Origin of the sequence: Pelomonas sp. BJYL3, assembly GCF_027257975.1 — a bacterium.
GTDB lineage: Bacteria > Pseudomonadota > Gammaproteobacteria > Burkholderiales > Burkholderiaceae_C > Roseateles_B > Roseateles_B flavus.
This window is the reverse complement of record NZ_JANZKX010000003.1, coordinates 279566-334174: the sequence shown is the minus strand read 5'-3', so window position 1 is coordinate 334174 and position 54609 is coordinate 279566. Positions and strand designations below refer to the sequence as shown.

58 protein-coding genes (2 of these 58 only partly in view) are annotated in these 54609 nt (G+C 69.2%); 45 read left to right on the top strand and 13 right to left on the bottom strand.

The features are described 5' to 3' along the window. The 3 genes from O9Y01_RS11245 to O9Y01_RS11235 form a co-directional block, all read left to right on the top strand. On the top strand, positions 1 to 393 hold the 3' end of the coding sequence (locus O9Y01_RS11245; RefSeq protein WP_269631680.1) for an Hpt domain-containing protein. 6591 nt of this gene lie to the left of the window's left edge; the window shows 393 of its 6984 coding nt (coding positions 6592-6984); the start codon falls outside the window, past its left edge; the stop codon is at positions 391 to 393. 74 nt (positions 394 to 467) lie between these two features. Next, on the top strand, positions 468 to 1508 hold the full coding sequence (locus tag O9Y01_RS11240; RefSeq protein ID WP_269631679.1) for a GGDEF domain-containing protein: 1041 nt from the start codon (positions 468 to 470) through the stop codon (positions 1506 to 1508). Between the two features lie 252 nt (positions 1509 to 1760). Next, on the top strand, positions 1761 to 2813 hold the full coding sequence (locus tag O9Y01_RS11235) for an alpha/beta hydrolase family protein (RefSeq protein ID WP_269631678.1): 1053 nt from the start codon (positions 1761 to 1763) through the stop codon (positions 2811 to 2813). Positions 2814 to 2819: 6 nt separating this feature from the next. Here O9Y01_RS11235 and O9Y01_RS11230 read toward each other — a convergent pair whose 3' ends face one another. Then, a complete protein-coding gene (locus tag O9Y01_RS11230; protein ID WP_269631677.1) occupies positions 2820 to 4277 on the bottom strand; it encodes a cryptochrome/photolyase family protein in 1458 nt (485 codons plus the stop codon). 58 nt (positions 4278 to 4335) lie between these two features. On the opposite strand from O9Y01_RS11230, the gene O9Y01_RS11225 reads away from it, so the two are divergent. From O9Y01_RS11225 to O9Y01_RS11190, 8 genes are read left to right on the top strand one after another with little or no spacing between them, the layout of a single operon-like run. Next, on the top strand, positions 4336 to 4914 hold the full coding sequence (locus tag O9Y01_RS11225; RefSeq protein WP_269631676.1) for a YqgE/AlgH family protein: 579 nt from the start codon (positions 4336 to 4338) through the stop codon (positions 4912 to 4914). After that, positions 4911 to 5372, top strand: a complete 462-nt coding sequence (gene ruvX, locus O9Y01_RS11220) for a Holliday junction resolvase RuvX (RefSeq protein ID WP_269631675.1) — start codon at positions 4911 to 4913, stop codon at positions 5370 to 5372. The genes O9Y01_RS11225 and ruvX overlap by 4 nt, the downstream gene beginning before the upstream one ends. Then, the gene (gene pyrR, locus O9Y01_RS11215; protein WP_269631674.1) at positions 5369 to 5878 is read left to right on the top strand and encodes a bifunctional pyr operon transcriptional regulator/uracil phosphoribosyltransferase PyrR; all 510 of its coding nucleotides are present in this window, start codon (positions 5369 to 5371) and stop codon (positions 5876 to 5878) included. The genes ruvX and pyrR overlap by 4 nt, the downstream gene beginning before the upstream one ends. 5 nt (positions 5879 to 5883) lie before the next feature. Continuing rightward, positions 5884 to 6840, top strand: coding sequence for an aspartate carbamoyltransferase catalytic subunit (locus tag O9Y01_RS11210; RefSeq protein ID WP_269631673.1), 957 nt, complete (start codon positions 5884 to 5886; stop codon positions 6838 to 6840). Positions 6841 to 6854: 14 nt separating this feature from the next. Beyond that, the gene (locus O9Y01_RS11205) at positions 6855 to 8162 is read left to right on the top strand and encodes a dihydroorotase (RefSeq protein ID WP_269631672.1); all 1308 of its coding nucleotides are present in this window, start codon (positions 6855 to 6857) and stop codon (positions 8160 to 8162) included. 16 nt (positions 8163 to 8178) lie between these two features. Further along, positions 8179 to 8910, top strand: a complete 732-nt coding sequence (locus O9Y01_RS11200; protein WP_269631671.1) for a lysophospholipid acyltransferase family protein — start codon at positions 8179 to 8181, stop codon at positions 8908 to 8910. Positions 8911 to 8935: 25 nt separating this feature from the next. Continuing rightward, positions 8936 to 10504: a thymidine phosphorylase family protein gene (locus O9Y01_RS11195; RefSeq protein WP_269631670.1), complete on the top strand. Its 1569-nt coding sequence runs from the start codon at positions 8936 to 8938 to the stop codon at positions 10502 to 10504. 13 nt (positions 10505 to 10517) lie between these two features. Then, the gene (locus tag O9Y01_RS11190; protein ID WP_269631669.1) at positions 10518 to 11408 is read left to right on the top strand and encodes a ribose-phosphate diphosphokinase; all 891 of its coding nucleotides are present in this window, start codon (positions 10518 to 10520) and stop codon (positions 11406 to 11408) included. Between the two features lie 25 nt (positions 11409 to 11433). Here the strand turns inward: O9Y01_RS11190 and O9Y01_RS11185 are convergent, their stop codons facing one another. Beyond that, positions 11434 to 12222, bottom strand: coding sequence for a hydroxypyruvate isomerase family protein (locus O9Y01_RS11185; protein ID WP_269631668.1), 789 nt, complete (start codon positions 12220 to 12222; stop codon positions 11434 to 11436). An 88-nt stretch (positions 12223 to 12310) separates the two neighbouring features. Between O9Y01_RS11185 and O9Y01_RS11180 the strand changes: the two genes are divergently transcribed. The 3 genes from O9Y01_RS11180 to O9Y01_RS11170 all read left to right on the top strand — a co-directional run bounded on the left by O9Y01_RS11180 (position 12311) and on the right by O9Y01_RS11170 (position 15206). Continuing rightward, a complete protein-coding gene (locus O9Y01_RS11180) occupies positions 12311 to 13909 on the top strand; it encodes a sensor histidine kinase (protein ID WP_269631667.1) in 1599 nt (532 codons plus the stop codon). Further along, complete coding sequence (locus tag O9Y01_RS11175) at positions 13906 to 14586, top strand: response regulator transcription factor (RefSeq protein WP_269631666.1); 681 nt, start codon at positions 13906 to 13908, stop codon at positions 14584 to 14586. The genes O9Y01_RS11180 and O9Y01_RS11175 overlap by 4 nt, the downstream gene beginning before the upstream one ends. A gap of 149 nt (positions 14587 to 14735) precedes the next feature. After that, positions 14736 to 15206, top strand: coding sequence for an SgcJ/EcaC family oxidoreductase (locus O9Y01_RS11170; protein WP_269631665.1), 471 nt, complete (start codon positions 14736 to 14738; stop codon positions 15204 to 15206). Between the two features lie 103 nt (positions 15207 to 15309). On the opposite strand, the gene gpmA is transcribed toward O9Y01_RS11170, so the two are convergent. After that, a complete protein-coding gene (gene gpmA, locus O9Y01_RS11165; RefSeq protein WP_269631664.1) occupies positions 15310 to 16053 on the bottom strand; it encodes a 2,3-diphosphoglycerate-dependent phosphoglycerate mutase in 744 nt (247 codons plus the stop codon). A 216-nt stretch (positions 16054 to 16269) separates the two neighbouring features. On the opposite strand from gpmA, the gene O9Y01_RS11160 reads away from it, so the two are divergent. From O9Y01_RS11160 to O9Y01_RS11125, 8 genes are all read left to right on the top strand, one after another. Next, positions 16270 to 17499 (top strand): porin, encoded by a 1230-nt coding sequence (locus O9Y01_RS11160; RefSeq protein WP_269631663.1) that lies wholly within the window; start codon positions 16270 to 16272, stop codon positions 17497 to 17499. Between the two features lie 11 nt (positions 17500 to 17510). After that, positions 17511 to 17933, top strand: a complete 423-nt coding sequence (locus tag O9Y01_RS11155; RefSeq protein ID WP_332108751.1) for a hypothetical protein — start codon at positions 17511 to 17513, stop codon at positions 17931 to 17933. Positions 17934 to 17993: 60 nt separating this feature from the next. Then, positions 17994 to 19508, top strand: coding sequence for a methyl-accepting chemotaxis protein (locus O9Y01_RS11150; RefSeq protein WP_269631662.1), 1515 nt, complete (start codon positions 17994 to 17996; stop codon positions 19506 to 19508). Positions 19509 to 19610: 102 nt separating this feature from the next. Further along, complete coding sequence (locus O9Y01_RS11145) at positions 19611 to 20015, top strand: rhodanese-like domain-containing protein (protein ID WP_269631661.1); 405 nt, start codon at positions 19611 to 19613, stop codon at positions 20013 to 20015. A gap of 50 nt (positions 20016 to 20065) precedes the next feature. Beyond that, on the top strand, positions 20066 to 20329 hold the full coding sequence (grxC, locus tag O9Y01_RS11140) for a glutaredoxin 3 (protein WP_269631660.1): 264 nt from the start codon (positions 20066 to 20068) through the stop codon (positions 20327 to 20329). A gap of 155 nt (positions 20330 to 20484) precedes the next feature. Beyond that, the gene (gene secB, locus O9Y01_RS11135; protein WP_269631659.1) at positions 20485 to 20946 is read left to right on the top strand and encodes a protein-export chaperone SecB; all 462 of its coding nucleotides are present in this window, start codon (positions 20485 to 20487) and stop codon (positions 20944 to 20946) included. Positions 20947 to 21062: 116 nt separating this feature from the next. Then, positions 21063 to 22079 carry an NAD(P)H-dependent glycerol-3-phosphate dehydrogenase gene (locus O9Y01_RS11130; protein WP_269631658.1) on the top strand — a complete coding sequence of 339 codons (1017 nt, stop codon included), beginning with the start codon at positions 21063 to 21065 and terminating at the stop codon, positions 22077 to 22079. Positions 22080 to 22093: 14 nt separating this feature from the next. Continuing rightward, positions 22094 to 23074 carry a Bug family tripartite tricarboxylate transporter substrate binding protein gene (locus O9Y01_RS11125; RefSeq protein ID WP_269631657.1) on the top strand — a complete coding sequence of 327 codons (981 nt, stop codon included), beginning with the start codon at positions 22094 to 22096 and terminating at the stop codon, positions 23072 to 23074. 15 nt (positions 23075 to 23089) lie between these two features. On the opposite strand, the gene O9Y01_RS11120 is transcribed toward O9Y01_RS11125, so the two are convergent. Beyond that, a complete protein-coding gene (locus tag O9Y01_RS11120) occupies positions 23090 to 23560 on the bottom strand; it encodes a tRNA (cytidine(34)-2'-O)-methyltransferase (RefSeq protein ID WP_269631656.1) in 471 nt (156 codons plus the stop codon). A 32-nt stretch (positions 23561 to 23592) separates the two neighbouring features. Then, positions 23593 to 24330 carry a ComF family protein gene (locus tag O9Y01_RS11115; RefSeq protein WP_269631655.1) on the bottom strand — a complete coding sequence of 246 codons (738 nt, stop codon included), beginning with the start codon at positions 24328 to 24330 and terminating at the stop codon, positions 23593 to 23595. Between the two features lie 20 nt (positions 24331 to 24350). On the opposite strand from O9Y01_RS11115, the gene O9Y01_RS11110 reads away from it, so the two are divergent. The 7 genes from O9Y01_RS11110 (at position 24351) to O9Y01_RS11080 (ending at position 30502) form a co-directional block, all read left to right on the top strand. Next, positions 24351 to 25244, top strand: coding sequence for a class I SAM-dependent methyltransferase (locus O9Y01_RS11110; protein ID WP_269631654.1), 894 nt, complete (start codon positions 24351 to 24353; stop codon positions 25242 to 25244). A 466-nt stretch (positions 25245 to 25710) separates the two neighbouring features. Further along, positions 25711 to 26904 (top strand): cytochrome c oxidase subunit II, encoded by a 1194-nt coding sequence (gene coxB / locus O9Y01_RS11105; RefSeq protein ID WP_442952749.1) that lies wholly within the window; start codon positions 25711 to 25713, stop codon positions 26902 to 26904. 32 nt (positions 26905 to 26936) lie between these two features. Next, on the top strand, positions 26937 to 28574 hold the full coding sequence (gene ctaD / locus O9Y01_RS11100; RefSeq protein ID WP_269631653.1) for a cytochrome c oxidase subunit I: 1638 nt from the start codon (positions 26937 to 26939) through the stop codon (positions 28572 to 28574). Between the two features lie 10 nt (positions 28575 to 28584). Then, the gene (locus O9Y01_RS11095) at positions 28585 to 28701 is read left to right on the top strand and encodes a cytochrome oxidase small assembly protein (RefSeq protein ID WP_220800631.1); all 117 of its coding nucleotides are present in this window, start codon (positions 28585 to 28587) and stop codon (positions 28699 to 28701) included. A 7-nt stretch (positions 28702 to 28708) separates the two neighbouring features. Then, positions 28709 to 29335 (top strand): cytochrome c oxidase assembly protein, encoded by a 627-nt coding sequence (locus tag O9Y01_RS11090; RefSeq protein ID WP_269631652.1) that lies wholly within the window; start codon positions 28709 to 28711, stop codon positions 29333 to 29335. Further along, complete coding sequence (locus tag O9Y01_RS11085) at positions 29332 to 29574, top strand: DUF2970 domain-containing protein (RefSeq protein ID WP_269631651.1); 243 nt, start codon at positions 29332 to 29334, stop codon at positions 29572 to 29574. Before O9Y01_RS11090 ends, O9Y01_RS11085 begins: the two co-directional genes overlap by 4 nt. Positions 29575 to 29617: 43 nt before the next feature. Then, positions 29618 to 30502, top strand: a complete 885-nt coding sequence (locus O9Y01_RS11080; RefSeq protein WP_269631650.1) for a cytochrome c oxidase subunit 3 — start codon at positions 29618 to 29620, stop codon at positions 30500 to 30502. Between the two features lie 145 nt (positions 30503 to 30647). Here the strand turns inward: O9Y01_RS11080 and O9Y01_RS11075 are convergent, their stop codons facing one another. Next, a complete protein-coding gene (locus O9Y01_RS11075; protein WP_269631649.1) occupies positions 30648 to 30869 on the bottom strand; it encodes a DUF2909 domain-containing protein in 222 nt (73 codons plus the stop codon). A gap of 42 nt (positions 30870 to 30911) precedes the next feature. Between O9Y01_RS11075 and O9Y01_RS11070 the strand changes: the two genes are divergently transcribed. From O9Y01_RS11070 to O9Y01_RS11050, 5 genes are read left to right on the top strand one after another with little or no spacing between them, the layout of a single operon-like run. Further along, positions 30912 to 31637 carry an SURF1 family protein gene (locus O9Y01_RS11070; protein ID WP_269631648.1) on the top strand — a complete coding sequence of 242 codons (726 nt, stop codon included), beginning with the start codon at positions 30912 to 30914 and terminating at the stop codon, positions 31635 to 31637. After that, entirely contained in the window at positions 31597 to 32340 is a 744-nt protein-coding gene (locus O9Y01_RS11065) for an SCO family protein (RefSeq protein ID WP_269631647.1), read from the top strand. Before O9Y01_RS11070 ends, O9Y01_RS11065 begins: the two co-directional genes overlap by 41 nt. A gap of 11 nt (positions 32341 to 32351) precedes the next feature. Continuing rightward, a complete protein-coding gene (locus O9Y01_RS11060; protein ID WP_269631646.1) occupies positions 32352 to 33443 on the top strand; it encodes a COX15/CtaA family protein in 1092 nt (363 codons plus the stop codon). Position 33444: 1 nt separating this feature from the next. Continuing rightward, entirely contained in the window at positions 33445 to 34356 is a 912-nt protein-coding gene (cyoE, locus tag O9Y01_RS11055; protein ID WP_269631645.1) for a heme o synthase, read from the top strand. A 4-nt stretch (positions 34357 to 34360) separates the two neighbouring features. Then, on the top strand, positions 34361 to 34972 hold the full coding sequence (locus O9Y01_RS11050) for an SCO family protein (protein ID WP_269631644.1): 612 nt from the start codon (positions 34361 to 34363) through the stop codon (positions 34970 to 34972). Positions 34973 to 36004: 1032 nt separating this feature from the next. Here O9Y01_RS11050 and rpoH read toward each other — a convergent pair. From rpoH to O9Y01_RS11030, 4 genes are all read right to left on the bottom strand, one after another. Continuing rightward, positions 36005 to 36919 (bottom strand): RNA polymerase sigma factor RpoH, encoded by a 915-nt coding sequence (gene rpoH, locus O9Y01_RS11045; protein WP_183105371.1) that lies wholly within the window; start codon positions 36917 to 36919, stop codon positions 36005 to 36007. A gap of 121 nt (positions 36920 to 37040) precedes the next feature. Next, a complete protein-coding gene (locus tag O9Y01_RS11040) occupies positions 37041 to 37541 on the bottom strand; it encodes a chemotaxis protein CheW (RefSeq protein WP_269631643.1) in 501 nt (166 codons plus the stop codon). 138 nt (positions 37542 to 37679) lie between these two features. Beyond that, on the bottom strand, positions 37680 to 40871 hold the full coding sequence (locus O9Y01_RS11035) for an ATP-binding protein (protein WP_269631642.1): 3192 nt from the start codon (positions 40869 to 40871) through the stop codon (positions 37680 to 37682). A gap of 28 nt (positions 40872 to 40899) precedes the next feature. Beyond that, on the bottom strand, positions 40900 to 41802 hold the full coding sequence (locus O9Y01_RS11030) for a LysR family transcriptional regulator (RefSeq protein ID WP_269631641.1): 903 nt from the start codon (positions 41800 to 41802) through the stop codon (positions 40900 to 40902). Positions 41803 to 42082: 280 nt separating this feature from the next. On the opposite strand from O9Y01_RS11030, the gene O9Y01_RS11025 reads away from it, so the two are divergent. After that, positions 42083 to 43156: an alpha/beta fold hydrolase gene (locus O9Y01_RS11025; RefSeq protein WP_269631640.1), complete on the top strand. Its 1074-nt coding sequence runs from the start codon at positions 42083 to 42085 to the stop codon at positions 43154 to 43156. Positions 43157 to 43206: 50 nt separating this feature from the next. Here the strand turns inward: O9Y01_RS11025 and ychF are convergent, their stop codons facing one another. Continuing rightward, positions 43207 to 44301, bottom strand: a complete 1095-nt coding sequence (ychF, locus tag O9Y01_RS11020; RefSeq protein WP_269631639.1) for a redox-regulated ATPase YchF — start codon at positions 44299 to 44301, stop codon at positions 43207 to 43209. 108 nt (positions 44302 to 44409) lie between these two features. On the opposite strand from ychF, the gene O9Y01_RS11015 reads away from it, so the two are divergent. Genes O9Y01_RS11015 through O9Y01_RS11000 form a run of 4 tightly spaced genes read left to right on the top strand, consistent with a single transcriptional unit; the run spans position 44410 to position 48603 of the window. Then, the gene (locus O9Y01_RS11015; protein WP_269631638.1) at positions 44410 to 45522 is read left to right on the top strand and encodes an FAD-dependent monooxygenase; all 1113 of its coding nucleotides are present in this window, start codon (positions 44410 to 44412) and stop codon (positions 45520 to 45522) included. 53 nt (positions 45523 to 45575) lie between these two features. Beyond that, positions 45576 to 46295: a DsbC family protein gene (locus tag O9Y01_RS11010; RefSeq protein WP_269631637.1), complete on the top strand. Its 720-nt coding sequence runs from the start codon at positions 45576 to 45578 to the stop codon at positions 46293 to 46295. A 59-nt stretch (positions 46296 to 46354) separates the two neighbouring features. Further along, positions 46355 to 46801: a DUF3429 domain-containing protein gene (locus O9Y01_RS11005; RefSeq protein ID WP_269631636.1), complete on the top strand. Its 447-nt coding sequence runs from the start codon at positions 46355 to 46357 to the stop codon at positions 46799 to 46801. Positions 46802 to 46839: 38 nt separating this feature from the next. Next, positions 46840 to 48603, top strand: coding sequence for a M61 family metallopeptidase (locus tag O9Y01_RS11000; RefSeq protein ID WP_269631635.1), 1764 nt, complete (start codon positions 46840 to 46842; stop codon positions 48601 to 48603). Positions 48604 to 48753: 150 nt separating this feature from the next. Here the strand turns inward: O9Y01_RS11000 and O9Y01_RS10995 are convergent, their stop codons facing one another. After that, on the bottom strand, positions 48754 to 48918 hold the full coding sequence (locus O9Y01_RS10995; RefSeq protein WP_269631634.1) for a hypothetical protein: 165 nt from the start codon (positions 48916 to 48918) through the stop codon (positions 48754 to 48756). A gap of 74 nt (positions 48919 to 48992) precedes the next feature. Between O9Y01_RS10995 and O9Y01_RS10990 the strand changes: the two genes are divergently transcribed. From O9Y01_RS10990 to O9Y01_RS10980, 3 genes are all read left to right on the top strand, one after another. Next, positions 48993 to 49754, top strand: a complete 762-nt coding sequence (locus O9Y01_RS10990) for a DUF3108 domain-containing protein (RefSeq protein ID WP_269631633.1) — start codon at positions 48993 to 48995, stop codon at positions 49752 to 49754. A gap of 52 nt (positions 49755 to 49806) precedes the next feature. Then, positions 49807 to 50598 (top strand): enoyl-CoA hydratase, encoded by a 792-nt coding sequence (locus O9Y01_RS10985; RefSeq protein WP_269631632.1) that lies wholly within the window; start codon positions 49807 to 49809, stop codon positions 50596 to 50598. A 177-nt stretch (positions 50599 to 50775) separates the two neighbouring features. After that, entirely contained in the window at positions 50776 to 51204 is a 429-nt protein-coding gene (locus tag O9Y01_RS10980) for a DUF4148 domain-containing protein (protein WP_269631631.1), read from the top strand. Between the two features lie 76 nt (positions 51205 to 51280). Here the strand turns inward: O9Y01_RS10980 and lysS are convergent, their stop codons facing one another. Then, positions 51281 to 52804, bottom strand: a complete 1524-nt coding sequence (gene lysS, locus O9Y01_RS10975) for a lysine--tRNA ligase (protein WP_269631630.1) — start codon at positions 52802 to 52804, stop codon at positions 51281 to 51283. Between the two features lie 88 nt (positions 52805 to 52892). On the opposite strand from lysS, the gene O9Y01_RS10970 reads away from it, so the two are divergent. The 3 genes in view from O9Y01_RS10970 to O9Y01_RS10960 are tightly spaced (at most 17 nt apart) and all read left to right on the top strand, a layout consistent with a single transcriptional unit that may run on beyond the window. Beyond that, positions 52893 to 53963 carry a Gfo/Idh/MocA family protein gene (locus O9Y01_RS10970; RefSeq protein WP_269631629.1) on the top strand — a complete coding sequence of 357 codons (1071 nt, stop codon included), beginning with the start codon at positions 52893 to 52895 and terminating at the stop codon, positions 53961 to 53963. A 10-nt stretch (positions 53964 to 53973) separates the two neighbouring features. Beyond that, positions 53974 to 54561 (top strand): acyltransferase, encoded by a 588-nt coding sequence (locus tag O9Y01_RS10965; protein ID WP_269631628.1) that lies wholly within the window; start codon positions 53974 to 53976, stop codon positions 54559 to 54561. Positions 54562 to 54578: 17 nt separating this feature from the next. Beyond that, positions 54579 to 54609, top strand: the 5' end (the start) of a protein-coding gene (locus tag O9Y01_RS10960) for a DegT/DnrJ/EryC1/StrS family aminotransferase (protein ID WP_269632117.1). 1067 nt of this gene lie beyond the right edge of the window; only the first 31 of its 1098 coding nucleotides appear in the window; its start codon is at positions 54579 to 54581; its stop codon lies beyond the right edge, outside the window.

Below are 54609 nucleotides of genomic sequence, written 5' to 3'. Positions count from 1 at the left end.
GAGAAGCTGCCGCCGCTGGTGCTGGTGGTCGACGACTCCCTGACCGTGCGCCGCGTCACCCAGCGTCTGCTGGAGCGGGAAGGCTATCGCGTCAAGCTGGCCAAGGACGGCCTGGATGCCATGGAGCAGCTGGCCGCGGACGAACTGCCCGGCGTGGTGCTCTCCGACATCGAGATGCCGCGCATGGACGGCTTCGACCTGGTCCGCAATCTTCGCGCCGATCCGCGCCTCAAGGCCTTGCCGGTGATCATGATCACCTCGCGGATTGCGCAGAAGCATCGCGACTATGCGCACGAATTGGGAGTCGACGACTATCTGGGCAAGCCCTATGACGAGGACCTGCTGCTGAGCCTCATTGCTCGCTACACTGCCGAGGAAAATGCGGCCGCCTGATGCCAGGCTGCCCTTGACCTCAAGTTCCTCGTTTCCTGAAGGCCTCCGGGCCCGGAGCGTCCTGACAGGCCGTCATGTCCGAAGTCGTTGAGCATCTGGCAGAGTTGACCGGGTTCCGGGACCGGGACGTCATGGACGTCACCCTGGTCTCGGCCCTGCGCGACCTGCTGGAGCCGGTCTCCGTGGCCATCTACCGCTGTGTGGGCGAGCCCGGCCAGCAGCGCTGGCTGACCCGGGCCCGCCTGGCCGCCGACGACGCCGTGGCCACCGCCGATTCCCTCTGGACCGAGCCCGGCCGCCTGCCCCTGCTGGAGGCCTTCCCGCAGCGCCATCTGTGCCTGGACAGCCGCACCATCCTGCAGAGCGAGCTGGAGGACGGCCACCACGAGACGCTCTTCCCGCTGCAGACCGACCGCGAGGTCATCGGCGTGCTGGAGGTGCGTTCCCTGGAGCTGCTGACGCCGTCGGAGCAGCGCACGGTGGGCAGCATCCTGCGCATCTATCACAACTTCCAGGGCCTGCTGGACTACAGCGAGCGCGACACCCTCACCGGCCTGCTCAACCGCAAGACCTTCGACGAGAGCTTCCTGAAGGCCGTCAGCGAGCTGCCCCTGAGTCCCAGCAGCGTGCAGGCCGAGGATGGCCGTCGCCATGAGCCCGCCCATCCGCACTGGTGGCTGGGCGTCATCGACATCGACCACTTCAAGCAGGTCAACGACCGCTTCGGCCACCTGATCGGCGATGAAGTCCTGCTGCTGCTGTCTCGCCTCATGCGCAACAGCTTCCGTTTCAATGACCTGCTCTACCGCTTCGGCGGCGAGGAGTTCGTGGTGCTGATGCGCTGCGCCGACGAGCAGGATGCGGCCCACGCCTTCGAGCGCCTGCGCCACAACACCGAGGCCTACGGCTTCCCGCAGATCGGTCACATCACCGTCAGCGTCGGCTTCACCGAAGTCCGTGGCGGCGACACCCCCGCCAGCGCCTTCGAGCGGGCCGACAAGGCCGTCTATCACGCCAAGTCTCACGGCCGCAACCAGGTCCACAGCCATGCGGAGCTGGTCCGGGTGGGCGAGATGAAGGAACAGGAACAGCACAGCGACATCGAGCTGTTCTGAGCCTGCAGGAAGGCCTCCCGGGCCTCTGTGCGACATCCTTTCCGGCCGGCCTCCTCAAGGCGGGCTGACGTCCCCCCAAGCACGCCTGCAGGCCATGGATGCCGCCTGAACTCGGCCTGATTCCACGCCGCGAGCCGCTGCAAGCCCCATGACCTTCGGCGCTGCGGCGCCCCCGCTGTCAAGCTGGCGGACCGTTGGGTGGCCGGTGTCTGGGCTGCCGCGGCAGGGAGTTGGAGCATGAGCGTGCGGGCTTTGAAACCGGGAATTCGGCGGCTGCTGGTTGGCGTGTCGGTCGTGGCGGCCCTGCTGGGCGCCTGGGGCGCGCAGGCCTGGCATCCGGAATCACGCCATCCGGCGGCGGCCGAGGCGCAGGCCGCCGGCGCTTCGGCGGTGGGCCTGGGGCGGGCGGATGTCGCCGCGCTGCCGGGTGTCCAGACCCTGGACTTCGACTGGACGGACGCCAGCCGCGGCCGCGCCGTGCCCGTGCGGCTCTACTGGCCGGAGTCCGCCTCGGCGGGGGCGCCCGTCCCGCTGGTGGTCTTCTCGCATGGCATCGGCGGCTCGCGCCGGGGCTACAGCTATCTGGGCGCCTTCTGGGCCTCGCAGGGCATCGCCGCCCTGCACGTGCAGCATGTGGGCTCGGACCGCAGCCTGTGGTCGGGCAATCCGCTGCAGCTGGTCGGGCGCCTGCAGGGCGCGGCCCAGGAAGACGAGGCGCTGAACCGGGTGCGGGACGTCCGCTTCGCGCTGGACCAGGTCCTGGCCGGCGACCACGGTGCACTGATCCGCCGGGACGCCATCATCGCCGCCGGTCATTCCTACGGTGCCAACACCACCTTGCTGCTGGCCGGCGCGCAGGTGCAGCGCCAGGGCCAGGCGGTGGACCTGGCGGAGCCGCGGCTGCGCGCCGCCATCGTGATCTCGGCGCCGCCCTTCTATGGCGAGCCCGACCCGCAGCGCATCCTGGCCGGCGTGCGCGTTCCCACGCTGCATGTCACGGCCACCGAGGATGTCATCCGCATCCCCGGCTACTACTCGCCCGCCAGCGACCGCCTGCAGGTCTTCGAGGCCACCGGCGGGCCGTCCAAGGCCCTGGCCGTCTTCAAGGGGGGCTCGCACAGCATCTTCACCGACCGCAGCGGCACGGGCGGCGTCGAGCTCAACCCGCGGGTCAAGGCGGCCACGCGCGAGCTGACCCTGGCCTTCGTGCGCGAGGTGCTGGAGGGGGACGCCCGTGAGCTGCAGGCCTGGCCGCAGCGCCATGCCGCGCTGCTGAACCGCTTCCAGCCCGCCTCGCCGCCCTGAGGCCGCTCAGGCGTCCGGCAGCGCCCGCGACTTGACCACGGCGTAGCGCGCCAGGGTCGTGGCGCGGGCTTCGTCATGGCGCACGACGGGCGCCGGGTAGTCGCGCCCCAGCACCACGCCCGCGGCCTGCAGGGCCAGGGGCGGCGCCTCCCAGGGGGCATGGCGCAGCGCCGGGGGCAGGGCGGCCAGCTCGGGCACATAGCGTTCGATGAAGCGGGCCTCGGGGTCGAACTTCTCGCTCTGGCTGACCGGGTTGAAGATGCGGAAGTAGGGCTGGGCATCGCAGCCGCTGGAGGCTGCCCACTGCCAGCCGCCGTTGTTGGCGGCAAGGTCGAAGTCCAGCAGCTGCCGGGCGAAGTAGGCCTCGCCGCGGCGCCAGTCGATGCCCAGATCCTTCACGAGGAAGCTGGCCGTGACCATGCGCAGGCGGTTGTGCATGTAGCCCGTCTCGTTGAGCTGGCGCATGGCGGCGTCGACCAGCGGGTAGCCCGTCCGACCTTCGCACCAGGCCGCGAAGTGCGCCTCGGCCTCCGGGCCGCTGGCCCATTCGATGCGGTCGTACTCGGGTCGGAAGGCCTGCGTCACGACCTGGGGATGGTGGTGCAGCACCTGGTGGTAGAAGTCCCGCCAGATCAGCTCGGAGAGCCACACGCCCGCGCCCGCATCGCCCGCCTGCGCCCGTGTCCAGGCCTCGCGGGCCAGGTGGCGGATGGAGACCGTGCCGAAGCGCAGGTGCACGCTGAGGTAGCTTGGGCCCTTGAAGGCGGGGAAGTCGCGCTGCCGGTCGTAGCGGTCCATGCGGCCCAGGAAGTCCTGAAACAGGGCCTCGGCGCGCGCACTGCCGCCGCTGAGCAGGGGCGGCAGCTCCAGGGGTTCGAAGCCGATGCTGGCCAGGCCGGGCACGCCGCGCGCCGGGCAGGGCGCCAGGGCTGCGGCGTAGCGGTGGACCGGATAGCTGGAGAGGAAGAAGGGCGTGAGCTGCCGCAGCCAGGCGTTCTTGTAGGGCGTGAACACGCCATAAGGCTTGCCCTGGCCGGTCAGCACCTCGCTGCGCTCGAAGATGACGTGGTCCTTGAAGCTCAGGAACGCTCGGCGCTGCCGGGCCAGGGCCTGGCTGACCTGGGCGTCACGGGCCAGGGCGGCGGGCTCGTCGTCATGGTTGCAGTAGACGGCGTCCACCCCCAGCTCGGCGGCGAGGCGCGGGATCTCGTCGCGTGCGATGCCATGGCGCACCACCAGGCCGGCGCCCGGCTGCAGGGCGGCCAGCGCATGGTCCAGGGCTTCCAGGGACTGCAGGATGAAGGCCACGCGGCGGTCGCGGCGGGGCAGGGCGTCCAGGATCTCGGTGTCCAGCACGAAGACACAGACCACCTGGCGGCTGTACTTCAGGGCGTGGTAGAGGGCGGCGTGGTCCTCGGCGCGCAGGTCGCGACGGAACCAGACCAGGGATTTGTCGTGTCGCATGGGCCCGGAGTGTCCGCGATCAGAAGGCGGCCGAACAGCCAGCCCTTAAAATGCCCCCATGTCCAAGGACCGCATCGACCTGACCAACCAGTTCCTCATCGCCATGCCCGGCATGGCCGACGATGCCTTCGCGGGCTCCGTGGTCTACATGTGCGAGCACAACGAGAAGGGCGCGCTGGGCCTGGTGATCAACAAGCCCATCTCCCTGACCGTGGGCCATCTCTTCGAGAAGGTCGAGCTGGCCCTGCCCGATGAAGACCTGGCCGCCCGCCCCGTGTTCTACGGCGGCCCGGTGCAGACCGAGCGCGGCTTCGTGCTGCACGAGCGCCTGGACGAGCAGGGCGGCCACTACAACGCCACCCTGGCCATCCCCGGCGGCCTGGAGATGACCACCAGCCGCGACGTGCTGGAGGCCCTCAGCCACGGCGCCGGCCCGCGCAAGCTCCTCGTGACCCTGGGCTACAGCGGCTGGGCCGCCGGCCAGCTGGAGGAAGAGATCGGCCGCAACGGCTGGCTCACCGTGGACGCCACGCCGGAGATCATCTTCGAGACCCCCGTCGAGCAGCGCTACGAGCGGGCCCTGGGCCTGTTGGGCATCGACCCGCGCATGCTGAGCACGGAGGCGGGGCACGCATGAGCGCCGACCGCTCCACCTCCTCGAACGCCTCCCCCGCGCCCAGCGCCTCCACTGCAGCTTTTTCCGAACTTCCCCCGCCGGCCTCCCTGCTGGCCTTTGACTTCGGCACCCGCCGCATCGGCGTCGCCAAGGGCCATGTGATGCTCAAGCAGGCCGAACCCCTGCGCGCCATCACCGTCAGCGGCGAGGCCCGCTTCGAGGCCATCGCCCGGCTGATCCGGGACTGGCAGCCGGACGCGCTGGTGATCGGCGTGCCCTTCCATCCGGACGGCGCCGAGCACGAGATGACCCAGGCCGCGCGGCGTTTCGGGCGCCAGCTCAAGGGCCGATTCCGATTGCGCGTCTACGAGGTGGACGAGCGCTACACCAGCGTCGAGGCCGAGAGCCTGGGCGCCCGCGATGTGGACTCCACCTCGGCCGCCCTCATTCTTGAACAGTACTTCCGAGAGCATTCATGAGCACCTTACTCCTCGATGCCGAGGCCCTGTACGCCGATCTGCGCCAGGGCGTGCAGCGGCTGCTGGCCACCCGCCCACAAGGCGGGATCGCCCTGGTGGGCATCTGGTCCGGCGGGGCCTGGCTGGTCGAGCGCCTGGCCGCGGACCTGGCCCTGGACGCGCACGGCGTGATCTCCAGCTCCCTGCACCGCGACGACTTCGGCTCCAAGGGCATGAGTGCCAGCAGCGACCACACCCGCCTGCCCTTCGAGGTCAACGGCCGCCACATCGTGCTGGTCGATGACGTGCTCTACACCGGCCGCACCGTGCGCGCCGTGATCAACGAGCTCTTCGACTTCGGCCGCCCCGCCAGCGTGCAGCTGGCCGTGCTGGTGGACCGCGGCGGCCGCGAGCTCCCCATCGAGCCGGTCTTCTCGGCAGCCCGCGTCAACCTCGCCCCTGCCCAGCGCCTGCGCCTGGCCAAGGACGAAGGCGGCCGCTTCAGCTTTGATGTCAAAGGAGCCTGAGCCCCATGCTGTCCAAGCGCAATCCCCAGCTGAACACGCACGGCGAGCTGGTGCACCTGCTCTCCATCGAGGGCCTGCCCCAGGCCGTCATCCACCAGATCCTGGACACCGCCGGCACCTTCCTGTCGGTCAATGACCGCGAGGTCAAGAAGGTGCCCCTGCTGCGCGGCAAGTCGGTGTTCAACCTCTTCTTCGAGAACAGCACCCGCACCCGCACCACCTTCGAGATCGCCGCCAAGCGGCTCTCGGCGGACGTGATCAACCTCGACATCGCCCGCAGCTCCACCGCCAAGGGCGAGACCCTGCTGGACACCGTGGCCAACCTCTCGGCCATGCACGCCGACATGTTCGTGGTGCGCCACAGCGAGAGCGGCGCGCCCTACCTGATCGCCCAGCACTGCGCGCCGCACGTGCACGTGGTCAACGCCGGTGACGGCCGGCATGCCCACCCCACGCAGGGCCTGCTGGACATGTACACCATCCGTCACTACAAGAAGGACTTCCGCAACCTGACGGTGGCCATCGTCGGGGACATCGTGCACTCGCGCGTGGCCCGCTCCGACATCCATGCGCTGAACATCCTCGGCGTGCCCGAGATCCGCGCCGTGGGCCCCAAGACCCTGGTGCCGGGGGACCTGCGCGAGATGGGCGTGCGCGTGTGCCACGACCTGGAGTCCGGCATCAAGGACGCCGACGTCATCATCATGCTGCGCCTGCAGAACGAGCGCATGAACGGCGCCATGCTGCCCAGCACCGGCGAGTTCTTCAAGAGCTTCGGCCTCACGCCCGAGAAGCTGCAGCTGGCCAAGCCCGATGCCATCGTCATGCACCCGGGCCCCATCAACCGCGGCGTGGAGATCGCCTCCGAGGTGGCCGACGGCCAGCAGAGCGTGATCCTGCCCCAGGTGACCTTCGGCATCGCGGTGCGCATGGCCGTGATGAGCATCCTGGCCGGCAACTGAGCGGAGAACAGCAAGTGAAGATCCTGATCAAGAACGGCCGCCTGGTGGATGCGGCCTCGGGCCTGGACCGTGTGGGCGACCTGGCCATTGCTGCCGGCCGCATCGTGGCGCTGGGCGAGGTGCCCCCGGACTTCGACGCGCAGCGCGTGATCGACGCCACCGGCCTCGTGGTGGCCCCCGGCCTGGTGGACCTCTGCGCCCGCCTGCGCGAGCCCGGCCATGAGCACGAAGGCATGCTGGAGACCGAGCTGGCCGCGGCCGCCGCGGGCGGCATCACCAGCCTCGTCTGCCCGCCGGACACCGATCCAACGCTGGACGAGCCCGGCCTCGTCGAGATGCTCAAGTTCCGCGCCCGCAAGCTCAGCATGTGCCGGCTCTTCCCCCTGGGCGCGCTGACCCGCGGCCTCAAGGGCGAGCAGCTGACCGAGATGGCCGAGCTCACCGAGGCCGGCTGCGTGGGCTTCTCGCAGGCCGAGGTGCCCATCCGCAACACGCAGTTCCTGCAGCGCGCCCTGCAGTACGCGGCCACCTACGACTACACCGTGTGGCTGCATCCCCTGGACCCCTGGCTCTCGGGCGGCGTGGCCGCCAGCGGCGCCGTGGCCACGCGCCTGGGCCTCTCCGGCCTGCCGGTGACGGCCGAGACCATCGCCCTGCACACCATCTTCGAGCTGATGCGCGCCACCGGCGCCCGCGTGCACCTGTGCCGCCTGTCCAGCGCGGCGGGCGTGGCGCTGCTGCGCGCCGCGAAGCAGGAAGGCCTGCCGGTGACGGCGGACGTGTCCATCAACTCCCTGTGCCTGACCGACGTCGACATCGGCTACTTCAACACCGCCATGCGCCTGACGCCGCCGCTGCGCCAGGGCCGTGACCGCGACGCCCTGCGCACCGCGCTGGCCGAGGGCACGATCGACGCGCTGGTGTCGGACCACATGCCCGTCAGCGCCGACGAGAAGAACGTGCCCTTCGCCGAGGCCACCCCCGGCGCCACCGGGCTGGAGCTGCTGCTGAGCGTGGCCCTCAAGTGGGCCGAGGACGAGGGCCTGCCCCTGGCCCGCGCGCTGGCCGTGGTCAGCAGCGAGCCGGTGCGGGTGCTGGGCAATGCCCTGGGCTCGCTGTCGGCCAGCGCAGGCCGCCTGGTGGAGGGCGGCGTGGCCGATCTCTGCCTCTTCGATGCCGGCGCCCGCTGGGCCGTGGAGCCGGCTCAGCTGCTGAGCCAGGGCACGCACACGCCCTTCGCCTTCGAGGTCAGCGGCTTCGAGCTGCCCGGCCGCGTGAAGGCCACCGTCGTGGCCGGCACCCTGGCCTACGAAGGCCGCTGAGGCCCGGTACGCGCGCATGCGAGGCCTGATCGGGATCTGGCGTCTGCTGCGGCTGACGCTGCACGTGCTGCACGGCCTGGCGCTGGTGAAGCTGCGCTTCGGCGCCTACACGCCGCAGCAGCGCCAGGCGCGCGTGCGCTGGTGGTCGGGCAAGATGCTGCGCCTGCTGGGCATCACGCTGGGCAGCCAGGGGCAGGCGCGCCCGGGCGCCAAGCTGCTGGTGGCCAACCACGTGTCCTGGCTGGACATCGCGGCCGTGCACGCCGTGATGCCCGAGGCCCGCTTCGTCTCCAAGGCCGACGTCAGGCACTGGCCCCTGATCGGCACCCTGGTGACGGCCGTGGGCTCGCTCTACATCGAGCGCGCTTCCAAGCGCGATGCCCTGCGCGTGGTGCACCAGTGCGCCGAGGCCCTGCGCGCGGGCGACACCATTGCCTTCTTCCCCGAGGGCACGACCGGCCCCGGCCCCGAGCTGCTGCCTTTCCACGGCAACCTGCTGCAGGCCGCCATTGCCACCGAGCTGCCGGTCCAGCCCCTGGTGCTGCGCTGGCAGGAGCCGGGGCAGCGTTTCAGCCGCAGCGCCCAGTTCATCGGCGACACGACCTTGCTGCAGAGCATCTGGCGCGTGGTCACCGCGCGCGGCCTGGCCATCGAGCTGCAGATCCTGCCCGCCCACGCCACCGCCCATGCCGACCGCCGGCTGCTGGCGGAGCATCTGCGCGAAATGATCGCCGCCAAGCTCTCCTGAGCGCGCGCGGGACTACCATCCGGGCATGAGCGCCCAAGCCTCCCAACTCCAGATCCGCCGTGTCGGCATCGACACCTGGCGCGAGAACGTCGCCTACCTGCACCGGGACTGCCCCGTGGTCCGCGCGGCGGGCTTCCAGGCGCTGTCCAAGGTCGAGATCCATGCCAATGGCTGCACCATCCAGGCCGTGCTGAACGTGGTCGACGACGAGCGCATCGTGAGCAGCTGCGAGCTGGGCGTCAGCGAGGAGGCCTTCACGCGCCTGGGCGTGGCCGAGGGCCACCAGGCCAGCATCGCGCATGCCGAGCCGCCGCATTCCATTGCCGCGCTGCACCGCAAGATCAATGGCGACCGACTGGGGCGCGAGGACCTGATGGGCATCATCCGCGACATCGCCGAGGCCCGCTATTCCAAGATCGAGCTGGCGGCCTTCGTGGTCGCCACCAACCAGGTCGAGCTGGACCGCGAGGAGGTGCTGCACCTCACCGAGGCCATGATCGCCGTGGGCCGGCGCCTGGACTGGCGCGCCCAGGTGGGCTCGGGGCCGGTGGTGGACAAGCACTGCATCGGTGGCATTCCCGGCAACCGCACCTCGATGCTGGTGGTGCCCATCGTCGCGGCGCACGGCATGCTGTGCCCCAAGACCAGCTCGCGCGCCATCACCTCGCCCGCCGGCACGGCCGACACCATGGAGGTGCTGGCCAATGTGGAGCTGCCCTTCGACCGCATGGTCAGCATCGTGCGGGACACCCATGCCTGCCTGGCCTGGGGCGGCACGGCGGACCTCTCGCCGGCGGATGACATCCTCATCAGCGTCGAGCGGCCCCTGTCCATCGACTCCCCGGGGCAGATGGTCGCGTCCATCCTGTCCAAGAAGATCGCCGCGGGCTCCACGCACCTGGTGCTGGACATCCCGGTCGGGGACAGCGCCAAGGTGCGCTCCATGGCCGAGGCCCACCGGCTCAAGAAGCTCTTCGAGTTCGTCGCCAGCCATCTGCGCCTGGAGCTGGACGTGGTGATCAGCGACGGCCGCCAGCCCATCGGCCGCGGCATCGGCCCGGTGCTGGAGGCGCGCGACGTGATGCAGGTGCTGCGCGGCGACCCCGACGCACCGCATGACCTGCGCCAGAAGGCACTGCGCCTGGCCGGTCGCATGATCGAGTTCGATCCCGATGTGCGCGGTGGCCAGGGCTACCAGATCGCCCGGGACATCCTCGAGTCCGGCCGGGCCCTGGCCCAGATGGAGGCCATCATCGACGCCCAGGGCCGCCGCGCCGAGCCACCGCCGCTGGGCGCCCTCAGCGCCGAGATCTGTGCGGCGCAGGACGGCGTCGTGCTGTCCCTGGACAACCTGCGGATTGCCCGCATCGCCCGTCTGGCCGGCGCGCCCCAGGTGCCCGGTGCGGGCCTGGACCTGCTCAAGAAGCTGGGCGACACGGTGAAGGCCGGCGAACCGCTCTACCGCATCCACGCCCAGTACCCCACCGACCTCCAGTTCGCCCGCGAGCTGGCCGACCGCGACAACGGCTGCCGCCTGGGCAGTGCCGCGCACTGGACCGAGCTCTCGCATGCCGTGGGCTTTTTCTCCATCTGACGATCCGCTCCCCATGGCTCAAGACCTGACCCTGCTGCTGGCCTTCGAGGACGAAGCTCCGCTGGCCCGCGAACTGGCGGAGGCCCTGGGCCTGCGCCTGGACTTCATCCGCCGTCACCGCTTCCCGGACGGCGAGCTGCGCCTGGTGCTGCCCAAGCCCCTGCCGGCGGGTGTCATCCTGCTGCGCGGCCTGCAGCAGCCCAACGAGAAGATGGTGGAGCTGCTGATCGCCGCGCCCGCCGCGCGCGAGCTGGGCGCCCGGCAGCTGGTCCTGGTCACGCCCTACCTGGCCTACATGCGCCAGGACATCGAGTTCACGCCCGGCGAGGCCGTCAGCCAGCGCCATGTGGCCCGCTGGCTGGCCCAGCTCTTCGACCGCGTGATCACCCTGGACCCGCACCTGCACCGCATCGCCAGCCTGGACGAGGTGATGCCGCCCGGCGTGGGCATCGCCCTGTCCGTGGCCCCAGTGCTGGGCGCCTGGATCGCGCGGCATGTCCCGGGCGCTCTGCTGATCGGGCCGGACGAGGAGTCGGGCCAGTGGGTCAAGGAAGCCGCCCAGGCCGGCGGCCTGGACCACGCCGTGGGACGCAAGCTGCGTGAAGGCGACCACCTGGTCCGCCTGGCCCTGCCCGAGGTCGAGGTGAAGGGCAGGGCGGTCGTGCTGCTGGACGACATGGCCTCCACCGGCCGCACCCTGATCGGCGCTGCCGAGCAGTTGCTGGCGCGCGGGGCGGCCTCGGTGGACGTGGCGGTCACGCATGCCCTCTTCAACGGCGATGCCCTGCCTTTGCTGAAGGCGGCAGGCGTGCGCCATGTGTGGAGCAGCAACGCGGTGCCGCACGAGAGCAACGCCGTCAGCGTCGTGCCCCTCATCGCCGCGGCCATCGAAGCGCTCGGCTGAGCGCAGGCCTGCCGGACCTGCTGGATCAGCCCCTGAGCCAGGGGCGGGCCCAGCCCAGCCCTTCACGGGTGCCCGAGGCAGGCCGGTACTCGCAACCGACGTGGCCGGTGTAGCCCCAGTCGTCGAGGGCCTGCAGCAGGGCCTCGACGCGCAGCTCGCCGCGGTCAGGCTCGTGGCGGTCGGGTGCGCCGGCGATCTGCACATGGGCCAGGCGTCCGCGCTCGAAGGCCTGGCGCAGCTTGTTGAGCACCTCGCCCTCGCTGCGCTGGCAGTGGTAGGCGTCGAACTGCAGGCCCACGCGATCGTCGTTCAGCAGGTCCAGCAGCGCGTGCGCCTGCGCCTGGCTGTGCAGGAAGTAGCCCGGCATGTCGATGCCGTTGATGGGCTCGATGCACAGGCGCAGTTCGCTTTCACCCAGCTGCTCGGCGGCCCAGCGCAGCTGCTCGAGGTAGCAGTCCTGCGCAGCCTCGGGCACGAGCGAAGCGCCGGGCACGCCCGCCATCACATGCAGGCGCCGTGTGCCTGTGGCGGTGGCGTAGTCCAGGGCCTGCAGCAGGCCGGCGCGGCATTCATCGCGCCGTGCAGGCAGGCAGGCCAGGCCACGGTCGCCCGCGGACCAGTCGCCGGCCGGGGCGTTGAAGAGCGCAAGCTGCAGGCCCAGCGTTTGCAGGCGGCTCGCCAGCTGCGCGGCGGGCTCGGCGTAAGGGAACAGGATCTCGCAGGCCTCGAAGCCGTCCGCACGGGCGGCAGCCCAGCGCTCGTCGGCGGGCAGCTCCTGGTAGAGGAAACTCAGATTGGCGGCGAGGATAGGCATGGGCAGGCTCCGGAGGGTGCCCCGATTTTCATCGGATGTTCATCTGGATCGGCCGGCTGCGCCGGGCCGGCGCCGCTACAGTGCGGCCATGTTCCGAGCCAAGCTGCTTCTGGCCCTCTCGCTCCTGGGCCTTCTGGCCCTGACTGAAGGCGGCGTCGCCTTGTGGGCCCAGCGTTCCGCTGTGCAGCAGGTGCAGCGCGGACGCCTGACCAGCGACATTCTGAAGGGCTACATCGAGCTCTCAGCCAACAAGCAGCGCCTGCGCAGCTGGGCGGCCCAGCGCCTGCTGGCAGACTCTGCGACCGACACCCTGCGAGACGGCCTGCTGCAGGACATGCAGGCCGGCCTGGCCCAGTTGCATGCGCTGGCCGGGCAACTGGACCTGCTGGAGGCCGCTCTGCAGGAACCGGGGCGCCGCGAGATCCGCCAGCGCTCGCTGGACGTGCTGGAGCGCCATCTGCTCGAGCTGGGCCGAGCGCTGAAGGGCCTGGCCGCACTGCCACCGGGGACGGACGCGACCCAGGCCTCGCAGCGCCTGCGCAGCCTGTTCGACGAATCCCAGGGGCAGGACTTGCGCCGGCTGCTCAATGCCGAGATGGAAGCTGAACGCCTGGCCACCTCGCAGTCCCGCCAAGCGGCGGACCAGGCCTTGCGCGCCATCGACCGCGGCGTGACCTGGCTCAGCGCCGGTGCCCTGATGCTGACCCTGGCGCTGCTGGCCTACTTCGCCTGGGCCCTGCGCCAGCCGCTGAATGCGCTGATGCGCGGCGCACGGGCTCTGCGCGAGGGCGACCTGGGGTACCGCATCCCCGCCCAGGGGCGCGATGAGTTCGGCGAGCTGGCGCGCAGTTTCAACCAGATGGCCGGCGAGCTGCAGCAGCATCGCGCCCAGGAGCAGGCGGACCGTGCGCTGCTGGAGGACATGGTGCAGGCGCGCACCGCGGAGCTGCGCCAAGCCCTGGACACCCTGCAGGCCCTGGATGCCCGGCGCCGCCGCTTCTTCGCCGAGCTGAGCCACGAGCTGCGCACGCCGGCCACGGCCATTCGTGGCGAGGCTGAGGTCGCGTTGCGCGGCGGCGAGCGCCCGGCGCAGGACTATCGCAAGGCGCTGCAGCGCATCGTGGACACCGTGGGGCAGTTCTCCCATGTGCTTGGGGACTTGAGCCAGCTGGCGCGCAGCGAGGTGGAGGCGCTGGCCATGCGCGAGGATTTGCTGGCCTGGCCGCCCCTGCTAGCGCGCAGCTGCGAGCAGGCCGCCGTGCTGGCTCGCGCGGCCCAGCTGCGTTTTGACTGGCAGCTGGGGCCGGCCAACGACGCGGCGCGCCTGCGCGGGGACGCTCAGCGCCTGAGCCAGGCCCTGGCCATCGTGCTGGACAACGCGCGACGCTACAGCCGGCCGGGCGGTGCCATCCGGCTGCAAGCGGTGGAAGAGGGCGGGCAACTGCGCATCGACCTGCTGGACGAGGGTATCGGCGTGGCCGAACAGGAACTGCCCCAGGTCTTCGACCGCCTCTTCCGTGGCGAGGCGGCGCGGGCCCATCGCCCGGACGGCCTGGGCCTGGGCCTGGCCATCGCGCGCGACATCGTGCAGGCCCACGGCGGCGATATCGCGCTCAGCAACCGGGAGACGCCGGGCTGCCACTTGCGCCTGAGTCTGCCGTTGGTGATGGGAGGGATCGACGCATGAAGCTGTTGCTGGTGGAGGACGATGCCCGCGTCGCGGACTTCCTGCTGCGCGGACTGGGCGCCGAGGGCTATGCCGTGAGCCTGGCGCGCGACGGGCTGGAGGCCCTGGCCCTGGCACGCACCGGGGACTGGGGGCTGATGGTGCTGGACGTGATGCTGCCTCAGCTCAACGGCCTGGACCTGCTGCAGACCTTGCGTAGCGAGGGCTGGCCGGTGCCGGTGCTGATGCTGACGGCCATGGGCTCGCTGGAGGACAAGGTCACCGGCCTGCGCCTGGGGGCGGACGACTACCTCACCAAACCCTTTGCCTTCGATGAGCTGCTGGCGCGGCTGGAAGCCCTGGGGCGCCGTTCGCGCGAGACCCGCAGCCGTCCCGCCCTGCTGCAGATCGCCGACCTGCAGCTGGACCGCGAGCGCATGCGCGTGACGCGCGCCGGGACGCCCGTCAGCCTCACGGCCAAGGAGATGGCCTTCCTGGAGCTGCTGATGAGCGCGCCGGGCCGCGTCTTCAGCCGCGAACGCATCCTGGCCAATGTCTGGGGCGCCTACGAGGACCCGCTGACCAACGTGGTCGATGTCTATGTGCGCCGACTGCGTCAGAAGCTGGGCGAGGGGCAGGGTCAGGCCTTGATACGCACCGTTCGCGGCGTGGGCTACAAGATCGACAGCGAGGGCTGAGCCGGCACGGGCCCCGCGTTCATCCATTGTTCATCTGTGCCTCATGCGCCGTTCACCGAGCACGGCAGCCGCGGTTCATGTGCCGATCGCAGACTGAAGCCCTGCGTCGGCCGAGGGGGCCGGCGCCATTCCCATCGGAGGAGGCCTTCATGCCCGTCATCCATCGTTCGGCCCTGGCCCTGTGCCTGAGCCTGTCCCTGCTGCCCGCGCTGAGCCAGGCTCAGACCGAGACTGCGTCCTGCGCCAAGTCCGACCCGGCCCAGATCTCTGCACTCTTCGACCGCTGGAACCGTTCGCTCGCGACCCTGGATCCGGAGCAGGTCGTCGCCAACTACGCCCAGGATGCCGTGCTGCTGCCCACGGTCTCGAACAAGCCGCGGACCAATCACGCCGAGATCCGGGACTACTTTGTGCACTTCCTGGAGAAGAAGCCGCAGGGGCGCATCGACCGCCGCGTGCTCAAGATCGGCTGCAACGTTGCGCAGGACGTCGGCCTCTACACCTTCCGCTTCAAGGACGGCAGCGAGGTCAGCGCCCGCTACAGCTATGTCTATGAGTACCGTGACGGGCAATGGCTGATCGCCCATCACCATTCCTCGGCCATGCCCGAGAAGCGCTGATCCAACACAAAGGCTGGGCCGGCGCAAAAAAAAGGCGAGCAACTTGCTCGCCTTTTTCATGGGCCGTCACGGGGCCGGGTCTTGATGTCCCGAACCTGTTGGGTCAGGCCTTGCCCTGGCTGGCCACGGCGGCGGCGGCCCGGGCGGCGGCCTCGGCGTCGCCGAGGTAGTAGCTCTTGATGGGCTTGAGGTCGGCGTCCAGCTCGTAGACCAGCGGGATGCCGTTGGGGATGTTCACGCCCACGATGGCGTCATCGGCGATGTTGTCCAGGTACTTCACCAGGGCGCGGATGCTGTTGCCGTGTGCCGCAATCACCACACGCTTGCCGGCCTTGATGGCGGGTGCGATGCTGTCATTCCAGACGGGCAGCACACGGGCGACCGTGTCCTTCAGGCACTCGGTGAGGGGCACGTCCTCGGTCTTGAGCCGGGCATAGCGCACATCGCTGCGCTCGCTGCGGGGGTCGTTGGCCTCCAGCGGCGGCGGCGGGGTGTCGTAGCTGCGGCGCCAGACCAGCACCTGCTCGTCGCCGTACTGCTTGGCCATGTCGGCCTTGTTGAGACCCTGCAGGGCGCCGTAGTGGCGCTCGTTGAGGCGCCAGCTGTGGACTACAGGCAACCAAGTTCGATCCATTTGATCCAGACAGTGCCAAAGCGTCCAAACTGCACGCTTGAGCATGGACGTGTAAGCTACGTCGAAGTCCAGCCCGGCATCCTTGATGAGTCGACCGGCCTGCTTGGCCTGTTCCACACCCGTGGCGGTCAGGTCGACATCGGTCCAACCGGTGAAGCGGTTTTCCAGATTCCAGGTGGATTCACCATGGCGGATGAGAACGAGCTTGTACATGGGCGATTCGGTTCGGTGGAAGGGCGGCTGGCTGCAGGGCAGCCGGCGACGGGCCAAAGCGGCAAGGCGCCGCGCGGCCCGGATTCTATCGAGCCCACCCTGCCCCGGGGCTTTCCTAAAGATCGCGGCTCGCTTGCCGAAAGCAAGGGACACGTCTGAAACGGCCTGTCCTTCGCGGGACTGGCCGTTTTCAATTTCAAACCAAAGGAGATGTAGATGATGGTTCTGAAATCACTTCGGCTGGCGCCCGTGGCGCTGGCCGTGCTGGCTGCCACGGCGCAGGCGCAGTCGGATGTCAACTCCATGTTCACGTTCTCGGGCTTTGGCACGGTGGGGGTGGTGAAGACCAACACGGATGAGGCCGATTTCGTGATCTCCGGCCAGCCCGGTGGAGCGACCAAGAAGTGGAGCGGGGACGTCGACACCAAGCTGGGTGTGCAGGTGGGCGCCAAGTTCAGCCCCATGTTCTCCGCCACCGTGCAGGTGCTGAGCAAGCAGAACGGTGACGGTAACTACAAGCCCGAGTTCGAATGGGCCTTTGCCAAGGCGCAGTTCAATCCCTCCCTCAGCATGCGGGTGGGGCGCATGGGCGGCCCGTACTTCGCCGTGTCCGACTTCCGTGACGTGGGCTATGCCAATACCTGGCTGCGTCCGCCCCAGGATGTCTACGGCCAGGTGCCTGTCAGCCACTTTGACGGCGCCGACCTCAGCTACCAGACCGCCCTGGGCAGCGCCACGGTCAACCTGCAGCTCTACGGTGGCAAGTCGACCGCCGTCTTCGAGGGCGTGGACGTGCACATGAAGAGCATGGCGGGCTTCAATGCCACGGCCGAGCTGGACGGCGGCTTCACGCTGCGTCTGGGCCATGTGCAGGGCAAGCTGACCGTGGACAGCACCACCCTGGCCGGCCTGGTGACGCTGCTGCGCGCCACGCCTTTCGCTGGCGTGGGTGATCAGTTGTCCGCCGAGAGCAAGAAGGCCAGCTTCACGGGCGTGGGCCTGGCTTGGGACCAGGGCGACTGGCTCGCCAACTTCGAGTACACCATGCGCCGCACCGACACCTATGTGCCGGACACCGACGGCTGGTACCTCACCGTGGGCCACCGCTTCGGCAAGTTCACGCCCTACCTGACCGTGTCCGAGCTCAAGCAGAAGGACAACAACGTCAACAACGTCATCCCTGCCGGCGTGAAGATACCGTCGCCGCCCGCGCCCTTCCCGATCGCCGACCTGAAGGCCGTGGTCGACAAGACCCTCTACGACCAGAGCAACCAGCAGAAGACCGTGGCCGTGGGCCTGCGCTGGGACGCCTACCGCAACATCGCGGTCAAGGCGCAGTACGAGCGCATCACGCCCAACGGACCGGGGCTGTTCACCAGCCCGCAGCCCGGCTTCGGTTCCAGCAAGGTCAGCGTCTACAGCCTGGCTGTGGACTTCGTGTTCTGAGGAGGCCGACCATGCGCATGCAACACATCCTCATCGCGCTGGCCCTGGCCGGCGCCGGCATGGCAGCCCAGGCTCAGGTGGCCGTGGTGGTGAACCCCAAGAGCGCGGCCGCCAGCATGACGGCCGATCAGGTGGCCAACATCTTCCTGGGCAAGAGCAACACCCTGCCCAGCGGTGCCGCGGCGGCTCCCGTGGATCAGCCCGAAAGCGCCGCCATCCGCGAGACCTTCTACACCAAGGTCACGGGCAAGAACAGCGCCCAGGTCAAGGCGGCCTGGTCGCGCCTGGTCTTCTCCGGCAAGGCCACGCCGCCCAAGGAGGTGGCCAGTTCGGCCGAGGTGAAGAAGTTCGTGGCGGGCAATCCGGACGCCATCGGCTACATCGAGAAGTCTGCCGTGGACGGCAGCGTCAAGGTCGTCCTGTCGGTTGACTGAGCCCGCGACGACAGCCGGGCGGGGCGCGCCGCGCTCCGCCCGCTGAGCAAGGAGTTGGACATGAATGTGAAGACCCGGATCTGGCTGCTGCCCGTGCTGGCGGCGGTGATCTTCGCCATCGGGATCGCCGTCGTGCTGGCCTTCTCGGCACGCACCTCGGGCGCCATCCAGGCCATTGGCGATGTGCACGCGCCCTACCTGGACGCCACCAACCAGTTCGCCTCGCAGCTGGAGGCCCTGGGCGCGACCATCCAGAGTGCCGTGGCCGAGGGCGAGAAGAAGCGCCTGGACGAAGCCAACGAGCGTGCCGCCGCCATGCGCAAGACCCTGGGCACGATCAAGGCCATCGAAGGGCGAGCCGAGATGGCGGGCAAACTTGCCGCCAGCTTCGAGACCTACTACGCCGCCTCCTCCGACACCGCCCAGCTCTTCCTGGGCATCAAGCAGGGCGACCAGGCCGGTGCGATCCCGAAGATGCAGGCCGCGCTGAAGGAGCTGGAAGGCGTGCTGGCCAAGGCCCGGGCCGAGGCGCGCGAGAACTTCGACAACGGCCTGCAGGCGGCCAGCAGCGGCGTGTCGTCCAGCCTGAGCGCCATCGTGGTCAGCGGCCTCGTGGTGGTGCTGTGCCTGGGCGTGGGGTCCTTCCTCGTGATCGGCAGCGTCTGGCGCCAGCTGGGCGGCGAGCCCGAGTACGCCCGCGACGTCATGCGCCAGATGGCCGAGGGCGACCTCTCGCAGGACATCCAGGTCAGCCCCGGTGCCGAGGCCAGTCTGCTGGCGGCGGTGCGCGACATGTCGCGCGGCCTGGCCGCCATCGTGGCCAATGTGCGCACCGGCACGGACTCCATGACGGTGGCCTCGCGCGAGATCGCCGTGGGCAACCACGACCTCTCGGTGCGCACCGAGAAGCAGGCGACCTCGCTGGAGCAGACGTCGTCCAACATGCAGACCCTCACCGAGACCGTGCGCCAGAGCGCCGATGCGGCCTCGCAGGCCAACCAGCTGGCGGGCTCCGCCGCCGCGGTGGCGCAGAAGGGCGGCGAGGTGGTCAGCCAGGTGGTGACCACCATGGATGAGATCAACACCAGCTCCAAGAAGATCAACGACATCATCGGCGTGATCGACGGCATCGCCTTCCAGACCAACATCCTCGCGCTGAATGCCGCCGTCGAGGCGGCCCGCGCGGGCGAGCAGGGCCGTGGCTTCGCCGTGGTCGCCGGCGAGGTGCGCAGCCTGGCCCAGCGCAGCGCCGAGGCGGCCAAGGAGATCAAGGCCCTGATCGGCGCCAGCGTCGACAAGGTCGAGTCCGGCAGCCGCCTGGTGCAGGATGCGGGCGCCACCATGAGCGAGATCGTGGCCAGCGTGCAGCGGGTCTCGGACATCATCGGCGAGATCACCGCCGCCGCCAGCGAGCAGAGCCAGGGCATCACGCAGGTGAATCAGTCGGTGAGCCAGCTGGACCAGATGACGCAGCAGAACGCGGCTCTGGTGGAGCAGGCCGCCGCCGCGGCCAGCAGCCTGGAGCAGCAGGCCCGGGCCCTGCAGACGGCGGTGTCCACCTTCAAGCTGGGCTGAGGGCCTGGCTTCGCGGCAGCCCGGGCGCAGGCCCGGAGCCCTTCACGGCGCCTGCGGGCGCCGTTTTCTATAATCCCGCACCCTTCCCATCGAGGCCCCGAATTGAAATTCCTGATCGACAACTGGTATCTGGTCCTGGCGGCCCTGGTTTCCGGCGCCCTGCTGCTGCGCTCGGCCCTGCAAGGCGGTGGCGCCGGGCAGGTCAACACCAACGAGGCGGTGCGCCTGGTCAACCGTGAGAAGGGCGTGCTGATCGACGTGTGCGAGCCCGCCGAATTCGCGGCCGGCCATGCCAGCGGTGCGCGCAACATCCCCTTTGGCAGCGTCGAGACCAGCAAGGACCTGCCTTCCAACAAGACCCTGCCCCTCGTGCTGGTGTGCCAGACCGGCGCACGCGCCGGGCGCGCTGCTGGCATGCTTCGCAAGGCGGGCTATGCCAATGTGCAGGTGCTCGCCGGCGGCATGAAGGCCTGGCGCGAGGCCAACCTGCCCATCGAAAAGGCCTGAGCCTTTCCCGTTCCACCCCCTCGCGCTGAGAAGTACCAGAGAGTCCGGCCATGAGCCTTGTGAAGATGTACACCACCCAGGTCTGCCCCTACTGCGTGCGGGCCAAGGCCTTGCTGAAGCAGCGGGGCGTCGAGCAGATCGAGGAGATCCGTGTCGACCTGGATCCGGCCCAGCGCGAGGCCATGATGACCCTCACCGGGCGGCGCACCGTGCCGCAGATCTTCATCGGCCAGACCCATGTGGGGGGCTGTGACGAGCTCATCGCCCTGGACCAGCGCGGCGGGCTCATGCCCCTGCTGCAGCAGGCGGCCTGATCCTGCGACCCCCGGCCCTTGCTGGGGCCTTCTTGAGCCAATTCAAGAGCGGGCAATTCCGCTCCCGGGTGCCTGGCGGGCCTGGGTCATAATCCGCCCCGTCTGCTTGGCGGCTGTGCGTTTGCCGGGCATCCACTCACACGAACGAGACCATCATGGCCGACGAGCAACTGACCCCCGTGTTCAACATCCAGCGCATGTACCTGAAGGACCTGTCGCTGGAGCAGCCGAATTCCCCGCAGATCCTGACCGAGCAGGCCCAGCCCCAGGTCGACATCAACCTGACCCTGGCCGCCGAGCCCGTGGTGGATGGCGTCTTCGAAGTCAGCGTCACCGCCACCGTGACGACCAAGATCGCCGATCGCACCCTGTTCCTGATCGAGGCCAAGCAGGCTGGCATCTTCGAGATCCGCAATCTGCCCGAAGAGCAGATCGAGGGCATCCTGGCCATCGTCTGCCCGCAGATGATCTACCCCTACCTGCGCGCCGTGGTGTCCGACGTCTGCACCCGTGCCGGCTTCCCGCCCGTGCTGCTGACCGAAGTCAACTTCCAGGCCATGTTCGAAGCCCGCCAGCAGGCGCAGGCCCAGGCCCCGGCTGCCGAAGCCCTGAACTGATGATCCTGGCATGATCGGGCCCACGGGCCTGGCTTGTGCCCTCATGCACGCCACCGCGAGGTGGCGTTGTCACTTCTGATCCCGACGGCCTCTGGCGCCGTTTGCCTGGCAACGCGATGAAGATCAGCATTTTGGGAGCCGGTGCCTGGGGCACCGCACTGGCCATCCAGGCCGCCGCACGGCATGAGCTGCTGCTGTGGGCCCGCGACGAGGCCCAGGTCAGGGACATGCAGTCCAGCCGCTTCAACGAGCGCTACCTGCCCGGCGCGGCGCTGCCGGCTTCGCTGCGCCTGGAGAGTCGTCTCGACCAGGCGCTGGCGCATGCGCGCGATGGGCTGATCATCATCGCCACGCCCATGGCCGCGCTGCGCCGCATGCTGCAGCAGATGCCCGCCGGGGCTCGCGTCATGTGGCTGTGCAAGGGCTTCGAGGCCGGCACCGGCCTGCTGGGCCATGAGATCGCCCGCGAGGTCCGGCCGGACCTGCGCGTGGGCATCCTCTCCGGCCCCAGCTTCGCCCAGGAGGTGGCCGCGGGCCAGCCCACCGCCCTGGTCTCGGCCAGCGAGGATGCCGAACTGGCCCAGCTGGGCGTGCAGGCCTTCCACGGCGAGCGCCTGCGCGTCTACAGCGCCAGCGACCCGGTGGGCGTGGAGGTGGGCGGCGCGGTCAAGAACGTGATGGCCATCGCCGTAGGCATTGCCGACGGCCTGCGCCAGCGTGCCGAGGCCGCTGGCGAGCCTGGCCTGGCGCCTGGCCTCAACGCACGGGCCGCCCTGATCACCCGCGGCCTGGCCGAAATGCTGCGCCTGGGCCTGGCCCTGGGCGCCCGCACCGAGACCTTCATGGGGCTTTCCGGCATGGGCGACCTGGTGCTGACGGCCACCGGCGACCTCTCCCGCAACCGCCGTGTCGGCCTGCTGCTGGCGCAAGACCTGGCCCTGCCGGACATCCTGCAGCAGCTGGGCCATGTGGCCGAGGGCGTCTACAGCGCCCCGACCGTGCTGGCGCGTGCCCGTGCCAAGGGCGTGGACATGCCCATCACCGAGGCCGTGGTCGCCGTGCTGGACGGCCGCCTGAGCCCGCGGGCCGGCGTGGACCTGCTGATGGGCCGCCAGGCGCGCGCCGAACACTGACGCACCGCAGTCCCATGTTGCGCCGCCGTGACTCCCTGGCCGCCTTGCTGGCCCTGTGCGCCCTGCCACGTGCCGGATGGGCCGCCGACACCGCGGGCTGGCCGGTGCGGCCGCTCAGGCTCGTCGTGCCCTTTCCGCCGGGCAGCTCGCCGGACCTCATCGCCCGAGCCCTGGCCGACGGGCTGCGGCCCTCGCTGGGCCAGACCGTGCTGGTGGAGAACAAACCCGGCGCGGGCGGCCTGATCGGCACCGGCCTTGCGGCCCATGCCGCGCCGGACGGCTATACCTGGCTGCTGACCATCCAGGGGCCGCTGACCACCGCGGACCTGCTGAGCCGCAAGCCCGGCTACGACCCGAGGCAAGACCTGACCCCCGTCAGCCTGATTGCCTCCTCGCCCAATGTGCTGCTGGTATCCCCGGCGCTGGGGGTGGCCACGCTCCCCGAGTTCCTGCAGCTGCTGCGCACGCGCCGCGAGGGCATCAACTACGGCTCGGTGGGCCTGGGCAGCGCCTCGCACCTGGCCATGGAGGACCTGGCCGCGCGGGCGGGCGTCGCCCTCAACCACGTGCCCTACGGCGGCTTTCCCCAGGTGCTGCAGGCCCTGCTGGGCGGCGAGATCCAGGCAGCCTTCATGGTGCCGGGCATGGCCCTGGGCGCCTGGAAGGCCGGCAAGGTCAGGGCCCTGGGCCTCAGCAGCAGCGTGCGCAGCACCAGCTGGCCGGAGCTGCCCACGCTGGCCGAACAGGGCTTGAAGGACTTCTCGGCCCTGTCATGGCAGGGGCTGCTGGCACCGGCGGGCACGCCGCAGGCGCTGGTCGACCGCATGGCGGGCCTGGTCAGCGCCCTGGTGCGCAGCCCGGCCTTCCGCGAGCGCCTGCTGGCCCAGCACTTCAATGCCATCGGCTCCGCGCCCGAGGGCCTGCGCCTGCAGATGCGCGAGGACCGCGAGCGCTGGGGCCAGGTGATCCGGCGGCTGAAGCTCAAGCCGGAGTAGGGCGCTGCCCGGGGCTCAGGCTCCGCCGGCGTAGCCGTGCTGGCGCCAGGCGTCGAAGACGGCCACGGCCACCGCATTGCTGAGATTGAGGCTGCGCTGCTCCGGCCGCATCGGCAGGCGCACGCGCTGCGCGGGCGGGAAGCTGTCGCGCAGGGCCGGCGGCAGGCCGGCGGTCTCGGAGCCGAAGACCAGCCAGTCTCCTGGCAGCCAGGCCTGCTCGGCCAGCGGATGGCTGCCGCGTGTGGTGAAGGCGAACAGGCGGTCCGGGGCCGGCTGCTCGGCGGCCAGGAAGCTGGGCCAGTCGGCATGGCGCTTGAGCCGGGTGTACTCGTGGTAGTCCAGCCCGGCGCGCTGCAGCAGCCGATCCTCCATGGAGAAGCCCAGGGGTTCGATCAGGTGCAGCTCGCAGCCGGTGTTGGCGGCCAGGCGGATCACATTGCCCGTGTTGGGCGGGATTTCGGGGTGGACCAGGACGATGCGGAACATGGCCGCAGTCTAGGGCCTCCGGCGGGCGGTCATCAGAGGGCCCGCATCAGGGCCCAGCCCCAGGCTTCGGTGGCGCCGGCGCGCTTGAGCGTCGAGGCGATTTCATCGAGGGTGGCGCCGGTGGTCATCACGTCATCGACGATGGCCACGCGGGCGCCCCGCACCCGCGCCGCCATGCCGGGGCCGAGCACGAAGGCCCCGCGCACATGGCGGCGCCGCGACTCGGCATCCAGGCGCGACTGCGCCGTGCCCGGCAGGCGGGCCACCAGGCGGGGCTCGTAGGCCAGCCGCAGCGGCCGGGCCAGGCGGCGGGCCAGCTCATGGCTCTGGTTGTAGCCGCGATCGCACAGGCGCTGGGCCGACAGGGGGACGCAGCACAGCAGGTCCGGCCGGCCCAGGGTCGAGACCTGACCCTGCAGGCTTTCGAGCAGCAGGGCCGCCAGCGGACGGGCCAGCTGGGGCTGGGCATTGAACTTGAAGTCCAGCAGCAGCCGGTCCCAGGGGTGGTGGTAGTCGAGGGCGGCATGGCAGTGGTCCAGGGGCGGTGGACGGCGCTGGCAGGCCGCGCAGAGGGGGCTGTCGAACCTGGGCAGGGGAAGGGCGCAGCGCCCGCAGGCCCGCCGTTCCGGGTCACGCCAGGCGGCATGCAGCAGGCAGTCCGGGCACAGCTGGCCCCGGCTCCATTGCCGGCACAGCAGGCACAGGCCGCCGAAACCCAGGCCGGCGGGCGGCAGCAGGGCTTTGGCGCGGATCCAGGCGGCAGCGGGCATGGCTCAATATACTGACGCTGATGAATGAGTCCGCGCGTCCCGTCCCCCATCAGATCGATGCCCAGGCCCTGCAGCAGCAGCTGCGCCGCCTGGCCCGCCGGGAGGAGGCGCCCTGGCTGCATGCCGAGGTCGCCCGCCGCATGGCCGAGCGCCTGGACTTCATTAAGCTCAAGCCTGCGGACTACCTCGAATGGGGCCCCGGCCTGGGCGACAGCCTCGCCGCGCTGCAGGCGGCCTATCCCGACGCCCGCGCCTGGTGGGTGGAGCCCACGCCCACCCTGCGCCAGCGCGCCGAGCAGCGGCTGCAGAAGCCCTGGTGGCGCAAGCTGCTGGCGTCCGCCGGGCCCCAGCTGGCCCAGGGCGGTGAGCCGGTGCAGATGCTGTGGGCCAATATGGCCCTGCATGCCGCCCCCGACAAACCGGCCCTGCTCAAGACCTGGCACCAGCTGCTGGCGGTCGATGGCTTCCTGATGTTCTCCTGCCTGGGGCCGGACAGCCTGGTGGAGCTGGTGCGCCTGTATGAATCGCTGGGCTGGGGACGCCCCCTGCCGGCCTGGGTCGACATGCACGACCTGGGCGACATGATGGTCGAGGCGGGCTTCGCCGACCCGGTGATGGACCAGGAGCGCCTGCGCCTGACCTGGTCTGAACCCGAGAAGCTGCTGGCGGACCTGCGCTCGCTGGGCGGGAACGTGGCGGCCGCGCGCTTCGCCGGCCTGCGCACGCCGCGCTGGCGCCGGAAGCTGCTGGGGGCGCTGGAGGGTCTGCGCGGCCCGGACGGCCTGATCGCGCTGAGCCTGGAGCTGGTCTACGGCCATGCCTTCAAGCCGGTGCCGCGCCCGCGCATGAGCGGCGAGACCCACGTCAGCCTGGATGACATGCGCAGCATGGTGCGGCGCCCAGGCAAGGACTGACCCTCCCGTCCGGCCTGCACTGCTCGCGGGGCCTGCCTGCCTACAGGGTAAACAGGCACACGAATGCGACGTACAAAGGCCACATGGCCTCAGGATGCCTGGGCTAAAATCCCGCGGTTTTCTGAGGCCAAATCCCTTTCATCCTAGGGTATTTACTGGGGCTTCGCTTTGCGTCAGGTCAACAGGTGAGGCAATTCGTGACAGCCCCGGCGGTCACCCATGCGCCAGGCCGGTGCAGCAGGGGTCTGCGGCACCGGTACTTTCCTGATGAGCTGAGGCCATGCGGGGTCAGGACTTGCCACGGCGGTGAAGCCGGCTTCAGAGGCTGTAGGTTTGTCGAGCCGGTCCGGCCGTGACTGCATCGCTGCAGTACATGGGGGCTGGCGGGAAGGACGCAAGGGCGGGTGTGCGTGCCACAGGGGCGCATGCCGGCTTGTCGGATCGATTGGAGACAGAAGTGACGACCATGAAGATGATGAACGCAGCGGTGCGCCAGATGGGGCGGGCCTGCAGCCGCTTCAGCCTGGTACTGGGCGCGACGCTGGCCACCCATGCCGCCTTGGCCAACCCCGTCAAGGACCTGCCGGGCGGCCCTGCCGTCAACCAGCTGAACCTGCACCCGCCGGTCACCAAGATCGCCAGCGAGCAGATGTGGCTGCACAACATGATGCTGGTGCTGTGCCTGGCCATCTTCGTGGCGGTGTTCGGGGTGATGTTCTATTCCATCATCAAGCACCGCAAGTCCAAGGGCGCCGTGCCCGCGAACTTCCACGAGAGCGTCAAGGTCGAGATCGCCTGGACCGTCGTCCCCTTCATCATCGTGATCCTGATGGCCCTGCCGGCGACCAAGGTCGTGGTCGCCATGAAGGACACCACCAATGCTGACCTCACCATCAAGGCCACCGGCTACCAGTGGAAGTGGGGCTATGACTACCTGAAGGGCGAGGGCGAGGGCATCGGTTTCCTGTCCACGCTTGACGTGAACCAGCGCAATGCCTCCGACTCCGGCAAGCCCGAAGCCGTCGACGACTACCTGCTGCGCGTGGACAACCCGCTGGTGGTGCCCGTCGGCAAGAAGGTGCGCATCATCACCACGGCCAATGACGTGATCCACGCCTGGATGGTGCCGGCCTTCGGCGTCAAGCAGGATGCCATCCCCGGCTTCGTGCGCGACACCTGGTTCAAGGCCGAGAAGACCGGCGACTTCTATGGCCAGTGCGCCGAGCTGTGCGGCAAGGAACACGCTTACATGCCCATCCACGTGAAGGTGCTGTCCGCCGAGGACTACAGCAAGTGGGTCGACGGCAAGAAGAAGGAACTCGCCGCCAAGGCTGATGATCCTTCCAAGGTCTGGAAGCAGGAAGAGCTGGTCGCCCGCGGCGAAAAGGTCTACAACGCCAACTGCGCCGCCTGCCACAAGCCTGACGGCAAGGGCGCCGGCCCCATCAAGGCCCTGGACGGCTCGCCCGTGGTGCTCTCCGACAAGCATGAGGACCAGGTGCAGGTGCTGCTCAACGGCCGCCTGGACAAGGGCATGCCCGCCTGGAAGCAGCTGAGCGACACCGAAATCGCCGCCGTCATCACCTACACCAAGAACAGCTGGTCCAACAAGACCGGCCAGATCGTGCAGCCGGCCGAGATCGTGGCCGCTCGCAAGTGATGGTTTGAACGTCAAGGAACAGAGGAATCAACATGAGTGCAGTGCTTGACCCCCACGGTCATGACGTTCATGCCCACGGGCACGATCACCACGACGACCACCACGCGCCCACCGGCTGGCGCCGCTGGGTGTTTGCCACCAACCACAAGGACATCGGGACGCTGTACCTGCTGTTCGCCTTCACGATGCTGATGATCGGCGGCGTGCTGGCCCTGTGCATCCGCGCCGAGCTGTTCCAGCCGGGTCTGCAGTTCTTCAACCCCGAGCTGTTCAACCAGTTCACGACCATGCACGGTCTGATCATGGTGTTCGGCGCGATCATGCCGGCCTTCGTGGGCTTCGCGAACTGGATGATCCCGCTGCAGATCGGCGCCTCGGACATGGCCTTCGCGCGGATGAACAACTTCAGCTTCTGGCTGATGATCCCCGCCGCGATCATGCTGGTGGCGTCCTTCTTCATGCCCGGCGGCGCCCCCGCCGCGGGCTGGACGCTGTACGCGCCGCTGACCCTGCAGATGGGCCCTTCCATGGATGCCGGCATCTTCGCGATGCACATCCTGGGCGCCTCGTCCATCATGGGCTCGATCAACATCATCGTGACCATCCTGAACATGCGCGCGCCCGGCATGACGCTGATGAAGATGCCCATGTTCGCCTGGACCTGGCTGATCACCGCGTACCTGCTGATCGCCGTGATGCCCGTGCTGGCCGGCGCCATCACCATGACGCTGACGGACCGCCACTTCGGCACCAGCTTCTTCAGCCCCGCTGGCGGCGGTGACCCGGTGATGTACCAGCACATCTTCTGGTTCTTCGGCCACCCCGAGGTCTACATCATGATCCTGCCGGCCTTCGGCATCGTGAGCCAGATCGTCCCGGCCTTCGCCCGCAAGCGCCTGTTCGGCTACGCCTCCATGGTGTATGCCACCGCTTCGATCGCCATCCTGTCCTTCATCGTGTGGGCCCACCACATGTTCGCCACCGGCATGCCGGTGACGGGTCAGCTGTTCTTCATGTACGCCACGATGCTGATCGCCGTGCCCACGGGCGTGAAGATCTTCAACTGGCTGGCCACCATGTGGCGTGGTTCGATGACCTTCGAGACCCCCATGCTGTGGGCCGTGGGCTTCATCTTCGTGTTCACGATGGGCGGCTTCACCGGCCTGATCTGCGCCATGGCGCCGATCGACATCCAGATCCAGGACACCTACTACGTCGTCGCCCACTTCCACTATGTGCTGGTGGCCGGCTCGCTGTACGCCCTGTTCGCCGGCGTCTACTACTGGGGCCCGAAGTGGTCCGGCGTGATGATCTCGGAGACCCGCGGCAAGATCCACTTCTGGGGCTCGCTGATCTTCTTCAACATCACCTTCTTCCCGATGCACTTCCTGGGTCTGGCCGGCATGCCCCGTCGCTACGCTGACTACCCCATGCAGTTCGCCGACTTCAACGCCGTGGCCTCCATCGGCGCCTTCGGCTTCGGCCTGATGCAGGTGTACTTCTTCTTTGCCGTCGCCGTCCCCATGATGCGCGGCAAGGGCGAGAAGGCCCCGCAGAAGCCCTGGGAAGCCGCCGAAGGCCTGGAGTGGGAAGTGCCCTCGCCGGCGCCCTTCCACACCTTCGAGAACCCGCCCAAGCTGGACGCCACCGCCACCAAGGTGATCGGCTGAAGGACTGGCCATGAGCAGCACGCCTGAACAACGCAAGGCCAACCGCCGCCTGGGCCTGATCCTGGCCTCGGTCGCGATCGCCTTCATGGTCGGCTTCATGGTCAAGATGACCTGGCTGGGACGCTGAGGCCCCCATGAGCGACAAACGCTGGCAACTCGCTGACCTCCTGCGCCGGGACAACCGGCTCATGATGGGCAAGCTGCTGGTCGTCGTCGCGCTCATGTCGGGCTTTGGCTATGCCCTGGTGCCGGTCTATCGCGCGGTCTGCACGGCGCTGGGCATCAATGTGCTCACGCTGGCGGAAGGCACGCACGCGGTGCGCGCCGAGGACGTGAAGAACACCCAGGTGGACTACAGCCGCAGCATCGAGATCGAATTCGATGCCAACGCCCGCGGCCCCTGGGACTTCAAGCCCGCGACGAAGCACCTGACCGTGCATCCGGGCGAGCTCACCACCGTCATGTACGAGTTCCGCAATGTGCAGGACCGGACCATGTCGGCCCAGGCCATCCCCAGCTACGCTCCCAAGCAGGCGACGTCCCATTTCAAGAAGCTCGAGTGCTTCTGCTTCAACGAATACACCCTCGCTCCCGGCGAGGTGAAGCAGTGGCCGGTGGTCTTCTATGTGGACCCCAAGCTGCCCAGGGACGTCAAGACGATCACCCTGTCCTACACCTTCTTCGAGGTGACGGGCAAGGACGTCGGCAAGGACGCCGCCAAGAAGCAGGCCGCTGCGCCCGCCCAGGAGCGCAAGCTGTGAGCAAGGCCGGTCAGGATCTGAAGGAGGCGGCCGCCCGCAAGGGCAGCTTCCTGGGCACCGTCAAGGCGGTGGCCTGGTCCTTCATCGGCATCCGCAAGGGTGCCGGCTATGACAAGGATGTGGCGCAACTGAACCCGGTGCATGTGATCATCGCCGGCGTCATTGCGGCCGCTGTATTCGTGGTCAGCCTCGTGCTGCTGGTCCAGTGGGTGATCGGCAGCGGCGTGGCTGGCTCCTAGTGTTGAGTTGAATTGAGTCGTTAGAAGATCGAGGAGATCATCAATGTCGGCAGCGACCTCCCAGGGGAGCACCCCCTACTACTTCGTGCCGGGCCCTTCGCGGCATCCGGTGATGGCCGCCATCGGCCTGTTCTTCGTGATCCTGGGCGCCGGCCAGTGGATCAATGACCACCAGTGGGGCGCCTATTCGCTGGCCTTCGGCCTGCTGTGGTGGGCCTTCGTGCTGAAGCAGTGGTTCGGCGACGCCATCCGTGAAAGCGAAGGCGGCCTCTACAGCGACCGCATCGACGTCTCCTTCCGCTGGAGCATGAGCTGGTTCATCTTCTCGGAGGTGATGTTCTTCGCCGCCTTCTTCGGCGCGCTGTACTGGGCCCGTGTGCACTCGGTGCCGGCCCTGGGCAGCCTGGAGAACCAGCTGCTGTGGCCCGACTTCAAGGCCCTGTGGCCCAGCGTCGCCGCCGGCGCCACCGCCGCGCCGGCCGGCACGGTGGAGGCCTTCACCACCATGGGCCCCTGGCCCCTGCCCACGATCAACACGGCCCTGCTGCTGACCTCGGGCGTGACCCTGACCATCGCCCACCATGCGCTGATCGCCGGCAACCGCGCCAAGACCATCGCCTTCATGTGGATCACGGTGCTGCTGGGCATCACCTTCCTGTGCGTGCAGGGCTACGAGTACTCGCATGCCTACCATGAGCTGAACCTCAAGCTCAGCTCGGGCATCTACGGCTCGACCTTCTTCATGCTGACCGGCTTCCACGGCTTCCACGTCTTCGTGGGCATGCTGATGCTGCTGTTCATCACGCTGCGCCTGCAGAAGGGCCACTTCACCAGCGACCGCCACTTCGGCTTCGAAGGCGCCGCCTGGTACTGGCACTTCGTGGACGTGGTGTGGCTGGGCCTGTACGTGGTCGTCTACTGGATGTGATCGTCCACGCGCGGTGCCGCGGCACCGCGTGCCATGGCCCTGCCGAGCGGCCATGAAAAAGCGCCGCATGCCGCGGCGCTTTGTCTTTGAGGGCCGCTCCCCGCGAGCGGGCCCCGGCCTGCTGCAGGGGGCGCGCCGGCCGGGCTCAATGCCCCATGGGCACGCCAGTGGGCTTGATCCAGCCCATCTGGTAGCTCAGCAGGATGACGAGGAACAGGGCGATGGACACGCCCACCCGCACGGCCAGGGCCCGCGCCATCTGCGGTCCCTGCTTCTTGCGGTCGCCACCCCGGCGCAGCATGAAAAGGCCGGCCGCAGCCAATGCGCCGAGAATGGCCACGAAGCCGAGCAAGATGATGGTTTTCATGGTCGCCGATTATTTCACCCGCCCCGCACAAATCACCCCGGCATGAACACGAGTTCCCCCGCCGACCGCAAGCGCCGCTGGCTGCTGCCGCTGACCCTGGTCGGCGTCGCGCTCACGGCCGGCCTCTGCGCCTGGCAGCTGGACCGCGCCGGGCAGAAGCGCGCGCTGGAGGCGGCCATCGCGCAGCGCGCCCAGGCGCCTGCCCTGGACGCCGCCGGCCTGGCCGCCGCGGGTGAGCAGGGGCTGCACCGGCGCGTCCGCCTGCAGGGCCAGTGGCTGGCGCAGCACAGTGTCTGGCTGGAGAACCGGCCCATGGACGGCCGTGTGGGCTTCTTCCTCGTGACGCCGCTGCGCCTGAGCGGCCGGCCCGAGGTCGTGCTGGTCCAGCGAGGCTGGGCCCCACGTGATGTGGCCGACCGCAGCCGCCTGCCGACGCTGCCCCCCGAGGCTGGCGAGACCGTGATCGAAGGCCGCATGGCCGCTTCGCCCTCGCGGCTGTATCAGCTGGGCGAGGCAGGGGCGGGGCGCATCCGGCAGAATCTGGACCCGGCCGCCTTCGCCCGCGAGACCGGCCTGCCCCTGCTGCCGCTGACCGTGCTGCAGACGGCGCATGAAGGGGCGACGCCCGGCCTGTTGCGCGACTGGCCGGCACCGGCGGTCGATATCCACAAGCACTACGGCTATGCCGCGCAATGGGCCGCGCTTTCGGTCCTCCAACTGGGTTTGTATGTCTGGTTCCAAGTCCTCCGCCCCCGACGCTCCCGCTGAGCTCCGCACCGAGATGCAGGCCGCGGCCGGGGACGACAGCCCGCTGTCCTTCACCGTCCACAGCCAGCCGCAGGCGAGTGAGCTCGCCGCGCTGGCCCAGCAGCAGCGCACCCGTGCGGGCCGCCTGCGCATGCTGGGCGTGGTGGCCGTCTGCGCGGCGCCGGTGATCGCCTCCTACTTCAGCTTCTATGTGCTGAAGCTGCAGGGCCGGGCCTATTCCGACCTCATCACGCCCACCGTCGACCTGCCCGTCGGCCTGAGCCTGCAGGACCTGGACGGCAAGCCGGTCAGCGCCGAGACGCTCAAGGGCCAGTGGCTGCTGACCGTGGTGCAGCCCAGCCGCTGCGACGCGCAGTGCGACCGCCTCATGTTTGCCCAGCGCCAGCTGCGCGAGATGCAGGGCAAGGAGCGCGACAAGTTCGACAAGCTCTGGCTGATCCCCGACCAGGAGCCGGTCTCGGCCGAGCTGCGCGCGCTGATCTCGCAGGGCACGCCTGTCACCGCCCTGCGCGTGCCGGCCGAGCAGCTGCAGGCCTGGCTGAAGCCTGCGCCCGGGCACCAGCTCAACGAGCACCTGTTCCTGATCGACCCGGTGGGCCGCTGGATGATGCGCTCGCCCGCCCAGCTGGATCCCTCCAGGTTCAAGAAGGACCTGGACCGCCTGGTCAAGGCCAATGCCGGCTGGGACCGGCCCGGCCGCTGAAGGGCATCACCGTGATCGGATTCGACTTCAGCCCCCTGCTGCAGATGCTGGCCATGGCCACGCTGCTGGGCGGCCTGCCGCTGGCCTGGGCCTGGCGCCGGGGCCGTGGGGCACCGCACCGCGAGCGCCTGCGCCTGCTGACGGTGCTGGCCATGACGCTCACCTTCGAGCTCATCCTCTTCGGCGCCTTCACCCGCCTGACCGATTCCGGCCTGGGCTGCCCGGACTGGCCGGGCTGCTACGGCCACGCCTCGCCCCTGGGTGCCCACGGTGACATCCAGCAGGCCCAGACGGCCATGCCCACCGGCCCGGTCACGCACAGCAAGGCCTGGGTGGAGATGCTGCACCGCTACTTCGCCAGCGCCGTCGGCTTCCTGATCCTCGTCACCGCCGTGCTGCACACCCGTTGGCGGCGCGAGCCCGGCATGCCGTCGCCGGCCTGGTCCTGGCTGAGCCTGGCCTGGGTGCTGGTGCAGGGGCTCTTCGGCGCCCTCACCGTGACCATGAAGCTCTTCCCCGCCATCGTCACCCTGCACCTGCTGCTGGCCCTGGGCCTGTTGATGCTGCTGGGCTGGCAGGCGCAGCGGCTGGGCGACCGCGTGCTGCTGGTGGGCGAGGGTCTGCGGCGCGGCCTGGTGCTGGTGCTGGCGATCGTGCTCATGCAGGTCGCCCTGGGCGGCTGGGTCAGCACCAACTATGCCGTGCTGGCCTGCGACGAATTCCCCACCTGCCAGGGCGGCTGGTGGCCGGCCATGGACTTCGCGCGCGGCTTCACGCTGTGGCGCGAGCTGGGCCTGCACCACGACGGCAGCGTGCTGCCCTTCGAGGCCCTGGTGGCCATCCACTGGACACACCGGCTCTTTGCGCTGTGCGCGACGGGCGCGGTCCTGCTGCTGGCCTGGCGCCTGCAGGTGGCCGGCCTGGGCCGCTGGGCCTGGCGCCTGCTTCTCATCCTGCTGTGGCAGCTGCTCAGCGGCCTCAGCAACGTCGTGCTGGACTGGCCCCTGGTGGCCGCCCTGGCGCACACTGGCGGCGCCGCAGCGCTGCTGCTTTGCCTCACCCTGCTGCGTGCCCGCACGCAGCCCCTGACCCTGAACGCCTGACATGGCCGCAACGCTCGCATCCACCGCCTCGCTCTCCCGCTGGCAGCAGTACTACCAGCTCACCAAGCCCCGCGTGGTGCAGCTGATCGTCTTCTGTGCCGTGATCGGCATGGCCCTGGCCATTCCCGGCTGGCCCAGCCCCGCGCAATGGGGGGCCATCGCCGCCGGCACCCTGGGCATCTGGCTGGTGGCCGGCGCCGCCGCCGCCTTCAACTGCCTCATCGAGCAGCACATCGACGCCAAGATGAAGCGCACCGCCTGGCGCCCCACCGCCAAGGGCGAGCTGAGCCGGCCGCAGACCCTGCTGTTCTCCGCCGTGCTGTGCGGCCTGGGCATGGCGCTGCTGGCCTGGGGCGCCAATGTGCTGACCATGTGGCTGACCTTCGCCACCTTCGTGGGCTACGCCATCGTCTACACGGTGATCCTCAAGCCCATGACGCCGCAGAACATCGTCATCGGCGGGGCCTCGGGTGCCATGCCGCCGGTGCTGGGCTGGGCCGCGGTGACGGGGGAGGTGGGGCCGGAGTCCCTGGTGCTGTGCCTGATCATCTTCCTCTGGACGCCGCCGCACTTCTGGGCCCTGGCCCTGTACCGCGCCGAGGACTACGCCCGCGCCGGCCTGCCCATGCTGCCGGTCACTCATGGCAGCGACTTCACCCGCCTGCAGATCGTGCTCTACACCTGGATCCTGTTTGCGGCCACCTTGCTGCCCTTCCTGATCGGCATGAGCGGCTGGGTCTATCTGGCCAGCGCCCTGATCCTGGGTTTCTTGTTCTGCCTCCATGGCTGGCAGCTCTGGCGCGAGTACTCTGAGGCCCTCGCGCGCAAGACCTTCCGTTTCTCCATCCTGCACCTGGCCCTGCTGTTCGGGGCCCTGCTGCTGGACCACTACCTGCTGCCTCTGATGGCCTGACACCATGATCAAGAAACGTGCACTGCTGCTCCTGGGGACGCTGGGCCTGGGCCTGGCCCTGTCGGGTTGCGACCTCTACCAATCCAGCAAGAGCAGCTTCAAGGGCGTGGACCTCACCGGTGCCAAGTACGCCCGCGAGCTGCAGCTGCCCGACATCGACGGCCGCAGCCGCAGCCTGTCCGACTTCAAGGGCAAGGTGGTGGTGGTCTTCTTCGGCTTCACGCAGTGCCCCGACGTCTGCCCGACCACCATGGCCGAGCTCTCCCAGGTGAAGAAGATGCTGGGCAAGGATGGGGACAAGGTCCAGGGCGTCTTCGTGACAGTGGACCCCGACCGCGACACCCCCGAGCTGCTCAAGGCCTACCTCGGCAGCTTCGACCCCAGCTTCGTGGCCCTGCGCGGCACGCCCGAGCAGCTCAAGGCGGCAGCGCAGGAGTTCAAGGTCTACTACGCCAAGGTCCCCGGCAAGACGCCCGAGACCTACACCATGGACCACACCGCGGCCAGCTTCATCTTCGACACCGAAGGCCGCATCCGCGTGTTCTCGCGCTATGGCAGCGGGGCCGAGGCGCTGAGCCAGGACATCATGACCTTGCTGGCCGAAGCCAAGCGCTGAGTCCGGAGGCGCCTGGCGCGCTCATGGACCGCCCGGCAGACGTTCGCGAGCGTGGCTCGATGGAGCGTGAACGATGAGTACCTTTCGACGCTTCCTGATCGCATCTTTGGCCACTCTGGTGTCAGTACCGACGACGGGGCTCGGCACCTTCACCATCATGTCGTACGCCTTTCGCTGTCCGTCCAAGCATGCGCAGTGTGACCTCCCGGGTATGGCTGCATTTGCGTTGGCATGCATCATGGCTCCTTGCGCCGGACTCCTCGCAGGATGGACGACATGGCGCCAGCTAGGCCGACGGGCAACTGTCTGACCACCCAATGCCGTTAACGGCAGCCGGCCAGGAGCGGCAGGCCATCAGTGACTGCTTTTGCCAAGTACCCTTATGCGACTCATGACCACGCTTCTTCATGTTCTTGGGCGTGCCGTTCTGGCGGCACTTGGCGCAACAGCATCGATCTTTTTCGCCATGCTGTCAGGCTTCTTTGGCGGCGGCAGTGGCAGAGATGGCCTTGCATTGAGTGCTGCCGTTAGCCTTTTTGCATTGGGCTGGGCGCTTCTGCCGGCTGTTCGGGAGTCGCGACTATTGGCAGTGGCCGTACTGCTCGGGTGGGCGTACATAGCATTCCGACTGTCGCAGTTCGGGATGGAAAGTGTCAAAGGTTGGCTGCTCGGGCCTTGGGTCTTGGCGACTCTCGGGCTGGTGTTCTGCCTCGTTAAATTGCCACCCAAGTACCTGTCCCGCCCAGCAGAGTCCGGCCATACACAACCTCGCGACGAGTCCTAAGTCTCGCGGAAGGCCTTCCAAGATGGCGGACAGTGGAGTGTCACGCTGATGCCAGCGTAAGCGCTTGGTGACTGCTTTTGGGCGAGCTGCTCACGTCGGCCGACCGTCCGCCCCGGGTCGATCGCCACCCGTCTCGACGTACCCACCAGCCGCTCCTCCCCCGGCAGCAAGGCCCCACGCCCCCGCACGCCGCCCACGAAAAAGGCCCCTCGCGAGGGGCCTTGTCGTTGGCGAGGAAGGGCTTGGGCTCAGGCCGCTTCCGTCAGCGCCTTCTTCATCTTCTTCATCGCGGCCACCTCGATCTGGCGGATGCGCTCGGCGCTGACGCCGTACTCGGCGGCCAGCTCGTGCAGGGTCATGCCGCCGGAGGCGTCGTCGTTGACCTTGAGCCAGCGCTCTTCCACGATGCGGCGGCTGCGGTCATCCAGCACCGCGAGGGCGCGGGTGATGCCGTCGCCGGCCATGGAGTCGCGGCCACGGGCTTCCAGCACGCGGGTGGGCTCCTGGCTGTCGTCGGCCAGGTAGGCGATGGGGGCGAAGCTTTCGCCGTCGTCGTCGGTCTGGGGCTCCAGGGCGACGTCACCGCCGGCCAGGCGCGTTTCCATCTCCAGGACTTCCTCGCGCTTGACGTTGAGCTCGCGCGCCACGTGCTCGATCTCGGCCTCGCTGAGGCTGGCGCGCTGCACCTGGCCGTCCGCCGCCTCGCCCTTCAGGCTGTGCTTCATGGAGCGCAGGTTGAAGAAGAGCTTGCGCTGGGCCTTGGTGGTCGCCACCTTGACCATGCGCCAGTTGCGCAGGATGTACTCGTGGATCTCGGCCTTGATCCAGTGCATGGCATAGGACACCAGGCGCACGCCCTGCTCGGGGTCGTAGCGCTTGACGGCCTTCATCAGGCCCACATTGCCTTCCTGGATCAGGTCACCCTGCGGCAGGCCGTAGCCCAGGTACTGGCGGGAGATGGAGACAACCAGGCGCAGGTGCGAGAGCACCAGGCGGCCGGCGGCTTCCAGGTCGCCCTGCTCCCGCAGGCGGCGGGCGAAGCCCTGCTCTTCCTCGGGGGTGAGCAGGGGCATGCGGTTCACGGCGGAGATATACGCGTCCAGATTGCCCAGCGACGGGAGCAGGGCCCAGGGATCGCGAACAGTCAGTGCTTGGTTGGACATGGATGGTTCTCGCTTTCGGTGAAGCCTTTATCAGCTTCGACCCATTCATATTAGCACTCAAATGCGAGGAGTGCTAATCGTCGAGAAAAATCCCCAAGTGCTTGATTTATATCGGTTTTGCTCAGTCCATCAGCCCGAAGTCAGGGCTGGCGATCATGGCTTCGATGTCCAGGAGGATCAGCATGCGCTCATGGATGGTGCCCAGGCCGGTCACGAAACGGGTGTCGATGGAGGAGCCCACCTCGGGCGCCGGGCGGATGGCCGAGCGGGCCATCTCCAGCACGTCGGACACTGAGTCCACCACCATGCCCACCACGCGGCCCACCACGTTGAGCACGATGACCACGGTGAAGGCATTAGTCTCGGCCTCGCAGCCCAGGCGGATGCGCATGTCCACGATGGGCACGATCACGCCGCGCAGGTTGACCACGCCCTTCACGAAGCTCGGCGAGTGGGCGATGCGGGTCGGGGCCTCGTAGGAGCGGATCTCCTGGACCTTGAGGATGTCTATTCCGTACTCCTCCGCGCCGATGCGGAAGGTCAGGAACTGCAGGGCGGCAGCCGGGCTGTCGGTTTCCACCAGGGCGGTGCCGGTAGCGGGGGCGAGTTCGGTCGAAGTCATGGACGGTGTTCTCGGGACGATGCGGGCGCGGGCGCCCTTCACCGGCTATTGTGCACAGGCCGCCCGGACCTCCGCCAATGGAAATGCCCTGGGGTGCGACGCAATGCGCGCTCCGAGCTGCCGCATCCACAACGGCCCTCAGCGGGCCGTGCCGTCGTCGAACAGGGCGTCCAGCTGTGCCAGCAGGGTCTGCAGGTCCAGGGGCTTGGTGAGATAGGCCTGCACCCCCAGGGCCTGGGCGGCCGCCTGCTGCTCGGGCAAGGCATTGGCGGAGACGACCAGGACCGGCAGGTCCGCCAGCCCGGGCTCCTGGCGGAGCTGGCGAAGGACGTCCAGGCCGTCCATGTCCGGCAGCTGCATGTCCAGCAGGAGCAGGTCGGGGCGCCGGCTGCGCAGGGCCTGCAGGCCGCTGCGGCCGTCGGCGCGCAGCTCGCAGTGCAGGGAAGGGCGTTGGGCCAGCATGGCCAGCATCAGCTCTGCATTGACCGGGTTGTCCTCGATGTACAGCAGCTCGCCGCGGCGGGCATAGCTGCGCCGCGCGATGCCGGGCAGCTCATGGACGGCGGCCTGCGGCCCCTCCGCGGCCGGCAGCCGCAGCACGAAGCAGGCGCCGCTGCTGTCGCCCTCGTTGCCGCCGGTGTCGGGCTTGCTGCCATCGCGCGCCGCGGGCTCGAAGTCCAGGCTGCCGCCCATCAGCTCCGCCAGCCGGCGCGAGATCACGAGGCCGATGCCCGTGCCCTCGATGCGGCCGTTCTCCTGGCCCAGGCGGTTGAAGGGCTGGAAGAGCTGGGCCTGCTGGGCAGGCGTGAGCCCCGGCCCCTGGTCCTGCACGCGGATCTCGATCTGGCCTCCCGCCACGGCCTCGCTGCTGACGCGCACCTCGCCGCCCTGCCTGTTGTACTTGATCGCATTGCTCAGCAGATTGCTCAGCACCTGCTTCAGGCGCGTCGCGTCGGCCTGCACCCAGCGTGCGCCGGCCGCCAGGCGTAGCTCGATGCGCACGCCCTGGCGCTGCCACTGGGCCTGCAGCAGCGCCGACACCTCCTGCAGCTGCGCCGGCAGGTCCTGCCGGTCGAGGCTCAGGCGCATGGCCCCGCTCTCGATGCGGGAGAGGTCCAGGGTGTCGTTGATCATCTCCAGCAGATGCCAGCCGGCCTGCTGGATCTGGTGGGTCCATTCGTTCTGGCGCGGCGACAGGGGCGGCTGGCCCTCCAGGCTCAGCAGCTGAGCAAAGCCCAGCATGGCATTGAGCGGCGTGCGCAACTCATGGCTCATGCGGGAGAGGAACTCGTTCTTCGCGGCGCTGGCGGCCTCGGCGGCTTCGCGGGCCCGCTCCAGGTCGCGCAGGCGGCGCTGGTCGCCAATGTCCTCGACCACGCCCAGCAGGCTGTAGGGCTGGCCGTCCTCGTCGCGCAGCACGCTGACCAGGGCGCGCACTTCCACTACGCTGCCGTCGCGGTGCAGGTAGCGCTTGATGCGCTGGTAGCTGCTGAACTCGCCGCGCAGGAGGGCCTGGCCCATGCGCTTGTCCTGCTCGCGGTCCTCGGGGTGGGTGAGGTCCAGGGTGCGGCGGCCCAGCAGCGTGGCCAGGGGGTAGCCCACCATTTCGCAGAAGCGCGGATTGGCCTCGCGCACGGCACCGTCCAGCTCGGTGAAGACGATGCCGATGGGGGCGTGCTCGAAGATGTTGCTGAAGCGGCGTTCACGATCCTTCAGCGCCGCGGTGGCGCGCTCGCGTTCGGCGATCTCATGGCGCAGCGCCGCCGTGCGGTCGCGCACCAGGGCCTGGACGGTGCTGGTGCGGCCGGTCACGCTCAGCAGCAGCGCGCCCAGCAGGGCCGTGCTGAACAGGGCCACGACGACGAAAGGCAGGCTGCTGGCGCTGGCGATGGTGCCGAGGTCGTTGCGCGGCATGTAGGCGGCGAGCGTCCAGTGGCGGCCGGCGAAATCGATCTGGATCTCTCGCTGCGGCAGGTCGGCCCGGCGCCCGATGCAGCCCGGTGCGCCGGCCAGCTGGCGCGCCGCGCCGTCGCCGCGGTCCAGCAGGCACAGCAGCAGGCCCTTGGGTGACTGCGGGACCTGGGCCAGCAGCAGGTCGGGCCGCACGGTGGAGAAGACAACGCCGGCCGGTGCGCGGTCCGCCGGCGCCATCACGGGGCGAACCGCGCGATAGACCACCACGCCCTGCGTCGGCTGCTCGTACTGGCTGAGCATGAAGGCGGCGCTGGCCACGGGCTTGTGGCCCTGCAGCGCCGCGAGCAGGGCCTCGCGGGCATGGGGGATGCTCAGGACATTGGTGCCCAGCGCCGCGCGGTTGAGCTGCTGGGGCTCGATATGGCGTATCACCACCATGGCTTCGTCGGCAGGAGGCCGGACGTCGCCGCGGCGCTGGCGGTCGCGGCTGCGGAAGTCCGGCAGACCGTCCTGAACGGCCGCCTGATCCAGTGAGGCGGCATCGCGGCGCTCGACGCGGGCGGCAAAGCCCAGCGCGCTTACGGTGTCATCGATCCAGGGGCCGGCCACCTGGCGGAAGGTCTGCTGGCTCATGCCGGGAGCCTGCTCCAGCTGCAGGGCCAGGGCCTGTACCGGCACCAGGGGCTGGAGGATGGCCTGCCTGCCGGTGGCGAGCAGGCCGTCGGCCTCGCGCTCGAAGGCATTGCGGGCCGCGTCATAGTTCCAGGACTGGACCAGCTGGGTGCCGTAGGACATCAGGACCGTGGCCAGCAGCAGGGGCAGTGCGACATTGAGCCGCCGCGGTGCCCAGATCGCATGCGGCCGACCGATCAGACACAGCAGGATGGGCGCACCGATCAGCACGCCCAGCGCGTCGCCCATCCACCAGGACAGCCAGCTGTCCAGGGTCTGGTCCGGCGCCAGCGCGCCGGCGCCGCGCAGGGTCAGCGTCGCCACCGTGGCGCTGATCAGTCCGGCCACGCCGGCGCCGAGCACATTGAAGCGCAGCAGGTCCCAGGGATCGACCAGCACCAGGGTGCCGGGCAGCACGCGGCGGACCAGCAGGGTGCCGGCCACGGCCTGCAGCATGGCGCCCAGGCCGATCAGGCTGGAGCTCATCCAGGACATCTGCCCCCGCTCCTCCCCCAGCACCAGGTTGAGCAGCAGCGAGCCCAGCAGCACGCCCGGGCTCACCCGCAGCCCCCAGCACAGCAGGGCCGCCAGCGCCAGGCCGGCCGAGGGGAAGAGGGGGATGGCGTAGTTCGGCGCCATGGCCAGCTTCAGGCTCAGCAGGCCCACGCCTGCATAGCCCAGGGTGAGGGCCAGGATGCGCCACAAGGTCTGCTGCAGTGTGCGGAAACGCTCGTTGGATGTCATGGTGGAAGCCGCCTGCCGCTGGGCAGGCTCAGCCCGCCTCCTGGTGCTGAAGGTCCTGGAGGACGGCGCCGAGCGCATCCGCCACGAACCGGGTCCGTGGCAGCTCGGCGGCACGCCGATGGGCCACGAGGAAGAGCTCGGCCTGGACCGTCGGCCCGGGCGACAGCGCCAGCCGGACCAGGCCCTGTGTCAGGGCGTGAGCATGCGGCGCGACCGCCAGGACCATGGCGCCCACGCCCGCGCGGCAGGCGGCCAGCTGGACGAGGTAGTCGTCCGAGCTGAAGACGGGGCGGAAGTCAGGGATGGCGGCGGCCAGCGCCTGGTTGACCGGCAGGTGCTCGTAGGGCGGGGCCCAGACGATCCAGTCGACCTGCTCAGGCCGCGGCCGCTCCGGCAACCGGCGGGCATAGTCCGGGCTGGCGTAGGCGGCCAGGGGGCAGCGCAGTTCGGCCAGGGTCAGCAGCTCGGCCGAATTGGGGCGCTCCAGGCGCAGCGAAAGCTCGGCCTCGCCGCGCGCCAGGCTGAGGGTCTCCACCCCCGCCAGCACCTCCAGCTGCAGTCCCGGTGCCGACTGGCGCAGGCGCCCGGCGAGCGGGGCCAGCAGCTCGAAGGCGGGCCCCGGCGGCGCCGCGATGCGGACCTTGCCCTCGAGGCGGTGCGTCGGCCGCGTCAGGCGGGTTTCGGCTTCCTGGGCCCACTCGGCCATGCGCTGGGCGGCCGGCAGCAGGCGCTCGCCGGCCGCCGTGAGCTCGCAGCCCTGTGCGCGGCGGGTCACCAGGGGCTCGCCCACGCTGAGTTCCAAGTCCGCCAGGCGGCGGCTGACGGTGGCCTGCCCCAGCTGCAGGCTGCGCGCGGCCTGGCTCACGCTGCCGCCTTCCGCCACGGCCAGGAACAGGCGCACATCGTCCCAACTCAGGGGCCTGCTAGGCATCGGTGCTTCCAGAAATGGATGGATCCATGCGAATTTAGCGCATTGTCATGTTCAAAACCGGATGGGACCATCCGCCCCATCGGCCTTCAGGAGTCCCCGTGATGCCCCGCACACTTTCCGCCCTCCGGCACCCTTGCCCGTGCTCACCCGCCTGCCGGCCCACCCGTCCGTCCACCCGGCCGGGCGGTCGGGCCCGGGCACCGCATGGGAGGCCGGGCTCCACGGCGGCCTGCGGCGCTGCGAAGGCCTTGCGGCGGCCCAGCGCGCCATGAGCCGGCGCGTGCGCCTTGCCCGTCTGCTGGCCATGCCGCCGCTGATGCTCCTCCCCGCCGCCTGCTGCACCGGTCGGGTGCCGCGGCTGCCTGCCGATCCGGACCATGCGCCCATTGCCTTACAGGAAGCTGTGCAGCTGGGCGGCAGCCGGCAGTGGCTTCTGATCCGCGGGGCGGACCGCAGCAAGCCCCTGCTGCTTTTCCTTCATGGCGGTCCGGGCAGCCCCTACATGGGCTTCGCGCAGCAGTTCCAGGCGGCGCTGGAACAGCATTTCGTGGTGGTGCACTGGGACCAGCGCGGCGCCGGCAAGTCCTATCCCGGCACGCCGGCGGAGTCCATGACCGTGCAGCAGTTCCAGTCGGACACCCACGAGCTGGTGCTGCACCTGCGCCGGCGCTTCCAGCGCGAACGCCTCTTCCTGCTGGGGCATTCCTGGGGCGCCTACCTGGGCATCCACGAGGCCTGGCGGCACCCGGAGAACCTGCATGCCTTCGTGGGCACCGGGCAGATGATCGACCTGCTCGAGCAGGAGCGGCAGTCGCACCGCTGGGCCCAGGCTCAGGCACGCGCCCGACACGACGACAGCGCCGAGCGTGAGCTCGCCGGCCTGGGCGAGCCGCCCTACGCCGACACCGTCCGCGGCATGAGCACCAAGTACGGAAAGCTGTGGGCCTACGGCGGCATGATGGAGGGCGAAACCGGCCCCGGCCGCTTCGTGCGGGGCATGCTGGGCAGCCCGGACTATTCGCTGCGAGACCTCTACCACTTCGTGCGCGGCAGCCGCTTCTCCCTGCAGCAGCTGGCGCGCAACGAGGGGGCCGGCTTCTGGTCCCTGCAGGCTCCCAGCCCACAGCCCCGCTTCCGGACGCCCATCTACTTCATCGCGGGCGAGCAGGACCGCGTGACGCCCACCTCACTGGTGCGGGCCTACGCGCAGTCGCTGGAGGCGCCGGACAAGCAGGTCTTCCTGATTCCCGGGGCGGGCCATTTTGCGTTCTACACCCATCCCGAGCGCTTCAGCGAGGCCGTGCTGGAGGCGCTGGGGCGCCCGAGGCCGGGCGGCGAGGGCGGCAGCCGATGAGCCCATGAAAAAGGGCCCTCGAGAGGGCCCTGTGCTGCTGGATGGCAGGATCAGACGTTGAACAGGAAGTTCAGCACATCCCCATCCTTGACCACGTAGTCCTTGCCTTCGGCGCGCATCTTGCCCGCGTCCTTGGCACCAGCCTCGCCCTTGAACTGGATGAAGTCTTCAAAAGCGATGGTCTGTGCGCGGATGAAACCGCGCTCGAAATCGGTGTGGATCACGCCGGCGGCCTGCGGGGCGGTGTCGCCCTTGTGGATGGTCCAGGCGCGCACTTCCTTGACGCCGGCGGTGAAGTAGGTCTGCAGGCCCAGCAGGCCGAAGCCGGCGCGGATCAGGCGGTTCAGGCCGGGCTCGTCCTGGCCCATCTCGGCCAGGAACATGGCCTTGTCCTCGTCACTCATCTCGGACAGTTCGGCCTCGGTCTTGGCGCAGATGGCCACCACCGGGCCCTTCTGGGCGGCGGCGTATTCCTTCAGGCGGTCCAGGAAGGGGTTGTTCTCGAAGCCGTCCTCGGCCACATTGCCTACGAACATGGCCGGCTTGGCGGTGATCAGGCACAAGGGCTTGAGCACGGCCAGTTCTTCCTTGCTGAAGTCGATGGAGCGCACAGGCTTGCCTTCGTTCAGCGTGGCCTCACACTTCTTAAGCACCTCGACCAGGCGCAGGGCGTCTTTGTCGCCGCCGGCCTTGGCCACCTTGGTGTAGCGCTGCAGGCTCTTTTCAACGGTGGAGAGGTCGGCCAGGCACAGCTCGGTCTGGATGACCTCGATGTCGGAGATGGGGTCGACCTTGCCGTTCACGTGGATCACGTTCGGGTCTTCGAAGCAGCGCACCACGTTGACGATGGCGTCGGTCTCGCGGATGTGCGAGAGGAACTGGTTGCCCAGGCCTTCACCCTTGGAGGCGCCTGCCACCAGGCCGGCGATGTCCACGAACTCCACGATGGCGGGCACGACGCGCTCAGGCTTCACCACCTCGGCCAGCTGGGCCAGGCGGGGGTCCGGCAGCTCGACCACGCCCACATTGGGCTCGATGGTGCAGAAGGGGTAGTTCTCGGCGGCGATGCCGGCCTTGGTCAGCGCATTGAAAAGGGTGGACTTGCCGACGTTGGGCAGGCCCACGATGCCGCATTTGAGGCTCATGGAAGGCTTTCTGATTGGCGCCAGGGCTGGCGTGGACGCAAAACCCTGATTTTAAGGCGTCTTGTTCGCTCGCCGGCCGGCACCCGCGCGGCTGCCTACAATCGAGGCATGGACCCCTATGACATCCTCATCCGCGGCAGCGGCATCGTCGGGCGCAGCCTGGCGCTGCAGCTGGGCAGCCAAGGCCTGCGCGTGGCCCTGCTGAGCGAGCGTGAGGCGCCGCAGCGGCAGGGGGAGGACGTCCGGGCCTATGCACTCAATGCCGCCTCCGTGGCCCTGCTGCGCCAGCTCAAGGTCTGGGATGCCCTGCCCGAGGACGCCCGCAGCCCCGTCTACGACATGTGCATCCGCGGCGATGCCGAGGGTGCGCAGCTGGGTTTCTCGGCCTGGCAGCAGGGGGTGTCGGAGCTCGCCTGCATCGTCGATGCCGGTGAGCTGGAGCGCCAGCTGGGCCAGGCCCTGCGCTACGCGCCGCGGGTGGATGTGGTCAGCCAGCCCGTACCGGCTGCGCTGGAAGCCCTTTGCGAAGGGCGTGAGTCCCGCCGCCGTGCCGAGCTTGGTGTGGCGTTCGAGCCGCAAGCCTACGGGCATCGCGCGATTGCCGCCCGCCTGACGAGTGCCCTGCCGCACCAGGGCGTGGCCCACCAGTGGTTCCGCTCGCCCGACGTGCTGGCCCTGCTGCCTTTCGATCGGCCACAACCGGCCTGCTCCTTCGGCCTGGTCTGGTCCCTGCCCGAGGCCCGGGCGCAGGAGCTGCTGGCCCTTGCTGATGACGCATTCGAGGCCGCGCTGACGGAAGCCACCGGCGGTGCTGCCGGCGCGCTGCGCCTGGCTGGCGAGCGCCAGAGCTGGCCCCTGGCGCTGGCCCGGGCCGGGGCGGTGTCCGGGCCGGGCTGGGTCCTCCTGGGCGATGCCGCGCACCTGGTGCATCCCCTGGCCGGGCAGGGCCTGAACCTGGGGCTGGCCGATGTCCTGGCCCTGAGCCAGGTCATCGCTGAAAAGGAAAGCTGGCGCAGCCTCGGGGATGCCCGGCTGCTGCGCCGCTACGAACGTGCCCGGGCCTTGCCGACCCTGGCCATGGGGGAGCTGACCGATGGTCTGCTCAAGCTGTTTGCGAGCGAGGCCGCGCCCCTGCGTCGGCTGCGCAACGAGGGTCTGCAATGGCTGGACCGGGCGGCGCCGCTGAAGCGCTGGCTCACCGCCCGAGCCTTGGGGCAATGAACACAAGCGGGCCCCCGGGGGTTCCGATCCACAAGAGGAAGATGATGCACGCGATGAACTTTGCACGCTTGGCCGCCGCCAGCCTTCTGGCCCTGGCCGCGACGAATGGCTGGGCCAACGAGGCGGTGATCAAGAAGGCCCTGGCCGAGCGCCTGCCCGGCTTCAAGGTGGACGAGGTGCGGCCCACGCCCATGCCCGGCATCTGGGAAGTGCGCACCGGCTCCGAGCTGCGCTACACCGACCCCGCGGGCAACTACCTCATCGAGGGGGAGATGCTTGACCTGCGCGCCAAGAAGAACCTCACCGAGGAGCGTGTGGCCAAGCTGACGGCCATCGAGTTTGCCAACCTGCCGCTCAAGGATGCCGTGGTCTGGAAGACCGGCACCGGCAAGCGCAAGCTTGCCGTCTTCGCCGACCCCAACTGCGGCTACTGCAAGCGCTTCGAGCGCACCCTGCAGGAGCTCAAGGACGTCACGGTCTACACCTTCGTGATCCCCATCCTTGGCCCGGATTCCGTGGAGAAGACCCGAGCCATCGTCTGCGCCAAGGACCAGACCACGGCCTGGCGCTCCTGGATGCTGGACGGCACCCTGCCCGCCAGGCCGGAGGGCAAGTGTGACGACTCCGCCACCGAGCGCAACCTGGCCTTCAGCCGCCGTCACCACATCAATGGCACGCCGGCCATCCTGTTCGAGGACGGCTCCCGCGCACCGGGCGCCCTCAGCGCCGAGCAGGTCGAGCGCAGGCTGCAGGCCCCCGCTGGCAAGTCCTGACCCCCGGGGGCCGAGCGGCCCCTGCGCCCCCATCCAGTCCACCTCATCTTCACGCCGCCATGTCTGATCCGGCCCTGCGTCCGCTGCCCCTGAACCCCATCGCCGTGCGCCTGGGCCACCTGAGCCTCCTGCCCTTCGTGCTGGGGGTGTTGCTGGCGTGGCTGGTGAGGGCTGATGTGCACGCCTATGTGGTGGACGGCCTGTCCAAGTACGCGGCGCTGATCGTCGCGATGCTGGGTGGCATCCACTGGGGACTGGGCATGCGCCAGACCGTGCCGTCGCCGGCCCCCTTCATCTGGGGCACGGTGGCCGTGACGGGCGCCTGGGTGGGTGCCATCATGCAGGCCTATGCCGGGCTGGTCGTGCTGGGCGTGATGCTGATTGCCTGCTATGTCTGGGATCGCCGTCACTATCCTGGGCTCGGCGCCGGGGCGTGGCTGACCCTGCGCTTCCGGCTCAGCGCCGTCGCTGCCCTGTGCTGCTTCCTGGGTGCCGCGGCAACCTGAGCCCGCCTCCTTGTGACTGCCACCGACGCTCGCCCACGATGATCCACTACCGCATCTCGACCGCAGCGCTCCATGCCCATCTCTTCGACATCCAGCTGACGGTACCGGCGCCTGGTGCGAGCCAGCGCTTCTCGCTGCCGGTGTGGATCCCGGGCAGCTACATGGTGCGCGAGTTTTCCCGCCACCTGGGACCGATCACGGCACGCCAGGGCCGCCGGGAGCTGCCCGTGCGCCAGCTCAGCAAGAACGAATGGCAGGTGGACGGCCTGGGCAAGGGCCCGCTGGTGCTGAGCTACCAGGCCTATGCCTTCGACACCTCGGTGCGCTGTGCCTACCTCGACGCCCAGCGCGGCTTCTTCAACGCGGGCAGCCTGTGCCTGCAGGTGGAGGGCGCGCAGGACCAGACGCAGCAGATCCAGCTGGCGGACCTGCCGCGCGGCTGGCAGGTCGCCACGGCCATGCCCGCGGCCGGCGGAGCCCGTGCGAGACATCTCTACCAGGCCGCCGACTACGACGAGCTGCTGGACCACCCCTTCGAGCTGGGCACCTTCTGGCGTGGCGAGTTCCAGGCCCGGGGTGTGCCCCATGAGTTCGTGGTGGCGGGCGCCCTGCCCATCTTCGACGGCGAGCGCCTGCTTCGCGATGCCCAGCGCATCTGCGAGGCCCAGATCGACTTCTGGCATGCGCAGGGCCGCAAGCGCGAGGCACCTCCCTTCGGACGTTATGTCTTCCTGCTCAATGCCACGGAAGACGGCTACGGCGGCCTCGAGCACCGCGCCAGCACGGCCCTGATCGCCACCCGCCGCGACCTGCCCCGCCTGGGCCAGGCCGAGACCAGCGACGGCTATGTGCGTCTGCTCGGGCTGATCAGCCACGAGTACTTCCACACCTGGAACGTCAAGCGCCTGCGCCCGCGCGACTTCGCGCAGTTCCATTACGGGCAGGAGAACTACACCGAGCTGCTGTGGTTCTTCGAGGGCTTCACGTCCTACTATGACGACCTCTTCCTGGTGCGCGCGGGCCTCATCGAGGAGGCCCGCTATCTCAAGCTGCTGACGGGCAATGTCAACACCGTGCTGGCGGGCCCGGGCCGCCTGCGCCAGTCCGTCGCGCAGAGCAGTTTCGAGGCCTGGACCAAGTACTACCGCCAGGACGAGAACAGCCCCAACAGCATCGTCAGCTACTACGTGAAGGGCTCCCTGCTGGCCCTGTGCCTGGACCTCAGCCTGCGTGCGGGCGGGGCCAAGGGGGCCAGCCTGGACGCGCTGATGCGCAAGCTCTGGCGCGAGACGCCGGAACGCCTGCTCAGCGAGGCGCAGGTGCTGGCGGCCGTCGAGTCCCTGGGCTCGGCCGAGCTGGCCGGCCATCTGCGGGACTGGATCCATGGCTGCGAGGACCTGCCCCTGGCCCCGCTGCTGGAGAAGTTCGGCGTGCAGTGGTCCGCCGACAAGCTGGGCCTGGCGCAGCGCCTGGGCCTGCGCGTGGGCGAGACCCAGGGCGTGCTCAGCGTCAGGCAGGTGTTCAGCGGCGGTGCGGCCGAGGCCGCGGGTCTGCAGGCGGGGGATGAGCTCATCGCCTGCAATGGCTGGCGCCTGCGCAAGCTGGACGACGCCCTGCTGAGCCTCGATCCCAAGGCGCCGCAGCGGCTGGAGTTCTGGGTGGGCCGTGAGCAGCGCGTGCTGGCCCTGCCGCTGCGCCTGCCCCTGGATCGCCCGGCAGGCGCCCCGGTGCTGCTGAGCCTGACGGACAAGGCCCCGGCCCGGCTGCAGAGCCTGCGTCGGGCATGGCTGCAGGGCGGCTGACATGCCGCACGCTCGGGGGCGGGGCCATGCTGGCCCTGGCCGTGCTGTGCCTGCATGGCTGGGTGCTCGATCAGCTCGCTGACGAGGTGGCCGGATGGCGTGAGCTGGCGCCCATGCCGCCGCGGCTTTCCGCGGCTTTTGTTCGCACGCTCACGCCCAGCGCTCCTCCTGCGGCGAGGCCGGGCGTGCCCCGGCCGGCGCAGCCGTCTGCCGGCAAGGGGGCCGCGCCTGCGGCCGCAGCGCCGGCCTCGGCGGCGTCATCGGCATTTCCCGCTTCACCCGCTTCATCCACTTCATCTGCTTCATCTGCTTCATCCGCTTCGCCCGCCCCGGTGGCTTCAACCCCCGAAGCTCCTCCGGCAGAGCTGCCCCTCGCCGCAGACGCGGCCGTGCCCGCCAGCCCGGCCGAGGCCGCCAGCGCCGTGGTCGGCGTGGCCTCGGCAGCAGCGGCGGCCAGTGCTCCGGCCGACTTCCAGCCCGGCCCCGAATGGCCCGCCTCGACGCGGCTGGACTACAAGCTGCGTGGCAACTACCGGGGCACAGTGACCGGCCGGGCGCGCGTGGAGTGGTTGCGCGAAGGCCGGCGCTACCAGGTGCACCTGGAGGTGGCGGTGGGGCCAGGTTTTGCCCCCCTGATCGCACGCACCATGAGCAGCGAGGGCGTGCTGACCCCTCTGGGCATCCGGCCCGAACGCTTCGATGAGGACACCCGCATCCTGCTGGCCGCCCGGCGCCGGCTGACGCTGCAGTTCCTGGACCGCGAGCTCGTCTTCCCCAACGGCCGCCGTGAGTGGGCTCCCCCTGGCGTGCAGGACGCCGCCAGCCAGTTCGTGCAGCTGACCTGGCTCTTCCTGACCGGCCGCGAGACGCCCCGGCCTGGCCATGAGATCCGCCTGCCCCTGGCCCTGCCGCGCAAGCTCTACGCCTGGCGCTATGTGGTCGAGGGGGAGGAGCAGCTGGACACCCCCATGGGCCCCCTGGCGGCCTGGCACCTGCGCCCGCTGGCCGAGAACACTGGCAGCGACCTGCGCGCCGAGGTCTGGCTCGCACCTTCGCTTCAATACCTGCCGGTGCGGCTGATGATCCGCCAGGACGAGCAGACCTGGATCGACCTGATGCTGCAGTCGGCCCCGCTGCAGGCCGCGCCCTGAAGACCCGGCACCGGCGCCCCGTATAGTTGCGCAAATTCCAAGGAGCTACACCATGAGCCAGTACGAATGCATCCTGACCGAGGTGCGCGGCGACGGTCCCCGCAAGACCGGCCTGATCACCCTGAACCGCCCCAAGCAGCTCAATGCCCTGAACGACCAGCTGATGGACGAGCTGGGCCAGGCCCTGCTGGCCTTTGACGCGGACGAGGCCATCGGCTGCATCGTGCTGACCGGTTCGGAGCGCGCCTTCGCGGCGGGCGCCGACATCCCTACCATGGCCCCGCACAACTTCATGAGCGCCTTCAAGAGCGGCCTGATCTCCAAGAACTGGGAGACCATCCTGCAGGTCCGCAAGCCCGTGATCGGTGCCGTCGCCGGCTTCGCCCTGGGCGGCGGCTGCGAGCTGGCCATGATGTGCGACTTCATCATCGCCGCCGACACCGCCAAGTTCGGCCAGCCCGAGATCAAGCTGGGCATCATCCCCGGTGCCGGTGGCACGCAGCGCCTGCCCCGCGCGGTGGGCAAGAGCAAGGCCATGGACCTGCTGCTGACCGCCCGCATGATGGACGCGGCCGAGGCGGAGCGCGGCGGCCTGGTGTCCCGCGTGGTGCCCGCCGACAAGCTGCTGGAGGAGGCCCTGGCCGCTGCCCAGACCATCAACGGTTTCAGCGCACCTTCGACGATGCTGATCAAGGAGCTGGTCAACCGCAGCTTCGAGGGCCCGCTGCTGGACGGCGTGGCCGTGGAGCGCCGCTATTTCCATGCCTTGTTCGGCACGGACGACCAGCGGGAGGGCATGGACGCCTTCCTGAACAAGCGGGCGCCGGACTTCAAGCATCGCTGACGTATTGCAAACAATCCATCGTGCGAATGGTGGATTGTTTGTGAATCTGCAATAGAGTCTTGCCGCGGCCCTGGTGTTTCTACTAGGTCTCGATCCCTACAGTCACGGTCATGGACAGACGCCTTGCGGTCGCAAGGAGGTCTCAAGCCCAGAACCCATTCTGCAAAGGATCGCCTCATGAACACCCTGTCCCGCACCCTCGCCCTGGCTCTCGTCGCTGCCCTGGGCCTGCCCGCCCTGGCCCAGACCAGTGCCTCGCCCACCCGTGAAGAAGTGATCGCCGAGCTCCAGCGTGCGCGTGCCAGCGGCGAGCTGAGCCGCATGATCAGCGAGGACACCGCCCTGTTCGGCCAGACCGTGGCCCCCGCCGCGAACAGTGCCGTGGCCAAGAAGGACGCCAAGCCGGCGGCCAAGCCCGAGCAGGCGCAGCCCGCTGCCCCGGCGGCTTCCCGCGAAGCCGTGAAGGCCGAGCTGCAGCGCGCCCGTCAGGCGGGTGAGATGGACTACGCCCAGGCCGAGCTGGGCCCACGCCTGAACGGCGGCACGGCCAGCCCGCTGTCTGCCGCTCCGGTACTGGCCGGCCAGCCGGTACAGGCGGCCCACTGAGGCCTCGCCTCCTGCCATGAAAAAAGCGGCCTGCGGGCCGCTTTCTCTTTGGGGGAACTGGAAGGCTCTCGGGGCCTCAGCCCTCGCGGCGCAGCGCCGGGAACAGGATCACGTCGCGGATGCTGGGCGAGTCGGTGATCAGCATCATCAGGCGGTCGATGCCGATGCCGCAGCCGCCGGTCGGAGGCATGCCGTATTCCAGGGCGCGGATGAAGTCGGCGTCGTAGAACATGGCCTCGTCATCGCCGGCTTCCTTGTTGGCGACCTGGGCGTGGAAGCGCGCGGCCTGGTCCTCGGCATCGTTCAGCTCGGAGAAGCCATTGGCGTACTCGCGGCCGGTGATGAAGAGCTCGAAGCGCTCGGTGATCTTGGGGTTGGTGTCCGAGGCGCGGGCCAGGGGCGAGACCTCGACGGGGTAGTCGATGATGAAGGTGGGCTGCCACAGCTTCTCTTCGACCACGGCCTCGAACATGCCGAACTGCAGCTCGGGCAGGGTCCAGTGCTTGGGGGCTTCCTCGCCCAGGTCCTTGAGCTTGGCGCGCAGGACGTCGGCGTTGTCGGCCTCGCTCTCGCTGAGGCCGGCGTGAGCCACCAGGGAGTCGCGCACCGAGAGGCGGGCGAAGGGCTGGTCCAGGTGCACTTCCTTGCCGGCGTAGGTGACGCGGGCGTTGCCGGTGGCGGCGCGCGCGGCGTGGCGCAGCACTTCCTCGGTGAAGTCCATCAGATCATGGTGCGTCCAGTAGGCCGCATAGAACTCCATCATCGTGAACTCGGGGTTGTGCCGGACCGAGATGCCTTCGTTGCGGAAGTTGCGGTTGATCTCGAACACGCGCTCGAAGCCGCCCACGATCAGGCGCTTGAGGTAGAGCTCCGGGGCGATGCGCAGGAACATCTCCTGGTCCAGCGCGTTGTGATGGGTCACGAAGGGCTTGGCATTGGCACCGCCGGGGATGGGATGCAGCATGGGCGTCTCGACCTCCAGGAAGCCGTGCTCGACCATGTAGCCACGGATGGAGGACACGGCCTTGGAGCGGGCCACGAAACGGGCGCGGGCGTGCTCGTCGGTGATGAGGTCGACGTAGCGCTGGCGGTACTTCTGCTCCTGGTCCGTCATGCCATGGAACTTGTCCGGCAGCGGGCGCAGGCTCTTGGTCAGCAGGCGCAGCACGCTGACGCGCACCGACAGCTCGCCGGTCTTGGTGCGGAACAGCGTGCCCTCGGCGCCGACGATGTCGCCCAGGTCCATGTGCTTGAAGCTCTCGTAGACCTCCTCGCCCACGCCATCCTTGGTGATGAAGAGCTGGATGCGGCCCGTGGCGTCCTGCAGCGTGCCGAAGGAGGCCTTGCCCATGATGCGCTTGAGCATCAGGCGGCCCGCCACGCTGACCTGCACGGCCTGCGGCTCCAGCTCCTCGTTGGCGATGTCGCCATAGCGCTGGGCCAGGGGCAGGGCGCGGTGCTGGGGCTTGAAATCGTTGGGGAAGGGGACGCTGGTCTTGGCGCGCAAGGCGGCCAGCTTCTCGCGGCGCTCGGTGATGAGCTGGTTCTCGTCCTGGGCGGGCGCGGCGTGGTGCGGCTGGGCGGGGGTGTGCTGGGTCATGCTCAACTCATTGAATTTGCTGCGATTTTAGGCGCTTTCGGGGAGGGCACCCTCGTAGAATCGGACCCTTCGCCCTTGACGGTCGTCCATGAATCCCCAAAACCGCTCCCCTCTGCCTTCGCCAGATCGCAAGATCCGGTTCGCCCTGGTCGGCTGCGGCCGCATCTCGAAGAACCATTTCGAGGCCCTGGCACGGCATGCGGACCGGGCCGAGGTCGTGGCCGTCTGCGACACCCGGCCCGAGGCGCTGCAGGCCGCCGTCGAGCTGACGGGCGCACCGGGCTTCGCCTCGCTGGAGGCCCTGCTGGCGGGCTCGGACGCCGATGTGGTCGTGCTGGCCACGCCCTCGGGCCTGCATCCGCAGCAGGCCATCCAGGTCGCGCGCGCCGGGCGGCACGTGCTGTCCGAGAAGCCCATGGCGACCAAGTTCGAGGAAGGCATGGCCATGGTGCGCGCCTGTCGCGATGCCGGCGTGAAGCTCTTCGTCGTCAAGCAGAACCGGCTCAACGCCACGGTGCAGCTCGTCAAGCGTGCCATCGAGCAGGGCCGCTTCGGCCGCATCTACCTGAGCACGGTCAATGTGTTCTGGACCCGCCCGCAGAGCTACTACGACGCCGCCAAGTGGCGTGGCCGCTGGGACCTCGACGGCGGAGCCTTCATGAACCAGGCCAGCCATTACGTGGACTTGCTGGACTGGCTGGTGGGCCCGGTGGACAACGTCCATGCCTACACCGCCACCCTGGCTCGCGACATCGAGGCCGAGGACACCGGCGTGATGAGCCTGCGCCTGCGCCACGGCGGCCTGGCCAGCATCAACGTCACCATGCTGACCTGGCCGCAGAACCTCGAGGGCTCGATCACCATCCTGGGCGAGAAGGGCACCGTGCGCATCGGCGGCACGGCCGTCAACAAGATCGAGCACTGGCAGTTCGCTGAAGCTCACGAGGATGACGCGCAGGTCGCCGCCAGCTCCTACGAGACCGGCAGCGTCTATGGCTTCGGCCACCCGCTGTACTACGACAACGTCATCCGCACCCTGCGCGGCGAGGCCCATGCAGAGGTCGATGGCTACGAGGGCCTGCGCTCGCTGGAGATCCTCATCGCCGCCTACCGCAGCGCCCGCGACGGCCAGCGCGTCGGCCTCCCGCTGGTCTTCTGAGGTTCACGGCATGAGCTACTGGAAACACGACAGCGCCATCGTCGACGACGGCGCGCAACTGGGCGAGGGCACCCGGGTCTGGCACTTCGCGCACGTGAGCCCGGGCGCCCGCATCGGCGCGCGCTGCGCGCTGGGGCAGGGCGTCTACGTGGGCAACGACGTGCTGATCGGCGACGGGGTCCGCATCCAGAACAACGTCTCGGTCTATGACGCGGTGACGCTGGAGGACGAGGTCTTCTGCGGCCCCAGCATGGTCTTCACCAACGTCTACAACCCGCGCGCCGCGGTGGCGCGCAAGAACGAGTACCGCCGCACCCTGGTGCGACGCGGGGCCACGCTGGGCGCCAACTGCACCATCGTCTGCGGCGTCACCATCGGGGCGCACGCCTTCGTGGGCGCCGGCGCCGTGGTGCAGAAGGACGTGCCCGACTTCGCCCTCGTGGTGGGCGTGCCCGCCCGCCGCATCGGCTGGATGAGCCGCTTCGGCGAGCGCCTGACCTTCGGCGCCGACGGCCGCGCCACCTGCCCGCAGACGGGCGATGTGTATGAACTGCAGGACCAGCGCTGCGTGCTGGTCGAGGAAGGAAATCTCCCGTGAGCACTGCCGGCAACGCCTTGCCCTTCATCGACCTCAAGGCCCAGTACG

Coding starts and splice junctions, on each gene's coding strand:
- O9Y01_RS11240 (WP_269631679.1), top strand. CDS start 468: ATGTCCGAAGTCGTTGAGCATCTGGCAGAGTTGACCGGGTTCCGGGAC.
- O9Y01_RS11230 (WP_269631677.1), bottom strand. CDS start 4,277: ATGCGACACGACAAATCCCTGGTCTGGTTCCGTCGCGACCTGCGCGCC.
- O9Y01_RS11225 (WP_269631676.1), top strand. CDS start 4,336: ATGTCCAAGGACCGCATCGACCTGACCAACCAGTTCCTCATCGCCATG.
- ruvX (WP_269631675.1), top strand. CDS start 4,911: ATGAGCGCCGACCGCTCCACCTCCTCGAACGCCTCCCCCGCGCCCAGC.
- pyrR (WP_269631674.1), top strand. CDS start 5,369: ATGAGCACCTTACTCCTCGATGCCGAGGCCCTGTACGCCGATCTGCGC.
- O9Y01_RS11210 (WP_269631673.1), top strand. CDS start 5,884: ATGCTGTCCAAGCGCAATCCCCAGCTGAACACGCACGGCGAGCTGGTG.
- O9Y01_RS11200 (WP_269631671.1), top strand. CDS start 8,179: ATGCGAGGCCTGATCGGGATCTGGCGTCTGCTGCGGCTGACGCTGCAC.
- O9Y01_RS11195 (WP_269631670.1), top strand. CDS start 8,936: ATGAGCGCCCAAGCCTCCCAACTCCAGATCCGCCGTGTCGGCATCGAC.
- O9Y01_RS11190 (WP_269631669.1), top strand. CDS start 10,518: ATGGCTCAAGACCTGACCCTGCTGCTGGCCTTCGAGGACGAAGCTCCG.
- O9Y01_RS11185 (WP_269631668.1), bottom strand. CDS start 12,222: ATGCCTATCCTCGCCGCCAATCTGAGTTTCCTCTACCAGGAGCTGCCC.
- O9Y01_RS11180 (WP_269631667.1), top strand. CDS start 12,311: ATGTTCCGAGCCAAGCTGCTTCTGGCCCTCTCGCTCCTGGGCCTTCTG.
- O9Y01_RS11175 (WP_269631666.1), top strand. CDS start 13,906: ATGAAGCTGTTGCTGGTGGAGGACGATGCCCGCGTCGCGGACTTCCTG.
- O9Y01_RS11170 (WP_269631665.1), top strand. CDS start 14,736: ATGCCCGTCATCCATCGTTCGGCCCTGGCCCTGTGCCTGAGCCTGTCC.
- gpmA (WP_269631664.1), bottom strand. CDS start 16,053: ATGTACAAGCTCGTTCTCATCCGCCATGGTGAATCCACCTGGAATCTG.
- O9Y01_RS11160 (WP_269631663.1), top strand. CDS start 16,270: ATGATGGTTCTGAAATCACTTCGGCTGGCGCCCGTGGCGCTGGCCGTG.
- O9Y01_RS11155 (WP_332108751.1), top strand. CDS start 17,511: ATGCGCATGCAACACATCCTCATCGCGCTGGCCCTGGCCGGCGCCGGC.
- O9Y01_RS11150 (WP_269631662.1), top strand. CDS start 17,994: ATGAATGTGAAGACCCGGATCTGGCTGCTGCCCGTGCTGGCGGCGGTG.
- grxC (WP_269631660.1), top strand. CDS start 20,066: ATGAGCCTTGTGAAGATGTACACCACCCAGGTCTGCCCCTACTGCGTG.
- secB (WP_269631659.1), top strand. CDS start 20,485: ATGGCCGACGAGCAACTGACCCCCGTGTTCAACATCCAGCGCATGTAC.
- O9Y01_RS11130 (WP_269631658.1), top strand. CDS start 21,063: ATGAAGATCAGCATTTTGGGAGCCGGTGCCTGGGGCACCGCACTGGCC.
- O9Y01_RS11125 (WP_269631657.1), top strand. CDS start 22,094: ATGTTGCGCCGCCGTGACTCCCTGGCCGCCTTGCTGGCCCTGTGCGCC.
- O9Y01_RS11120 (WP_269631656.1), bottom strand. CDS start 23,560: ATGTTCCGCATCGTCCTGGTCCACCCCGAAATCCCGCCCAACACGGGC.
- O9Y01_RS11115 (WP_269631655.1), bottom strand. CDS start 24,330: ATGCCCGCTGCCGCCTGGATCCGCGCCAAAGCCCTGCTGCCGCCCGCC.
- O9Y01_RS11110 (WP_269631654.1), top strand. CDS start 24,351: ATGAATGAGTCCGCGCGTCCCGTCCCCCATCAGATCGATGCCCAGGCC.
- coxB (WP_442952749.1), top strand. CDS start 25,711: ATGAAGATGATGAACGCAGCGGTGCGCCAGATGGGGCGGGCCTGCAGC.
- ctaD (WP_269631653.1), top strand. CDS start 26,937: ATGAGTGCAGTGCTTGACCCCCACGGTCATGACGTTCATGCCCACGGG.
- O9Y01_RS11095 (WP_220800631.1), top strand. CDS start 28,585: ATGAGCAGCACGCCTGAACAACGCAAGGCCAACCGCCGCCTGGGCCTG.
- O9Y01_RS11090 (WP_269631652.1), top strand. CDS start 28,709: ATGAGCGACAAACGCTGGCAACTCGCTGACCTCCTGCGCCGGGACAAC.
- O9Y01_RS11080 (WP_269631650.1), top strand. CDS start 29,618: ATGTCGGCAGCGACCTCCCAGGGGAGCACCCCCTACTACTTCGTGCCG.
- O9Y01_RS11075 (WP_269631649.1), bottom strand. CDS start 30,869: ATGAAAACCATCATCTTGCTCGGCTTCGTGGCCATTCTCGGCGCATTG.
- O9Y01_RS11070 (WP_269631648.1), top strand. CDS start 30,912: ATGAACACGAGTTCCCCCGCCGACCGCAAGCGCCGCTGGCTGCTGCCG.
- O9Y01_RS11065 (WP_269631647.1), top strand. CDS start 31,597: ATGTCTGGTTCCAAGTCCTCCGCCCCCGACGCTCCCGCTGAGCTCCGC.
- cyoE (WP_269631645.1), top strand. CDS start 33,445: ATGGCCGCAACGCTCGCATCCACCGCCTCGCTCTCCCGCTGGCAGCAG.
- O9Y01_RS11050 (WP_269631644.1), top strand. CDS start 34,361: ATGATCAAGAAACGTGCACTGCTGCTCCTGGGGACGCTGGGCCTGGGC.
- rpoH (WP_183105371.1), bottom strand. CDS start 36,919: ATGTCCAACCAAGCACTGACTGTTCGCGATCCCTGGGCCCTGCTCCCG.
- O9Y01_RS11040 (WP_269631643.1), bottom strand. CDS start 37,541: ATGACTTCGACCGAACTCGCCCCCGCTACCGGCACCGCCCTGGTGGAA.
- O9Y01_RS11035 (WP_269631642.1), bottom strand. CDS start 40,871: ATGACATCCAACGAGCGTTTCCGCACACTGCAGCAGACCTTGTGGCGC.
- O9Y01_RS11030 (WP_269631641.1), bottom strand. CDS start 41,802: ATGCCTAGCAGGCCCCTGAGTTGGGACGATGTGCGCCTGTTCCTGGCC.
- ychF (WP_269631639.1), bottom strand. CDS start 44,301: ATGAGCCTCAAATGCGGCATCGTGGGCCTGCCCAACGTCGGCAAGTCC.
- O9Y01_RS11015 (WP_269631638.1), top strand. CDS start 44,410: ATGGACCCCTATGACATCCTCATCCGCGGCAGCGGCATCGTCGGGCGC.
- O9Y01_RS11010 (WP_269631637.1), top strand. CDS start 45,576: ATGAACTTTGCACGCTTGGCCGCCGCCAGCCTTCTGGCCCTGGCCGCG.
- O9Y01_RS11005 (WP_269631636.1), top strand. CDS start 46,355: ATGTCTGATCCGGCCCTGCGTCCGCTGCCCCTGAACCCCATCGCCGTG.
- O9Y01_RS11000 (WP_269631635.1), top strand. CDS start 46,840: ATGATCCACTACCGCATCTCGACCGCAGCGCTCCATGCCCATCTCTTC.
- O9Y01_RS10995 (WP_269631634.1), bottom strand. CDS start 48,918: ATGAAGCAGATGAAGCAGATGAAGTGGATGAAGCGGGTGAAGCGGGAA.
- O9Y01_RS10985 (WP_269631632.1), top strand. CDS start 49,807: ATGAGCCAGTACGAATGCATCCTGACCGAGGTGCGCGGCGACGGTCCC.
- O9Y01_RS10980 (WP_269631631.1), top strand. CDS start 50,776: ATGAACACCCTGTCCCGCACCCTCGCCCTGGCTCTCGTCGCTGCCCTG.
- lysS (WP_269631630.1), bottom strand. CDS start 52,804: ATGACCCAGCACACCCCCGCCCAGCCGCACCACGCCGCGCCCGCCCAG.
- O9Y01_RS10970 (WP_269631629.1), top strand. CDS start 52,893: ATGAATCCCCAAAACCGCTCCCCTCTGCCTTCGCCAGATCGCAAGATC.
- O9Y01_RS10965 (WP_269631628.1), top strand. CDS start 53,974: ATGAGCTACTGGAAACACGACAGCGCCATCGTCGACGACGGCGCGCAA.